This is a genomic window from Pseudomonas sp. GW821-FHT09E04 (assembly GCF_059416185.1).
Map to the genome: position 1 here is coordinate 171,808 of NZ_JBWKOR010000009.1, position 57,378 is coordinate 229,185.

At 62.6% G+C, this 57,378-nt stretch carries 47 protein-coding genes and 1 pseudogene (1 of these 48 only partly in view); 21 read left to right on the forward strand and 27 right to left on the reverse strand.

Translation table 11 applies throughout. The features are described 5' to 3' along the window. The 3 genes from AC07N4_RS27670 to AC07N4_RS27680 form a co-directional block, all read right to left on the reverse strand. Positions 1–712 carry the 5' portion of an alpha/beta fold hydrolase gene (locus tag AC07N4_RS27670; RefSeq protein ID WP_493066556.1) on the reverse strand. It extends 101 nt beyond the left edge of the window, so only the first 712 of its 813 coding nucleotides appear in the window; the start codon lies at positions 710–712; its stop codon lies off the left edge, out of view. 85 nt (positions 713–797) lie between these two features. After that, on the reverse strand, positions 798–1,154 hold the full coding sequence (queD, locus tag AC07N4_RS27675) for a 6-carboxytetrahydropterin synthase QueD (RefSeq protein ID WP_007955941.1): 357 nt from the start codon (positions 1,152–1,154) through the stop codon (positions 798–800). A gap of 86 nt (positions 1,155–1,240) precedes the next feature. Further along, positions 1,241–2,320 carry a patatin-like phospholipase family protein gene (locus AC07N4_RS27680; protein WP_493066557.1) on the reverse strand — a complete coding sequence of 360 codons (1,080 nt, stop codon included), beginning with the start codon at positions 2,318–2,320 and terminating at the stop codon, positions 1,241–1,243. Between the two features lie 149 nt (positions 2,321–2,469). On the opposite strand from AC07N4_RS27680, the gene AC07N4_RS27685 reads away from it, so the two are divergent. The 4 genes from AC07N4_RS27685 to AC07N4_RS27700 are packed head-to-tail and all read left to right on the forward strand — an operon-like array spanning position 2,470 to position 5,089. Next, on the forward strand, positions 2,470–2,781 hold the full coding sequence (locus tag AC07N4_RS27685) for a PepSY domain-containing protein (RefSeq protein ID WP_102622364.1): 312 nt from the start codon (positions 2,470–2,472) through the stop codon (positions 2,779–2,781). After that, positions 2,781–3,107: a PepSY domain-containing protein gene (locus tag AC07N4_RS27690; RefSeq protein ID WP_096822001.1), complete on the forward strand. Its 327-nt coding sequence runs from the start codon at positions 2,781–2,783 to the stop codon at positions 3,105–3,107. Before AC07N4_RS27685 ends, AC07N4_RS27690 begins: the two co-directional genes overlap by 1 nt. A 3-nt stretch (positions 3,108–3,110) precedes the next feature. Next, positions 3,111–3,779, forward strand: coding sequence for a response regulator transcription factor (locus AC07N4_RS27695; protein WP_102622365.1), 669 nt, complete (start codon positions 3,111–3,113; stop codon positions 3,777–3,779). Next, positions 3,776–5,089, forward strand: a complete 1,314-nt coding sequence (locus AC07N4_RS27700) for an ATP-binding protein (protein WP_102650866.1) — start codon at positions 3,776–3,778, stop codon at positions 5,087–5,089. The genes AC07N4_RS27695 and AC07N4_RS27700 overlap by 4 nt, the downstream gene beginning before the upstream one ends. 40 nt (positions 5,090–5,129) lie before the next feature. Here the strand turns inward: AC07N4_RS27700 and AC07N4_RS27705 are convergent, their stop codons facing one another. Together AC07N4_RS27705 and AC07N4_RS27710 are read right to left on the reverse strand one after the other, a co-directional pair. After that, positions 5,130–5,885, reverse strand: a complete 756-nt coding sequence (locus tag AC07N4_RS27705; protein ID WP_404943238.1) for a methyl-accepting chemotaxis protein — start codon at positions 5,883–5,885, stop codon at positions 5,130–5,132. A gap of 102 nt (positions 5,886–5,987) precedes the next feature. Next, positions 5,988–7,277: pseudogene (locus AC07N4_RS27710) on the reverse strand (cache domain-containing protein); the annotation flags it as partial. Between the two features lie 314 nt (positions 7,278–7,591). Here AC07N4_RS27710 and AC07N4_RS27715 point away from each other — a divergent pair. Both AC07N4_RS27715 and ctpM read left to right on the forward strand, forming a co-directional pair. Next, entirely contained in the window at positions 7,592–8,911 is a 1,320-nt protein-coding gene (locus AC07N4_RS27715; protein WP_096821997.1) for a Na+/H+ antiporter family protein, read from the forward strand. Positions 8,912–9,126: 215 nt separating this feature from the next. Continuing rightward, positions 9,127–10,809 carry a methyl-accepting chemotaxis protein CtpM gene (ctpM, locus tag AC07N4_RS27720; RefSeq protein WP_493066558.1) on the forward strand — a complete coding sequence of 561 codons (1,683 nt, stop codon included), beginning with the start codon at positions 9,127–9,129 and terminating at the stop codon, positions 10,807–10,809. Between the two features lie 202 nt (positions 10,810–11,011). On the opposite strand, the gene AC07N4_RS27725 is transcribed toward ctpM, so the two are convergent. Continuing rightward, entirely contained in the window at positions 11,012–11,947 is a 936-nt protein-coding gene (locus AC07N4_RS27725; RefSeq protein ID WP_493066559.1) for a LysR family transcriptional regulator, read from the reverse strand. Positions 11,948–12,058: 111 nt separating this feature from the next. Between AC07N4_RS27725 and AC07N4_RS27730 the strand changes: the two genes are divergently transcribed. The 3 genes from AC07N4_RS27730 to AC07N4_RS27740 all read left to right on the forward strand — a co-directional run bounded on the left by AC07N4_RS27730 (position 12,059) and on the right by AC07N4_RS27740 (position 13,608). After that, the gene (locus AC07N4_RS27730) at positions 12,059–12,547 is read left to right on the forward strand and encodes a DMT family transporter (RefSeq protein ID WP_249489963.1); all 489 of its coding nucleotides are present in this window, start codon (positions 12,059–12,061) and stop codon (positions 12,545–12,547) included. 4 nt (positions 12,548–12,551) lie between these two features. Further along, on the forward strand, positions 12,552–13,007 hold the full coding sequence (locus AC07N4_RS27735; protein WP_273538646.1) for a DMT family transporter: 456 nt from the start codon (positions 12,552–12,554) through the stop codon (positions 13,005–13,007). Positions 13,008–13,440: 433 nt separating this feature from the next. Then, positions 13,441–13,608, forward strand: a complete 168-nt coding sequence (locus AC07N4_RS27740; RefSeq protein ID WP_074689145.1) for a metallothionein — start codon at positions 13,441–13,443, stop codon at positions 13,606–13,608. Between the two features lie 23 nt (positions 13,609–13,631). Here the strand turns inward: AC07N4_RS27740 and AC07N4_RS27745 are convergent, their stop codons facing one another. Together AC07N4_RS27745 and AC07N4_RS27750 are read right to left on the reverse strand one after the other, a co-directional pair. Then, the gene (locus tag AC07N4_RS27745; RefSeq protein WP_096821994.1) at positions 13,632–13,904 is read right to left on the reverse strand and encodes a hypothetical protein; all 273 of its coding nucleotides are present in this window, start codon (positions 13,902–13,904) and stop codon (positions 13,632–13,634) included. Positions 13,905–13,942: 38 nt separating this feature from the next. Further along, positions 13,943–14,170 carry a DUF6555 family protein gene (locus AC07N4_RS27750; protein ID WP_096821993.1) on the reverse strand — a complete coding sequence of 76 codons (228 nt, stop codon included), beginning with the start codon at positions 14,168–14,170 and terminating at the stop codon, positions 13,943–13,945. Between the two features lie 146 nt (positions 14,171–14,316). Here AC07N4_RS27750 and AC07N4_RS27755 point away from each other — a divergent pair, with 146 nt between their 5' ends. The 3 genes from AC07N4_RS27755 (at position 14,317) to AC07N4_RS27765 (ending at position 16,346) form a co-directional block, all read left to right on the forward strand. Further along, the gene (locus tag AC07N4_RS27755) at positions 14,317–15,096 is read left to right on the forward strand and encodes an AraC family transcriptional regulator (protein ID WP_493066560.1); all 780 of its coding nucleotides are present in this window, start codon (positions 14,317–14,319) and stop codon (positions 15,094–15,096) included. An 89-nt stretch (positions 15,097–15,185) separates the two neighbouring features. Beyond that, entirely contained in the window at positions 15,186–15,359 is a 174-nt protein-coding gene (locus AC07N4_RS27760; protein WP_085733565.1) for a DUF1427 family protein, read from the forward strand. A 30-nt stretch (positions 15,360–15,389) separates the two neighbouring features. Next, positions 15,390–16,346: a quinone oxidoreductase family protein gene (locus AC07N4_RS27765; RefSeq protein ID WP_493066561.1), complete on the forward strand. Its 957-nt coding sequence runs from the start codon at positions 15,390–15,392 to the stop codon at positions 16,344–16,346. A gap of 3 nt (positions 16,347–16,349) precedes the next feature. On the opposite strand, the gene AC07N4_RS27770 is transcribed toward AC07N4_RS27765, so the two are convergent. Then, the gene (locus AC07N4_RS27770; RefSeq protein WP_493066562.1) at positions 16,350–17,372 is read right to left on the reverse strand and encodes a purine-nucleoside phosphorylase; all 1,023 of its coding nucleotides are present in this window, start codon (positions 17,370–17,372) and stop codon (positions 16,350–16,352) included. 14 nt (positions 17,373–17,386) lie between these two features. Continuing rightward, positions 17,387–18,346 carry a nucleoside-specific channel-forming protein Tsx gene (locus AC07N4_RS27775; protein WP_102622591.1) on the reverse strand — a complete coding sequence of 320 codons (960 nt, stop codon included), beginning with the start codon at positions 18,344–18,346 and terminating at the stop codon, positions 17,387–17,389. Positions 18,347–18,753: 407 nt separating this feature from the next. Between AC07N4_RS27775 and AC07N4_RS27780 the strand changes: the two genes are divergently transcribed. The 3 genes from AC07N4_RS27780 (at position 18,754) to mnmH (ending at position 31,511) form a co-directional block, all read left to right on the forward strand. After that, the gene (locus AC07N4_RS27780; protein WP_493066563.1) at positions 18,754–29,274 is read left to right on the forward strand and encodes an autotransporter-associated beta strand repeat-containing protein; all 10,521 of its coding nucleotides are present in this window, start codon (positions 18,754–18,756) and stop codon (positions 29,272–29,274) included. A gap of 99 nt (positions 29,275–29,373) precedes the next feature. Then, positions 29,374–30,408 (forward strand): selenide, water dikinase SelD, encoded by a 1,035-nt coding sequence (gene selD, locus AC07N4_RS27785; RefSeq protein ID WP_096823073.1) that lies wholly within the window; start codon positions 29,374–29,376, stop codon positions 30,406–30,408. Continuing rightward, a complete protein-coding gene (gene mnmH, locus AC07N4_RS27790) occupies positions 30,408–31,511 on the forward strand; it encodes a tRNA 2-selenouridine(34) synthase MnmH (protein WP_493066564.1) in 1,104 nt (367 codons plus the stop codon). The genes selD and mnmH overlap by 1 nt, the downstream gene beginning before the upstream one ends. Before the next feature lie 31 nt (positions 31,512–31,542). On the opposite strand, the gene AC07N4_RS27795 is transcribed toward mnmH, so the two are convergent. Beyond that, the gene (locus tag AC07N4_RS27795; protein ID WP_096823071.1) at positions 31,543–32,217 is read right to left on the reverse strand and encodes a histidine phosphatase family protein; all 675 of its coding nucleotides are present in this window, start codon (positions 32,215–32,217) and stop codon (positions 31,543–31,545) included. A gap of 296 nt (positions 32,218–32,513) precedes the next feature. Between AC07N4_RS27795 and AC07N4_RS27800 the strand changes: the two genes are divergently transcribed. Continuing rightward, positions 32,514–33,212 carry a glutathione binding-like protein gene (locus AC07N4_RS27800; RefSeq protein WP_096823070.1) on the forward strand — a complete coding sequence of 233 codons (699 nt, stop codon included), beginning with the start codon at positions 32,514–32,516 and terminating at the stop codon, positions 33,210–33,212. A gap of 143 nt (positions 33,213–33,355) precedes the next feature. Next, positions 33,356–34,330 carry a porphobilinogen synthase gene (gene hemB / locus AC07N4_RS27805; RefSeq protein WP_102622587.1) on the forward strand — a complete coding sequence of 325 codons (975 nt, stop codon included), beginning with the start codon at positions 33,356–33,358 and terminating at the stop codon, positions 34,328–34,330. A 4-nt stretch (positions 34,331–34,334) separates the two neighbouring features. Here the strand turns inward: hemB and AC07N4_RS27810 are convergent, their stop codons facing one another. After that, positions 34,335–35,870 (reverse strand): FAD-dependent oxidoreductase, encoded by a 1,536-nt coding sequence (locus AC07N4_RS27810; RefSeq protein WP_493066565.1) that lies wholly within the window; start codon positions 35,868–35,870, stop codon positions 34,335–34,337. A 184-nt stretch (positions 35,871–36,054) separates the two neighbouring features. On the opposite strand from AC07N4_RS27810, the gene AC07N4_RS27815 reads away from it, so the two are divergent. After that, positions 36,055–37,143, forward strand: a complete 1,089-nt coding sequence (locus AC07N4_RS27815; protein WP_493066566.1) for a DUF1615 domain-containing protein — start codon at positions 36,055–36,057, stop codon at positions 37,141–37,143. Positions 37,144–37,220: 77 nt separating this feature from the next. Here AC07N4_RS27815 and AC07N4_RS27820 read toward each other — a convergent pair whose 3' ends face one another. The 12 genes from AC07N4_RS27820 to AC07N4_RS27875 all read right to left on the reverse strand — a co-directional run bounded on the left by AC07N4_RS27820 (position 37,221) and on the right by AC07N4_RS27875 (position 50,171). Further along, the gene (locus tag AC07N4_RS27820; RefSeq protein ID WP_493066567.1) at positions 37,221–37,583 is read right to left on the reverse strand and encodes a hypothetical protein; all 363 of its coding nucleotides are present in this window, start codon (positions 37,581–37,583) and stop codon (positions 37,221–37,223) included. A gap of 113 nt (positions 37,584–37,696) precedes the next feature. Continuing rightward, positions 37,697–38,392: an anti-sigma factor gene (locus AC07N4_RS27825; protein ID WP_493066568.1), complete on the reverse strand. Its 696-nt coding sequence runs from the start codon at positions 38,390–38,392 to the stop codon at positions 37,697–37,699. Then, the gene (locus AC07N4_RS27830) at positions 38,389–38,922 is read right to left on the reverse strand and encodes a sigma-70 family RNA polymerase sigma factor (protein ID WP_493066577.1); all 534 of its coding nucleotides are present in this window, start codon (positions 38,920–38,922) and stop codon (positions 38,389–38,391) included. Before AC07N4_RS27830 ends, AC07N4_RS27825 begins: the two co-directional genes overlap by 4 nt. A 42-nt stretch (positions 38,923–38,964) precedes the next feature. Beyond that, the gene (locus AC07N4_RS27835; RefSeq protein WP_493066569.1) at positions 38,965–39,486 is read right to left on the reverse strand and encodes a DUF3455 domain-containing protein; all 522 of its coding nucleotides are present in this window, start codon (positions 39,484–39,486) and stop codon (positions 38,965–38,967) included. 89 nt (positions 39,487–39,575) lie between these two features. Then, on the reverse strand, positions 39,576–41,201 hold the full coding sequence (locus AC07N4_RS27840) for an ABC transporter ATP-binding protein (RefSeq protein ID WP_493066570.1): 1,626 nt from the start codon (positions 41,199–41,201) through the stop codon (positions 39,576–39,578). Positions 41,202–41,215: 14 nt separating this feature from the next. Beyond that, positions 41,216–42,238 (reverse strand): ABC transporter permease, encoded by a 1,023-nt coding sequence (locus AC07N4_RS27845; protein WP_096823062.1) that lies wholly within the window; start codon positions 42,236–42,238, stop codon positions 41,216–41,218. Continuing rightward, positions 42,238–43,302, reverse strand: a complete 1,065-nt coding sequence (locus AC07N4_RS27850; protein WP_096823061.1) for a microcin C ABC transporter permease YejB — start codon at positions 43,300–43,302, stop codon at positions 42,238–42,240. The genes AC07N4_RS27845 and AC07N4_RS27850 overlap by 1 nt, the downstream gene beginning before the upstream one ends. A 1-nt stretch (position 43,303) precedes the next feature. Beyond that, positions 43,304–45,175, reverse strand: coding sequence for an extracellular solute-binding protein (locus tag AC07N4_RS27855; RefSeq protein WP_493066571.1), 1,872 nt, complete (start codon positions 45,173–45,175; stop codon positions 43,304–43,306). 111 nt (positions 45,176–45,286) lie between these two features. Beyond that, positions 45,287–47,992 (reverse strand): TonB-dependent receptor, encoded by a 2,706-nt coding sequence (locus AC07N4_RS27860; RefSeq protein ID WP_493066572.1) that lies wholly within the window; start codon positions 47,990–47,992, stop codon positions 45,287–45,289. Positions 47,993–48,200: 208 nt separating this feature from the next. Continuing rightward, a complete protein-coding gene (locus AC07N4_RS27865; protein ID WP_007959059.1) occupies positions 48,201–48,602 on the reverse strand; it encodes an ExbD/TolR family protein in 402 nt (133 codons plus the stop codon). Continuing rightward, a complete protein-coding gene (locus AC07N4_RS27870; RefSeq protein WP_007959058.1) occupies positions 48,602–49,306 on the reverse strand; it encodes a MotA/TolQ/ExbB proton channel family protein in 705 nt (234 codons plus the stop codon). Before AC07N4_RS27870 ends, AC07N4_RS27865 begins: the two co-directional genes overlap by 1 nt. 49 nt (positions 49,307–49,355) lie before the next feature. Then, positions 49,356–50,171 carry an energy transducer TonB gene (locus tag AC07N4_RS27875; RefSeq protein ID WP_493066573.1) on the reverse strand — a complete coding sequence of 272 codons (816 nt, stop codon included), beginning with the start codon at positions 50,169–50,171 and terminating at the stop codon, positions 49,356–49,358. Between the two features lie 1,090 nt (positions 50,172–51,261). Here AC07N4_RS27875 and AC07N4_RS27880 point away from each other — a divergent pair. Beyond that, the gene (locus AC07N4_RS27880; RefSeq protein WP_493066574.1) at positions 51,262–51,885 is read left to right on the forward strand and encodes a glutathione S-transferase N-terminal domain-containing protein; all 624 of its coding nucleotides are present in this window, start codon (positions 51,262–51,264) and stop codon (positions 51,883–51,885) included. Between the two features lie 144 nt (positions 51,886–52,029). Here AC07N4_RS27880 and AC07N4_RS27885 read toward each other — a convergent pair whose 3' ends face one another. Beyond that, on the reverse strand, positions 52,030–52,470 hold the full coding sequence (locus AC07N4_RS27885) for a CBS domain-containing protein (RefSeq protein WP_096823056.1): 441 nt from the start codon (positions 52,468–52,470) through the stop codon (positions 52,030–52,032). Between the two features lie 189 nt (positions 52,471–52,659). On the opposite strand from AC07N4_RS27885, the gene AC07N4_RS27890 reads away from it, so the two are divergent. Next, positions 52,660–55,020 carry a DNA polymerase II gene (locus tag AC07N4_RS27890; RefSeq protein WP_493066575.1) on the forward strand — a complete coding sequence of 787 codons (2,361 nt, stop codon included), beginning with the start codon at positions 52,660–52,662 and terminating at the stop codon, positions 55,018–55,020. Here AC07N4_RS27890 and AC07N4_RS27895 read toward each other — a convergent pair. Together AC07N4_RS27895 and AC07N4_RS27900 are read right to left on the reverse strand one after the other, a co-directional pair. After that, complete coding sequence (locus AC07N4_RS27895) at positions 54,985–55,455, reverse strand: DUF1810 domain-containing protein (protein ID WP_096823054.1); 471 nt, start codon at positions 55,453–55,455, stop codon at positions 54,985–54,987. The genes AC07N4_RS27890 and AC07N4_RS27895 overlap by 36 nt on opposite strands. 29 nt (positions 55,456–55,484) lie before the next feature. After that, positions 55,485–56,306 (reverse strand): aldo/keto reductase, encoded by an 822-nt coding sequence (locus AC07N4_RS27900; RefSeq protein WP_493066576.1) that lies wholly within the window; start codon positions 56,304–56,306, stop codon positions 55,485–55,487. Between the two features lie 433 nt (positions 56,307–56,739). On the opposite strand from AC07N4_RS27900, the gene AC07N4_RS27905 reads away from it, so the two are divergent. Then, entirely contained in the window at positions 56,740–57,255 is a 516-nt protein-coding gene (locus AC07N4_RS27905) for an Hcp family type VI secretion system effector (protein WP_007949952.1), read from the forward strand. Positions 57,256–57,378 lie beyond the last annotated feature (123 nt).

Consider the following 57,378-nt stretch of genomic DNA (forward strand, 5'->3'; position numbering starts at 1 on the left):
TCTGATGCAATGCCCGGCCGCGTTCGATGGGAATCCACTGATCCTCCTCACCCCAGAGAATCTGCACCGGGCAGCGGATCGTTGGGTACAGCGACTGCACCTCCAGTGTGAAGCGCTGGTCCATCTGTGCAATCTGCCGGTAGAACGCCGCTTGTCCCGGATCGCCCAGCCACGGCTGCACGTAGGGCGCCAGTTCATCATCCGGAATGTCACGATGAATCGCCCCACGAATGTAGGCCGGGACGATGGTGCGCTGGATGTAATCGGGCAGGTCGCTGAACGCCGCTTCATGCTGGCGCACGTGCTGCACGAACGGCGAACCCCAGGGCGTCAGCGCCACCGGGTCGATCAGCGTCAGGGTGCGGTAATCCTTGCCATTGAGCAGATGCGCGCGCAGGGCGGTGGCGCCGCCGAAGTCGTGGGCAACCACGTCCGGGCGTTGCAGGCCCCAGTGATCCAGCAGTTGCGCGAGCAATTCGTTTTGCACGCCCAGGGAGACATCGGCGTCCGGTTGTTCGGATCGTCCGTAGCCCAGCAGGTCGAAGTAATGCACCCGATGGCTGGCGAAAAAATGCGGCGCGATGCGGTGCCACACGTAGGAAGAGAAGGGTGTGCCGTGCACGAACACCAGCGGCGGGCCGTCGCCGCGCACCCCGTGGCGAATCTGTCGCCCGTTGAAGTCAAAGACCTGATCCAGCAGCCAGTCCGTCATGGGCCTGTCCTCTTGGCGGGTTCGAGCCAAAAAGCATAGGCGTAAAAAAACCACCGGTCTCGGTGGTTTTTTGGTGTCGCTGGATTTACTCGCCGCGATAGATGCAACCGCTGGTGCAGGTCTCGTGGATGCGGATCGCACTGAGTTCCGGCAGCAGGGGCTTCAACTCATTCCAGATGAACTTGGCCAGCACTTCGCTGGTCGGGTTCTCAAGGCCCGGAATATCGTTCAGGTAGTTGTGGTCCAGACGCTCGTACAGCGGCTTGAAAATCGCCTTGATCTCGGAGAAATCACGGATCCAGCCGGTGTGCGGATCGAGGTCGCCGCTCAGGTGAATCGCCACTTTGAACGAGTGACCGTGCAGGCGTCCGCACTTGTGGCCGTCCGGTACGTGGGGCAGGCGGTGGGCGGATTCGAACGTAAATTCCTTGAAGATTTCCACAGTGTTTTCAGCTCTGTTGAGATGGCGTTCGCCGCAGCGAATTCGGGCAGGCGGCGAGTTTACCAGCTTGTCCAAGGCTGTGCTGACTAAAGGGTCAGCAAGCGCTCGGCGAGGCGACCATTGGCAGTCAGTTCAAGGAACTCGTCGCCCAGCCGGCGACTTTCGTCCATCGCCGCGCGCCAGTATTTCTGCCGGCTCGGTGCATCGCCCATGAAGCGCTTGAAGTCGTTACGGTCGGGGAGTTTGCCGTAGGGCAGGCGCGCCAGGTATTCCTTGGATGGCGCCAGCAACAGCACGTCCTGCAGGCGTTCCACCGAGGCTTTGCGCCAGGGCAGGTTCTTGTCGAACCAGCCCGGAATCACCCGGTCGGTGAAGTGCGGATAGAGCACGATGCCGTCGCCGCTGTAGGGCAGGTCGAGGTGATAGTCCAGCAGACCGCCATCGCGGAAGGTGCCGGCTCCGGCGCCCGGCAGGTCGCGCACGCCTTCCATGACCATCGGGATCGAGCCCGAGGCCAGCAGCGCCTGGCGCAGGTTGCCGGCATCGAGGGTAACGAAGCGCGACGGGAAATCGTTCAGCGCATGCACCGGTGGCGCCAGGCGCGGGTCGTGGATGATCAGCCGTTCGAAGTGCCGCGACAGCCGCGCCCGGCCCCGCAGGTTGTCGGCGATCACTGAACCCAGCGCCAGCCCGAGCCGGCCGCGATGATCGTCCGCCAGCCGCCCGTGGCTTTTGACCACCATGATGTTCAAGCGGTAATGGGCGTTGTCGAGCAGTACGGCATCGCGACCGTCAAGCAGGTCATCGAGCATGCGCTGCGAACTGCGGCTGACTTCACCGATGGTCACGCCCTTGTTGAAGTTCTGCTCGGTGTACAGATGACCGAGGCGGCGAATGCCTTCGGCGGCATCCGGCAGACAGGCGCTGGCGAAGCGCCAGGAACCGACCGACGCACCGATCAGCGAGCGCTCGCGCGGTGCCGCCGGCAGCCACTCGCCGAACAGCGCCAGATCCAGCCCCTGAATCCCCAACGCCTTTGGCCCACCGGCAGCGCCGGGCAGTGTGCCGACGTCGGCGGCGTTCAGGCCCTGGGCGCGGATGCGTGCCATGGCGCGCGGGCCAGCCTTGAGGGTGAGGGCAGGGAACTTGATGTGGATGGCTGTCATACCGGTCTCGATCGTTAGCAAGCGAAGAATTATAAACACATGTTGCCAGCCCTGCAGGAGCGGGTTCGATGATGGCAGTTCAGTTTCAATTAAGTTCGAATCGCTAAGGTGTCCGCCAAGGAAGCACTACCAGATATCAGGAGACACTCATGAAAATCCTCGCGACCCTGTTCATCGCGCTCCTGTTCTACGGCCTGACCTCGAACCTCGCCCACACCCGCGACTTGCTTGCGGATGAAGCCCGAAGATTGATCGACGCTGGTACCATTGTGCCGATTGAGACCGTCAAGGCCACGGCCATGGCCCGCCATCCGGATTCGACAGTCATCGATATCGAACTGGAAAAGCGCTACGGCTTTTATCTGTACCAGATCGAGCTGAAAGATCCGCAAGGCGTGGAATGGGAAATGGAACTGGACGCGAGCGACGGGCTGTTGCGCAAGGATCATCAGGACACTTAATGAAATTGTTTTTGCCGTATTCATCGACGCGCGCCACGGGCCTTATGGCCCTGGCGCTCGTTGCGTTCTGCTCGGCGCCGCTCGCTCGCGACCTGAATCAGGACGAAGCCCTGCGCCTGCGTCAGCAGGGTGTGATTCTGCCGCTGGAGCAGGTGCTGCATAACGCGCTGGATCGCTACCCCGGCGCGAAACTGCTGGAAGTCGAGCTGGAAGAAAAACACGACGTCTACATTTACGAAGTCGAGTTGCTGACCGTCGACGGTGTGACACGCGAGCTGCATCTCGAGGCCGCCACCGGCCGTTTACTGAAAGACAAGGAAGATTGACCGATGCGTTTGCTTCTGGTGGAAGACCACGTCCCCCTGGCCGATGAACTGATCGCCGGCCTGCAACGCCAGGGCTACGCCGTGGACTGGCTGACGGACGGCCGTGATGCGGTTTATCAGGGCCGTAGCGAGCCGTACGACCTGATCGTTCTCGACCTTGGCTTGCCGGGCGTGCCGGGCCTTGAAGTGCTGGCGCAATGGCGCGCCGGTGGGCTGGCGACGCCGGTGCTGATCCTCACTGCCCGGGATTCCTGGGCCGAGCGCATCGAAGGCCTGAAGGCCGGTGCCGACGATTACCTGACCAAACCCTTCCACCCGGAAGAACTGCATTTGCGCATTCAATCGTTGCTGCGCCGCTCCAAGGGGCAGGCCAACCAGCCGACGCTCAAGTCGGCGGGGCTGCATCTGGACGAGGGCCGCCAGTGCGTCGTGCGCGACGGCGCCGATATTCAACTGACCGCCGCCGAGTTCCGCCTGCTGCGCTACTTCATGCTGCACCCGGAGCAGATTCTTTCCAAAAGCCACCTCGCCGAACACCTCTACGATGGTGAAACCGAGCGCGACTCCAACGTGCTTGAAGTCCATGTCAACCACCTGCGCCGCAAACTCGGCAAAAGCGTGATCGAAACCCGTCGCGGCCAGGGTTATCTGTTCGGCGGACAAGCTTCGTGAGATCGATCCAGCGCCGCTTGAGCCTGGGTCTGATCAGCGTCATGGTGATCGTCGGCCTGGTGCTGGCGCAAACCAGCCTGTGGCTGTTCGAAGTGGGGTTGCAGCGTTACCTCGAAGCCGGCCTGCGCAATGACAGCGAGAGCCTGCTGGTGGCGCTGGTGCGCGGCCCGCAAGGCTTGCAGCTGGACGAGCGGCACTTGTCGCCGGCCTATCAGCGGCCGTTTTCCGGGCATTACTTCCGCATCGATTTCGCCGAGAGTCACTGGCGCTCCCGTTCGTTGTGGGATCAGGAACTGCCACTGCTGGAACGGCCAGGCCTGCACAGCAATCTGCAACTGGGGCCGGACGGTCAGCAACTGCTGGTGCTGCGCTCGGATTACAAACGGCTCGGCCAGTCGATCTCGATCAGCGTGGCCCAGGATTACACGCCTGTGCGCGAGAGCTTCCAGCGCATGCGTCAGATTGGACTGGGGCTGGGGTTGGCCGGGCTGCTGCTGATCCTGATTCTGCAACGGCTGACCGTGCATCGGGCCTTGCGTCCACTGGAAAAGGCTCGCGAGCAAATCGCCCAGTTGCAGCAGGGCCAACGCTCACAACTCGATGAACAGGTGCCGGCGGAACTGGAGCCGCTGGTGGCGCAGATCAACCATTTGCTGGCGCACACCGAAGACAGCCTCAAGCGCTCGCGAAACGCGTTGGGCAATCTTGGGCATGCACTGAAAACGCCGTTGGCGGTGCTGCTGAGCCTGGCCTCGAACGAAAAGCTCGATGCTCATCCCGAATTGCGCAAGATTCTGAAGGAACAACTGGAACAAGTGCAGCAACGGCTTAACCGCGAGCTCAATCGTGCGCGACTCTCCGGCGATGCGTTGCCGGGGGCACTGTTCGATTGCGATGCGGAACTGCCGGGGTTGCTGGCAACGTTGAACATGATCCACGGCGAACACCTGGCATTGAGCTACGTCGCGCCGACCGGGCTGCAATTGCCGTGGGACCGTGAAGACCTGCTGGAATTGCTCGGCAACCTGCTGGACAACGCCTGCAAATGGGCGGATGCCGAGGTGCGTCTGAGCGTGATCGAGAAGGCTGAAGGTTTTGTGCTGAGTGTGGAGGACGACGGGCCGGGGATTCCCGAAGCACAGCGCGATCAGGTGTTCAGTCGGGGGGCGCGGCTGGATGAGCAGACCCATGGGCATGGGTTGGGGCTGGGGATTGTGCGGGATATTGTCGAGACGTGGGGCGGGGTTTTGGTGCTGGGGGAGAGTGAGTGGGGTGGGTTGAGGGTGGAGATTCAGTTGCCTCGGCGTTAAACCCGCTCCCACAGGGATCTGTGGTGAGCGGGCTTGAGCGTCAGACCCGGAACTGATCCATAAGACTCTGCTGCTGATTCGCCAGACTATTGAGCGACTGACTCACCCGCGCCGATTCATTCGCCTGCCCCGACAGCGATTCCGTCACATCACGAATCGTCGCCACGTTGTTGTTGATCTCTTCGGCCACCGCGCTCTGTTCTTCGGCGGCGCTGGCGATCTGCAGGTTCATGTCGCTGATCACCGTCACCGCATCGCCGATCTGGCGCAGCGCGGTCACGGCCTGGCCGACCTGTTCGACGCTGCCCTGAGCCTGACGATGGCTGTTGCCCATCGAACCGACCACGTCCTGCGTGCCACTTTGCAGTTGTTCGATCACCTGGCGGGTTTCTTCCACCGATTCCTGGGTGCGGCGGGCGAGGTTGCGCACTTCGTCGGCGACCACCGCAAAGCCACGACCGGCCTCACCGGCGCGGGCGGCTTCGATGGCAGCGTTGAGCGCCAGCAGGTTGGTCTGCTCGGCGATGGCGCGGATGGTTTCCAGCACCGCGCCAATTTTCTCGCTGTTGGCGGCCAGGCCTTCGACCTGGATCATCGCGGCGCTCATGTCGGCGGCGAGGTGGTCGATGCTGGCGGTGGTGCGGTCGATCACGGTCAGGCCCTGACGGGTAGCGCGATCGGCATCTTTTGCCGCTTCGGCCGCTTGGGCGGCGCTGCGGGCCACGTCCTGGGCAGTGGCGCTCATTTCGTGGGACGCGGTGGCCACCTGATCGACTTGACGGTATTGCTGTTCCATGCCGGCGCTGGTCTGGGTGGCAATGGCCGAGGACTGGTCGGCAGTGTTGCGCGCGTCCTGCACCGAGCGTTTCACCTCGGCGATGATCGGTTGCAGCTTGTCGAGGAAGCGGTTGAACCAACCGGCCAACTGACCGAGTTCGTCTTTCTTGTCATAGGCCAGACGACGGGTCAGGTCACCTTCGCCGCTGGCGATGTCTTCCAGCATGTGGGCCACGCCAAGGATCGGCTTGGTCACGCTGCGTGCCATCAGCCACACCAATAGCAGGCCGACCAGCGCGGCGAGCACGCCCAGGCTCAGTTCGATCAGCGTGCCCGAGGTGTTGCTGGCATCCAGTTGTTGCTTGAGCGCTTCGGCGCGGCTGACCAGGACTTTCTCCGGTACATCGAGCAGCACGCCCCACGACGGGCCACCGGGAATCGGCTGGAACGGCGACAGCACTTTCAGCTGCGCGTTGCTGTGCAGGCTGCTGACGGTTTTGCTCGAGGCCAGCAGGCGCAGCAATTCAGCGCCGCTGGTGGTGTCCACGGCGTCGAGGCGCTGGCTGAGTTTGCTGGCGTCCGGGCTGTAACCGGCGAGCAGGCCGGCGGGGCTGATGATGCTCACGGCGGTCTGGCCGTCATAGAGCTTTTTGCTGGCGCCCTGGCTGATCGCTTGCAGGCTGTTGAGGTTGATGTCCACCGACAGCGAGGCGATGACTTTGCCGTTGACCATCAGCGGGAACACGATGCTGGTCATCAGCACGTTTTGCCCGTCGATCACATAGAAGTACGGCTCGATCACGCACGGCTTGAGCGTGGTGCGCGGGCAGGTGAACCAGGCGTTGGCGGCCTGGCCGCTGGGGCCGGTGCTGGTGTCGGCCATGTCGCTTTCCGGCAGCGCCATCGAGGTGACCTTGCCTGGGGTCGGCTGCGACCAGTACAGGGCGAAGCGGCCCTTGTCGTTGCTGCCCAGTTCGGCCTGGCCGGCGAACAGTTCATCCTTGCCGTCCAGCGCGTTGGCTTCGAACACCAGCGACAGGCCGAGCAATTCCGGGTTGGCCTGCAGCGCCGATTTCACCTGACGCGTCATGTCTTCGCGCAGGTCGAAGGCATCGAGGAAGCGCTTCTCGGCCTGTTCGCGCAGGAACAGCACCTGCCGCGAGAAGCCATGGCCATATTGATAGGCGTCCATGAACTGCTGGCGAATGCCCGCGGCCTGAACTTCGCCCTGGGATTCGATGCGAGCCTGGGCCGACTCGGTGAGCATTTCCATGCTCGAAGCTTTCACCAGTTCAGAACTGTGCTCCATGCGATACAGCGAAAGACCCACCAACAGGGTCACGATACCGGCCAGGCAGAGCCCGGCGAGCAGGGTGATTTTCCATTGGATGGAAAGTTGTCTGAGCGACATGGAGACGTCCTTATTCGATAAATATCTGAGACTTTGCACTGTAACGGCCGCGTTTCGACTTTCTTTATGGCGCAAATGCAATATGGCGAATTGACGCACGTTGTGGCGGATATGCCATCGTTCGCAGTTTGATCATGGAAAGTTACACAGTGTCGCGACCGGTCGCTTTGACACTGCGCCCGCTCTGCGGCACAGTGCGCGCCCTTCTAATAAGACCCTCTATGCAAATCCGCTGGCGACCCTCGTGGCTTGCCGGCCGGACTCATCCTGTCTGGCGGTGAATGGCTTTACCGTCGTGTTTTTGAGGTAGTGAAATGAATGCAGTGATTGCTGCGGTCGGCGTCATGCTGATCCTCAGCCTGTCCCGTGTGCATGTGGTGATCGCGTTGATCGTCGGTGCGCTGGTCGGTGGCCTGACTGGCGGCCTGGGCATCGACGCCACGCTCAAGGCGTTCAACAGTGGCCTGGGCGGCGGTGCGACGGTGGCGTTGTCCTACGCGTTGCTTGGTGCTTTCGCGGTGGCGATTGCCAAGTCTGGCCTGGCCCATGCGCTGGCCGACAAGGCCCTGGCGATGGTCGATCGCCAGCATGCGACCGGGGGCGGCAGCGTCAAATGGCTGCTGATCGGTCTGTTGTGGGTGGTGGCGATTGCTTCGCAGAACATCCTGCCGATCCACATCGCGTTCATTCCGTTGCTGGTGCCGCCGCTTCTATATGTACTGACCAAGCTGCAACTGGATCGCCGGCTGATCGCCTGCGTCATGACCTTCGGCCTGATCACGCCGTACATGGTGTTTCCGGTCGGCTTCGGCAACATCTTCCTCAACCAGATCCTGCTGGCCAACGTCAGCAAGGCCGGCGTGGACATCAGCCAGGTCAACGTCATGCACGCGATGGCCATCCCGGCGGCGGGCATGGTGTTCGGTCTGTTGATGGCGGTGTTCTTCAGCTACCGCAAGAAGCGTGTCTACGACCTGGAAAAGATCGAGCAGGTGGAGCAGGTCAGCGTCGCCTACAACCCGATGACGATCGGCATCGCCGGCCTGGCTATCGCCGCAGCCTTCATTATTCAGTTGCTGCTGGATTCGATGATTATCGGGGCGCTGGCCGGGTTTCTGATTTTCTCGGCGTCGGGCATCGTCAAGTGGCGCGAGACTGACGGGCTGTTCACCGAAGGCATGAAGATGATGGCGATGATCGGTTTCATCATGATCGCCGCCTCAGGGTTTGCCGAAGTGCTGAAGGCCACCGGCGAGGTGCGCACACTGGTCGAAAGCGCGGCGGCGCAGATTGATCACAGCAAGGCCATTGGCGCGCTGCTGATGCTGCTGGTGGGGCTGATGGTGACCATCGGCATCGGTTCGTCGTTTTCCACAGTGCCGATTCTGGCGGCGATTTTCGTGCCGCTGTGCGTGCAGCTGGGTTTCAGCCCGATGGCGATTGTCTGCATCGTCGGCACTGCGGGTGCTCTGGGCGACACCGGTTCGCCAGCCTCGGACTCGACCCTCGGCCCGACTTCCGGCCTGAACATCGACGGCCAGCATCACCACATCTGGGACACCGTGGTGCCGACCTTCCTGCACTACAATCTGCCGTTGCTGGCGGCGGGCTGGATGGCCGCGATGGTCCTGTAACACCCACTCTGATCGTTCCCACGCTCTGCGTGGGAATGCAGCCCGGGACGCTCTGCGTCCAGAAGCGTGACGCAGAGCGTCACAAGAGGCATTCCCACGCAGAGCGTGGGAACGATCGGCGTCGAGGTGCCGAACTCAGGTCGCAGCTCAACTTTTGCTTTCGCGTGCCGTTAACGCCTTTAACCACGCCAATAAAACCAAAAGAGTGAGCACCCATGCGCCTGAGTCTCAAGGCTAAAGTCCTGTCCCTTGCCGTCCTTCCGGTCTTGCTCTTTGCGCTGGTGATCAGCCTGACCACGCTGTTCATCCTCCAGGAGCAGGCGCACAAGGAAGTCGAACAGACCCGCGAACGCCTGCTCGGCGACGCCAAGGCCACCCTGGCTAGTTATGTCGCCGTGGCCATGACCACCATCAAACCGCTGTACGACGCTGCCGCCCCCGGTGACGCCGACGCGCGGGCGCAGGTGATCAAACTGCTGTCGAGCATCAAGTACGGCAAGGACGGCTACTTCTTCGGCTACGACTCCGAGACCGTGCGCCTGTTCAAGTCCACCGACCCTGACGGCGTGGGCAAGAGCTTCAAGGACAACCGCGACCCGAACGGCGTCTACGTCAACCGCGATCTGGTGAAGGTGGCGAAGGACGGTACTCACTACCTGCAATACAGCTCGCCGCTACCGGGTAACGCCCAGGTGCTGGTGCCGAAACTCGGTTACACCGAATACCTGCCGAAGTGGGACATGGCGTTCGGTACGTCGGTCAACCTCGACGGCATCGAGGCGCAAGTGGCGCTGGTTCAGGCCCAGGTTCAGGACCGAATGGAAGGCGTGGTGCTGAGCATCGTCGGCGTGGCGGTAATCGTGTTGCTGCTGATCGCGGTGGCGGGGCTGGTGCTGGCCAATACCATTTTGCGGCCGCTGACCCTGATGAAAGCCAACCTCGACGACATTGCCGCGGGTGAGGGCGACCTGACTCGTCGCCTGACCATCACCAGCCAGGACGAACTCGGCGAACTGGCCGGTTCGTTCAACCGCTTTGTCGACAAGATCCACGGCCTGGTGCGGCAAATCACCGAGATGACTTCGCAACTGACCGGGCTGGTGACGCAGGTCTCGGATCAGGCCCAGCGCTCCGACCAGGCCATGGAGCGTCAGCGCCACGAGACCGATCAGGTCGCCACGGCGATCAACGAAATGTCCGCTGCCGCGCAGGAAGTTGCCAAGAGCGCACAGAACGCCGCCGTCGCTGCACAGCAGACCGACGAAGAAGGCCAGACCGCCAAACGCGTGGTGGCCGGCAGCATCAAGCAGATTCATGCGCTGGTGGACGACATCCGCAGCAGTGGCGTGTCCCTCGACAGCCTGCAGCAGGACGTGTCGTCGATTGTCGGCGTGCTCGGGGTGATCCGCTCGATCGCCGAACAGACCAACCTGCTGGCACTCAACGCCGCGATTGAAGCAGCACGGGCCGGTGAGGCCGGGCGTGGGTTTGCGGTGGTGGCGGACGAGGTGCGGGCGCTGGCTTCACGCACGCAGATCAGCACTCAGGAAATTCAGGGGATGATTGATCGCTTGCAGGCCGGTACGCAGTCGGCGGTTGAAGCGATGCGCCGCTCCAGCGAGGCGGGTGATGGCACGTCTGCCCAGGCCAATCAGGCGGGGGCGTCGCTGGATGCCATGGCGGATCTGATCGCGACCATCAACTCGATGAACGCCCAGATCGCCAGTGCTGCCGAAGAGCAGACGGCGGTGGCGGAAGAGATCAACCGTAGCGTGCATCAGATTGCGGTGGCGGTGGATAACGTGGCGGATGAGACCCAGTTGGGGGCGCAGACTTCGCGGAGTCTGGCGGATTTGGGGCAGCGGCTGGGTAAGTTGGTTGGGCAGTTCCGTATCTGACCCCTGAAAGCCCCCTCACCCTAACCCTCTCCCGGAGGGAGAGGGGACTGACCGCAGTGTCTTGCGTCATACATCGACCTGAAAAAACCAGTCGATTATGGATTCAAAGCTAATCGCTCACGTCGGTGCATTTCTTAAATATCCCCCAATCGGTCCCCTCTCCCTCCGGGAGAGGGTTAGGGTGAGGGCTGGCTTTTGATCTTCAGGGTCGATCCCAATAAGGAACCTCCCCAAAACACTCAACAAAGAAATCAATCACCGTCCGCACCTTCACCGACAACCGCCGGCTCCCCGGCCACAGCACCGCAATCTGCTGCGGCTCGACACTGTTCGACACCTGATAATCCCCCAGCACCGGCACCAGCGTGCCCTCACGCACCGCCTCGCCGATCAGCCATGACGGAAACATCACCAGCCCCAAACCCTGTTCGGCGGCCTGGGTCAACGTGTCGGCGTGGTTGCCGGTGATCGGGCCCTTGACCGAAAACGGCGTCCACTCGCCCTGACCCTGACGGAAGAACCAGCGCTGTTGGCCGGTCGCGCCCTTGTAGGCCAGGCACTGGTGGCGGGCGAGGTCTTCGGGATGCTGCGGTGTGCTGAAGCGCTTGAGATACGCCGGGCTGGCCGCGACCTGAAACCGGTGCGGTGCCAGGATCCGCGCCTGCATGCTCGAATCGTGCAGCGGGCCGATGCGGAACAGCAGGTCGGCGCCTTCCTGCAGCGGGTCGATGTAGTGGTCGGTCTGCTGGATGTCCAGTTGCAGCTTTGGGTAGCGCTCGCACAGACGGCCCAACCATGGCGTCAGATGACGTTGGCCGAACACCACCGGGGCGTTGATCCGCACCAGTCCGGTCGGTTCGCTTTGCTGTTCCTGCAACGCCTGTTCGGCTTCCTCCAGTTGCACCAGCACCAGCCGCGCGTGGTGGCCGAGCATGCGCCCGGCTTCGGTTGGTGTGACCGCGCGGGTGTGGCGGTAAAGCAGTTGCTGGTTCAGCGCTTGCTCCATCAACTGGATCTGCCGGGATATCGAAGAGGGCGCCACGCCCTCGCGGCGGGCGACTTCGGAAAAGCTGCCGTGATCGAGCACGGCCACAAACAGCCTTAGCGCCTTGAATCCCAGTTCGTTGAGCCCGTGCATCGTGTGTCCTGCTGTGCGAGTAGCGCAAAAGTGTTGTCAGGATGCTCCCATTTATCGCACAGCTGCGCCAGCCGATAATCCGCGCCATCGTTTCCTTCAGAGGTTTTTTAGATGCAGTCGTTTGATGAAGTGAGTGCTGCGCCGGCACCTGTCGCCCGGTCCGGTTTGCGCTTGTTGCTGTTGCCGTTGGTGATTCTGGCCGGCATGGGTTTGTCGGTGGAGGCCGGGTTGCTCGGGCCGCTGGGTGAGCAGGTCGGGCACCTGTGGGCGACCTTGAGCATCTTCGGGGTTGGCTCGGCGATTCTGTTTTTGCTGTTGCTGTTTGCGGGGCCGCAGAAGGGGCCGGCGCTGACCGATTTGCCGCGCTGGCAGTTGATCGGCGGGTTTCTGGGGCCGATGTATGTGGTGGTGCTGACGTTGGCGACGCCGCATATCGGGATTGCGATGACGATGATTGCGATTTTGTCGGGGCAGGTTGGCAAGAGTGTGCTGATTGACCATTTCGGTTGGTTTGGGGCTACGCGCAAGAAGGTCAACGGTGAGCGGTGGCTGGCGTTGGGGTTGATTGTGGCGGCTTTGGTTTTGATTGCGCGGGGGTGATGAGATGAGTCTGGTTGTTTTGTTGGCGGTGGTGGTGTTGGCTGGCGCGGTGTTGAGTGTGCAGGCGGCGATCAATGGGCGTCTGGGTGAAACCGTCGGCGTTCTGCGCAGCAGTTTGTTGACGTTTGTGGTGGGGGCAGTTTCGACGGGGTTGTTGATTCTGTTTTTTGAGCCTGCGCAGGTGGTGAGTTTGTTGGAGGTGCCGAAGTGGCAGTTGAGCGGGGCGTTGTTTGGGGTGGTTTATATGATGGTGATGGTGGGGGCGGTGCCTCGGGTGGGGACTGCGGTGGCGACGGTGGCGGTGATTGTCGGGCAACTGGGGATGGGGATGTTGATTGATAATTTTGGGTGGTTGGGGAATCCGGCGATTGAGCTGTCTTCGAGTCGGGTTTTGGCGATGGTTTGTTTGGGGTTGGCGTTGGTGTTTATGTATCGCAGTAGCGTGCGGGGGGTTGATTGAGTACATATCCGTTGCTGCGGTAACGGCTTCTTAGGGTTCCGCCCTTACGGCGGGTCACTTTTGGCAAACGCCCCAAAAGTAACCAAAAGGTCTGTGCCCTGACGTACGGCCCTCGCTGTGGCTCGGGTTCCTTCGCTCCGGGATTGATCCGGGGGCATCGCCTACGGTTTGCTTCGCTGCACCTCCTCTCGATGCATGCGGCTTCGCCGCACGGTCGCTGCGCTCCCACCCCCGGATCAATCCCTCCACTCAGCCTGCCGACGGGCCTGTGCGTCAAAAGCGGTACTCGAGCTAACGCTCATCGTGTTGAGTGGTGGGGGATGGTTGAGTGAGTGGTTCGGTTGTTGGGTTGTTGGGTGGTTTTCACCTTCTACACTGGTAGCACGGCTTGTTCTTTCAGCCTCAGACAACCACCACCAAAGGAGTCTGTTCCATGGCAGATAGAAAATGCGATTGTCCGGGATGTCGTTGCACGATCAAGGAGGGTGAGCATTCTTATGTGGCGCACGGTAAGCATTATTGCTGTGAGGCCTGCGCGCATCATCACAAAAGTGGCGAGGAGTGTTCTGGCAAGGGTTGCCAGTGCGCGCACCCGAAATAACGGTCTGTATGAAACAGTGGAGCCTAGTCAGGCTCCACTTCCAGTTTCAGGCTGTCGTCGTCCAGGCGTTCGGTGTGGCGGACGGTGCCTTGCAGGCGTCGGCCTTCGACTCGGACGTCGACGGTTGTGGCCTGTTCGAGGTCTTCCGGCTGTGGGGCCGGGACGCGCAGGGCGAAGCAGTAGGGATCGTTTTCGACGGGTTCCAGGCCAACCGGGCAGTCGATACTTCTGGTGACTCGGCCGGAGGCGGTGTCCAGGCTGTAGTCCAGGTGCGCCGGGCTGCTGATGGTCGTCATGTGTGTTCCCCCGAATTAGTCCCCACCTGCGCCACAGCTTAGCTTGCCGGTCGCCACGTGACGTTTTCCACGCCGAATTTTTCCGCCGCAGGCTTGCTGGTCTTTTGCACCTTTTCCCGACCGAAACGCGGGATGCGGCCCACCCCGGCGTCGCAGCTTGCCCAGTGCCACGCCTCGGTGTTGTCCATTTTGTCCGAGCGGATAATGAACGACTTCGGCGCGCCGTGAAGGGTGTATTCGATGACAAACAGTTTTGCGTTGTTCATAAAGCCCGTCTTCCTCCCTGTGGTAATAGAAGGATCGTCGCGCACCGGGAAAATTCACTCGGATTGTCCGACGGTATCTATCAATGGCGAGCGAGGGGGCGGACTGGTTACCATGGTGTTTCCGTCAACCCCGATGAATGTTCGCCATGGCCCTCGCCGCGCCCCCCGATCTGAGTGATACCGATGTGCCGGTGCAACCGCTGGCGCGCACGTATCCGCGCGGGTTGTTCATCGAGCCGCACGAGCATGTCTGGGGGCAGTTGCTGTATGCGATGAGCGGCGTGATGTGGGTCGAGACCCCGCACGAGGCGCTGGTGGTGCCGCCGCAGCGGGCAGTGTGGTTGCCGCCGGGCGTGCCCCACGGGATTCGCGTGGTGTCGGATTTGCAGATGCGCAATATCTACCTGCGCCCGGCGCTGGCGGCGACGCTGGATGAAACCGTGCAGGTGATCGAGGTCGGTGGTCTGCTGCGCGAGTTGATCGTCGGGCTGGTGGAGCAGGGCGATAACGGCGATGCCGAGTATTACGAAGCGTTGGTCGGGCTGGCGCTGCTGGAGCTGAGACGCGCAAGGCGTTCACAGTTGAAGATTCCGCTGCCGGACGATGCCGACCGGCGGCTGATGAGTCTGTGTCAGGCGGTGATGGCTGCGCCGTCGCTGGAGATTCCTTTTGAGCAACACGCCGAAAACGCCGGGGCCAGCGTGCGTACGCTTGCACGGTTGTTCAAGGAAGGCCTGGGCATGGGCTTCGCTGAGTGGCGGCGGCAGGTGCAGTTGGCGACGGCGGTGGCGGAGTTGATCCAGGGCGTGCCGGTCAGCGCGATTGCCCGTGAGCTGGGTTATTCGCCGAGCAGTTTCAGCGACATGTTTCGCCGCGAGTTGGGTGTCGCGCCTTCGCAGTTCAGTGCAGGGCAGCTTCCAGGCTGATTTGGCCGAAATTCAGAAGTCCTTGGCCGGTGCCGGTCGCAGCCTTTCCCTAGACTTTGCCCATTCCCTTTATGTGGCGGAGTGATCCCATGAATTACCTGATTTCCCTGGGCATCGGTCTGGGTGTCGGCCTGTTGTATGGCGCGCTGGATTTCCGTTCTCCGGCGCCACCGGCCATCGCGCTGGTCGGCCTGTTGGGCATGCTGGCGGGCGAGCAGTTGTGGCCGATGGGCCGGCAACTGGTCAGTGGCTGGCTGTCCTGAATTTCCTTTTTTCATTCGGTGGATGAACTCATGAAAGCACTGCAATTCGATAAAACCGGCGACTTGTCTTCCCTGCGCTTCGTCGAGGTGCCGACGCCGGTGCCGGGGGGCGACGAGGTGCTGGTGCAGATCAAGGCGGCGGGCCTGAACCCCAGCGACGTGAAGAACGTGCTCGGGCGTTTCCCTTACACCACGCTGCCGCGTATTCCCGGGCGGGACTTTGCCGGTGTGGTGGTCGAGGGGCCGCAGGCGCTGATTGGTCAGGAGGTTTGGGGCACCGGGCGTGAGCTGGGCTTTTTCGCCGACGGCTCCCATGCGCAGTTCGTCAAACTGCCGGCCAATGGCGTGGCGCACAAACCTTCGCACCTGAGTTTCACCCAGGCCGCGAGCCTCGGCGTGCCTTACACCACGGCGTGGGATGCGCTGGAGCGCAGTCTGGTCAGCGCTGAAACCCGTTTGCTGGTGATCGGCGGCGGGGCGGTGGCGACGGCGGCACTTGCGCTGGCCAAGGTGCGTGGCGCGCAGTTGCTGGCGGCGGCGCGGCGGCCGGAGCAGGTCAAGGAGTTGCAGGCACAGGGTTATCAGACGATCCAACTGGACAAGCCCGAGGAGCTTGGCGCTCAGGTCAACGCGGTGTACCGCGGTGGCGCCGACGTGATCTTCGACACCACCGGGTTCTGGCTGCCGGCCTCGGTGCCGGCGCTGGCCCCGTTCGGGCGCATCGCGATCATCGCCGCGCCGGTGGACGGGCATGTGCAACTGCCGGCGCTGGCCCTGTATCGCAAGGGCGGTTCGGTGGTCGGCATCAACTCCCTGCTGTACGGCGTTGAGGCTTGCGCGGCGATGCTCGAACAGTTCGGCCGGTTCTTCGACGAAGGCTTGCTGCCACTGCCGCAAGGGCTTGTCGAAGCGCCGTTGGCCGAAGGACTGGCGCGCTATGCCGATGTGAATCAGGGCAGTGGCGACAAGATCATCCTGATGCCTTGATCCTCAGGCTTCAGGGACGCCGTTCTCCCACGCCGACCAGTGCTTCAGGATGTCCTGCACCAGCGGATGACCCGCGCGGTAGAGGTTTTCCAGTGCCGGCACAAATCCGCCCTGATCGGCGTACTTGAGCAGGTTGTCCACTTCGCTGCCGCCCGGCGCCGGGCGGTCGAAGTCGGAGCCGGCGCGCACCACGGCCAGGCGCTGCACGTCCACCAGGCCCTCGCGGCTGGCGCGTAGCAGGGCCTCGTAGGTGGAGTTGTCTTCCTGTTGGGTGGTGCAGTATTCGCCTTTGTTGTCGGTCAACAATTTGGTCCAGACCTCGGCGCGTTCGCTCAGGCGTGTGCCGGAGAACCAGGTGTTGCCCGCCAGCGTGTCGCAACGGGTGACCACCGGAGGCTGATTGGCCGGTGCTGCCGGGTATTTCAGGCGCCACGCCGCCGATTCCTCGCTCTCGCTCAGTTCGACCTTGTGGCTCAGGGCGAAGGCCTTGGCCTGTAGTTTCGGGTTGAGTTCGAAGACTTCGGTCTTGTAGTCCAGCGGCGGTTTTTCATTCGGGCCTTTAGTGTTGATGCCGAGGTAACCGGTCGGCCAACTCGATGGCGCATCGCGCGAATCCAGTTCCCACTGGGTGCCGAACTCGACCAGATAATGCGCCCAGGCAGCGGTGCCGATGGTTCCGTGTTTGGGGCTGATGCCGGCAATCCCGGCGATCAGGAAGTAGCTTTTGCGCAGGTCGAATTTCGGCGACAGCGCCAGTGCCAGGGTCGAGGCGGCGGCGTTGGTCTGACCCATTCCGGTGGTCATCAGACATACCTGTTGCGTGTTGCAGCGGATGGTCGGGTACTCGGCGGACAGGCCCGGCACGCGGATTTCCTGCTTGAGTTCGAGGCGATCGATCCAGTGCTGAGCTTCCGGGGCGAACATGGTGATCAGCACGACTTTCGGCTGAATCGGTGCCTCGGCCGCCCAGGCGGTGGAAGAGAGCAGGGCAGCAGCGGCCAGAGATATACGCGTCATTGCTTTCATGATTGCTCCTGGATTCAGAACTGATAACCGATGCCGGCGTAGTAACCCCAGCCGTTGGAACGTGCGCGGAAGTTGCCGTCGCCGAAGTTAAGCTCGCTGCCGTCCTCCCAGTTGCCGCCGTTGTGGAAGTAACGGCCGACGAGGGTGAAGCGCAGGTGCGTGAACGAGTACAGCAACACGTTGGTCGCCACCGTGGCATTGGCGGTGCGCGCCGGGTTGTCCTTGTGCAGGTCCGAGCCGAAATCGAAGTTGGTGAAACCAATGTAGGTCAGCGAAGCACCGTTGCTGAACTTGTCGATCGGCACGATGTACTTCAGCTGCGCGCGGTAGCCGTCCCACGAATACTCGTTGCTGGCGCCGTAGTTTTCCCACTGGTAGCGCCCGTACAGGTTGGCCGACAGGTTGACCCGCGAGTGGGTGTCGATGTCGGTACCCAAACCGCTGTACAGCGTGTTGGCACGGTTCTCCTTGCGGCTGCCGTGATCGTAGATCCAGTCGAACGCCACGTACCATTCCTTGAACGGCCCGATGGCCAGGCTGCGGCCGGCGAGGTAGTCGATGGAGATGCGCGGTTCGTGTTCCATGAACACCGGCGAGCCGTGATCCCACACGCCTTTGTCGTGGCTGTTGCCGATGTTGAAGATCTTCGGGATGTCGATATAGCCGTACAGCTCGAACGGGCCCTTGCGCCCGAAGTACTCATATTCCAGATAGATATCGTCGGCCGGTTGTGGGCCGAAGCTGATGTCCTTGCTGCCGATCAGCATCAGGTCCTGGTTGTACCAGTCCGACAGGTACGCGCCTTTTTTCGGCGGGCTGGCTTCGGGGCTGAGGGCTTCGCCCTGGGCAGATTCTTCGGGCAGGGCAGGTTGCGCCAGCGCGGTGTGGCTGAGAACTCCGGTAACGCCGGCCAGTAGCAGGGAAACAGCAACGGTGCGCGCACCACGACGGCGGCGGCAGGAAGAAACGTGCATTCAAAGTCCTTTTTGCGGATCAAGGCCCGAAAAAGCGGGCTTGTACGGTTCTGTAACGAAATTGTGAGTAACGGCGACTCGCAAACGTTTGCACAACCCGTACCAGTTTCGCAAGACGCTGAAAAACAGATCAATTCAGTGATTTACCTGGCCCTTCGGTCAGGCATGGCTCAGGCCTTCCCCGAAAGCACTCAAGCCCGTGCTCAGAACGGCTCGGAGCATCGCCTTGCCGGCTTATCGCACAAAAGTATTAACACTATTTAACCGGTGCCCCATCGCAGGGCATCAACTAGCTTGTCTCGGGAATAGACGGTTTATCTGATGACCGTCATACGCTTGATACGCGTGTCGGATCTTGCCGCAGTTGCACGCCTTCAAGGATGAATTGGCCACGAAAGGAGTAGCCCGTGGAAGCAAGGTTTGGTGTCGCCCTCGTTTCGCGTTTTTCCCCACTTTCCCTTGCTGTGCACCTGAGCGTCGCCGGGCTACTGTTCGGCGGTGTCAGTGAGCAGGCGTTCGCCACCTGCTCGGCTGCAGGTTCCACGATTACCTGTTCGGGCGTCCCGACGCTGCCGCTGTTTCTCAACGATTACAGCAGTGCCACCAGCGGATTGACGGTCAACGTCACCAACGGTGCACAGATGAACGCGACCCTGGGTGGCAAGGTGATCAACCTGACCGGGGCCAACATCAACCTGAACAACTCCGGCACCCTCGACCCGGCCTTGCTGGGCCTGGTCTCGATCCTCAGTGGCGGCGCGTTCATCGGCACCGGTGCGACCAGCACGGTGAGCATCGTCAACAACACCACCGGGCTCATTCGCGGTACCGGCATGTTGCTCGGCCTCAACCTGACCAGCATCGACGGGCTGGGGATAGCCGTGAACAACTCGGTGTCGGGCACTACGACCATCACCAACGACGGCACGATTACCTCGACCGGGCTGTCGGTCGGCGGGATCACCCTGGCCGATACCCCGGTGGTCGGGGTGTATGGCGGTTCACAAGTCAACATGACCAACAGCGCCACCGGCACGATCAACGGCCGGGTCGCGTTCGAGACGTCGGTGGCGGGCAACACCTTCACCAACGCCGGTAACATCACTGGCGGCGTGTCGATGGGGGCGGGCAGCACCAACACCTTCTACGCGATCACAGGTTCCAGCGTTAACCAAGGTGACGGTGCGCAATTGTCCGTCGGCCTCGGTGGCTTGATCGGCGTCAACCTGACCTTCGCCCCGACCGGGACGATCGATGGCGGCGCAGCCGGTACCAACACGCTGATCCTGCAAAACCCGATCGGCCTTGGCGGCGGCACCACCGGCACCGGCACGGCATCCAGCCTGGTCTACGTCAACTTCAACAACCTGACCCTCAACAGCGGCACCTGGACCTTGCAGGGGCCCTTGGTCAGCGGTGCGACCACGCTCAATGGCGGTGTCGCGCAGTTCAACGACAACGCGGCGTTCGGTAGCGGCGTACTGACGTCCAACGGCGGGATTCTCCAGGCCAGCAACGCCGGACTGTCGCTGGCCAACCAGATCAACCTGGGCGCCGGCGGTCTGACCCTGCAGGGCATCAACGGCATGACTCTGAACGGGGTGATCTCCGGCACTGGCGGCCTGACCAAGATCGGCAGCGGCCAGATCGACCTCAGCGGCATCAACACCTACACCGGCAATACCGTGCTCAACGGCGGTGTGGTGCTGGTGGGCAACAACCAGGCGTTCAGCACCGGCAGCATCACCGTTGGCGGCTCTTCGAGCATCTCGGCGACGACGCCGATTTCGCTGGCTAACGCGATCACGCTCAACAGCACCCTGACCGCGACCGGCACCGGTGCGCTGACCCTGGGCGGAGTGATCAGCGGCGCCGCGAACCTGACCAAAACCGGCAGCGGCAGCCTGACCCTCAACGGCATCAACACCTACACCGGGATCACCAGCCTCAGCGCCGGCACCTTGCGCGTCGGCAACAACAACGCCTTGGGCACCGGGGTGCTCAATACCAGCAACGGCACCAGCCTCGACAGCACCGGCAACGTGACCCTGGCCAACAACGTCGGCATCACCGGTGCGTTGAACGTGCTTGGCAGCAATGCTCTGACGCTGTCCGGCATCGTCTCCGGCACCGGCGCAATCACCAAGAGCGGCAGCGCCAGCCTGACCCTGACCGGCAACAACACCAACAGTGGCACCACTGCGCTCAACGGCGGCACTTTGTTCGTCGGCAGCAACACCGCGCTCGGCACGGGAGCACTTAACGCTGCGTCCGGCACCACCCTCGATGCAACGACGGCGGTGACGCTGGCCAACGCGGTTGCACTGGCGTCGGACCTGACCATCGGCGGCACTCAGGCCCTGGGCCTGAGCGGCGTCATCAGCGGCGCCGGCAACCTGATCAAGGGCGGCACCGCGAACCTGACCCTCAGCGGCAACAACACGTTCTCCGGCGGTACGGCGCTGAACAACGGGACGCTGATCGTCGGCTCCAACACCGCGCTGGGTACCGGCGCACTGACCACGGCGGCGGGCACTACCCTCGACGCCAGCACCACGGTGGCGCTGAGCAACGCCGTCGCCCTCGGCGGCAACCTGAACATCGCCGGCAACGCCAACCTGACCCTCGGCGGTGTGGTCAGCGGCAGCGGCGGGCTGACCAAAAACGGCGCGGCCAACTTGATTCTCAACGGCGCCAACACCTTCAGTGGTGGCACCACGCTGAACGCCGGGACGCTCACTGTCGGCAACGCCGCCGCACTGGGCAGTGGCGCCCTGACCGTCGCGAATGCCGCGACCCTCGACAGCAACACTTCGGTCATCCTCAACAACAACGTTGCCCTCAACGGCAACCTGGCCATCGGCGGCAGCAACGGCATGATCCTGGGCGGCGTGCTCAGCGGCGCCAGTCAGTTGATCAAGAACGGTACCGCCAACCTGACCCTCAACGGCGCCAACACCTTCACCGGTGGCACGGCGCTCAACGCCGGCAGCCTGACCGTCGGCAACGGCGCGGCACTCGGCACCGGCACGCTGACCGTGGGCGGGGCGGGTGCAACGCTCAACAGCAGCGCCAACGTGACGCTGAACAACGCGATTGCGCTGAACTCCAACCTCACCGCCGGTGGCGCCAACCCGCTGACCCTCGGCGGCGTGATCAGCGGTGGCAGCAACCTGATCAAGACCGGCACGTCTACCCTGACCCTGACCGGCAACAACACCTACACCGGTGCGACGTCGCTGAACGCCGGGACACTGATCGTCGGCTCCAACACCGCCCTCGGCACCGGCGTGCTCAACGCCGGCAACAACACCACGCTGGACGCCAGCACCGCGACGAGCCTGGCCAACAACGTCAACCTCGGCGGTAACGTGACCATCGGCGGCAGCAACGCGCTGACGCTCGCGGGTGTGGTCTCCGGTGTCGGTGGCCTGACCAAAAGCGGCCCCGCCGACCTGATTCTCAACGGCGCCAACACCTATTTCGGCAACACCGCACTCAACGTCGGCAAGCTGATTGTCGGCAGCAATACCGCGATCGGCAGCGGCGCATTGAACGCAGCGGCCGGCACCACACTGGATACCAACACAGCCGTCACTCTGGGCAACCAGGTCAACCTGGCCGGTGCGATGAACATCGGCGGCAGCGCCGATCTGACCCTCACTGGCACTGTTGCCGGTGCCGGCAGCCTGGTGAAAAACGGCGCAGCCAATCTGAACCTCAATGGCACCAATACCTACGTCGGCGGCACCACGCTGAACGCGGGTACGGTGACCGTCGGCAACAGCTCGGCACTGGGGACCGGCGCCTTGACCGTCGGCGGCGCAGCAACGCTCGACAGCAGTTCGCCGCTGGCCAGTCTGGCCAACGCGGTCGTGCTCAATGCGGCGCTGAGCGTCGGCGGCACCCAGGACCTGACCCTTGGCGGCGTGATCAGCGGCGCAGGCCAGTTGATCAAGAACGGTGCAGCCAACCTGACTGTCAACGGCACCAACACCTTCAGCGGCGGCAGCACGCTCAACGCGGGCACGCTGACACTGGGCTCGGCCGCTGCGTTGGGCAGTGGCGATCTGACCGTCGGTGGCGCTTCGACGCTGGATACCAGCACCGGCATGAGCGTCGGCAACAACATCACCCTCAACGCCGGCCTGACCCTGGCCGGCAGCAACACCCTGAACCTCAGTGGCGTGATCGATGGCGCCGGTAGCCTGACCAAGGACGGTTTTGGCGACCTGACGCTCAGCGGCAACAACACCTTCACCGGTGCGCTGAACATTGCCTCCGGCAGCGTCACCACCGTGAGCAGCGGGGCGCTGGGCAACACCTCCGGCGCCAACATCAGCGCCGGCGCCAATCTCTATCTCAACAGCAGCGCCAGCCTCAACGGGCTGAGCGGCAGCGGCAGCGTGCAGATCGCCGGCGGCAACACCCTGACGGTGGGCGGCGTGAGCGGCACCAGCACCTTCGACGGTGACCTCGGTGGCAGTGGCGCCCTGACCAAAGTCGGTACCGGGACGCTGAACCTCACCGGCAGCAGCGGCCTCACCGGCAACACCAACGTCAACGCCGGTACGCTGAATCTCACCGGTTCGCTGGCCAGCACCCAGCTCAACATCAACAACGGCGCCACCCTCACAGGTACCGGTTCGGCGCTGGGCTTCATCACCATCAACAGCGGCGGTCATCTGGCGTTGTCCTCGGGCAACACCTTGTCCACCTCGTCGCTGATCCTCACCGCCAACAGTAATGTCGACGCTAGCCTCGCCACGCCTTCGACCAGCTCGCTGATGAACATCGGCGGCAACCTGACCCTCGACGGCAATCTCAATGTCACCGATGCCGGCGGTTTCGGTGTCGGTGTCTACCGCTTGTTCAACTACATCGGCGCGCTGACCGACAACGGCCTGACCGTGGCCGGTGTGCCGGTGGGTTACGGCCTCGGCGACATCCTCGTGCAGACCCTGGGTAACCAGGTGAACCTGGTGGTGTCGGCGCCGAACACCAACCTGCGTTTCTGGGACGGCAGCCAGACGATCGCCAATGGCACCGTGGATGGCGGCACTGGTACATGGACTGCCGGCGGCACCAACTGGACCAATTCCAGCGGTACGGTGAACCAGACCTGGGCCGGCGACTTTGCGGTGTTCCAGGGCACGGCGGGCACGGTGTCGGTCAACGGCACGCAACTGTTCACCGGGATGCAATTCCTCACCGATGGCTACAACGTGGTCAACGGCACGTCGGGTCTGCTGACCGCCGTCAACGGCACTGGCGGCACCACGGCGATGCGGGTCGATCCGGGCGTGACCGCCACGGTCGGTGTGAACATCGACGGCAGCGGCATCCTCAACAAACTCGATGCGGGCACACTGGTGCTCAACGGCGCCAACAGCTACACCGGCGGCACGCAACTGGACGGCGGCACATTGGTCGTCGGCAGCAACACCGCCCTGGGCACTGGCGCTTTGATCGCCAACGCCGGTACGCAACTGGACAGCAACACCGCCGTGACCCTGGCCAACGCGGCCACGCTCAACGGCAACCTCACCGTGCTCGGCAGCAATGCGCTGACCCTCAACGGTGTCATTTCCGGCACTGGCGGCTTGATCAAGAACGGTTCGGCCAGCCTGACCCTCGGTGGCAACAACGCCTTCCTCGGGCCGGTGGCACTGAACGCGGGCGGATTGATTCTGGCGTCGAACAGCGCGCTGGGCTCGGCCACCCTGAACGCGGCGAATGGCACCACCCTGGATGCCGGTGGCGCCTTCACGGCGGGTAACGCGATCAACCTGGCGGGCAACCTCGGCATCGTCGGCAGCAACGATCTGACACTCAGCGGAGCCATCAACGGCGCCGGCAGCCTGACCAAGAACGGCGCGGCCAACCTGATCCTGAGCGGGGCCAACAACTTCCTCGGCGGCATCACCCTCAATGCCGGCACCCTGACCGCCGGCAGCAACGGCGCCCTCGGTCTAGGCAACCTGACCGTGGCCGGTGCGTCGTCGCTGGACAGCAACACCTCGGTGTCGCTGGGCAACAACGTGGTGCTCAACGCCAATCTGACCAACACCGGCAACAGCGACGTGGCCCTCAGCGGCGTGGTCAGCGGCAGCGGCGGACTGATCAAGAACGGCGCCTCCAACCTGACCCTCAATGGCATCAACACCTACAGCGGTGGCACCACGCTGAACGCCGGCACCGTGACCCTCGGTACCTCGGCGGGCCTGGGCTCCGGCGCGGTGACCGTGGCGGGCGCATCGACTCTCGACACCACTGCGCCGCTGGTGCTGGCCAACAACGTCAACGTCAATGCCAACCTGACCGTGGCCGGCAACAACAACCTGACCCTGGGTGGCGTGATTGCCGGGGCGGGCACCCTGACCAAGAACGGTCTGGCCGACCTGACGCTATCCGGCAACAACACCTTCAGCGGCACCTTCGATGTGCAGTCCGGCAGCCTGACCACCCTGGGCAACTCGGCACTGGGCAGCAACGCCGGGGTCAATCTCGGCGCTGCGGCGACCCTCAACCTCGGCGGCTCCGGCAGCCTCGCCAGCCTGACCGGCAGCGGTACCGCACTGATCGGCGGTGGCAACACGCTGAGCATCGGCGGCAACAACGCCAGCAGTATTTTCGGCGGTGTGCTCACCGGTACGGGCGAATTGAACAAACTCGGCACCGGTACGCTGACCCTGACCGGCCTCAACAGCCTGACCGGCAACACCACGGTCAACGCCGGCACCTTGAACGTCAGCGGCTCGCTGGACAGCGCCAGCGTACTGGTCAACAGCGGCGGCACCCTGACCGGTAGCGGCTCGCTCGGCGGGGCCGTGACCGTGGCGGACGGCGGCCATCTGGCCGGCGCCACCGGCAGCACGCTGTCGGTGAATTCGCTGGTGTTCAACGCCAACTCAAACTTCGATGTCGGCCTCGGCGCACCGGTTTCCGGTGGCGGCAACGCGCTGGTCAACGTCGGCGGCAACCTGACCCTCGACGGCACCCTCAACGTCAGCGACATCGGCGGCTTCGGCAGTGGCGTGTACCGGTTGATCAACTACACCGGCGGCCTGACCGACAACGGCATGCTGATCGGCACCGTGCCGGGCAGCGTCACGCCGGGCGATCTGACCCTGCAGACCGCACTGGCCAATCAGATCAACCTGCTGGTCACCGCACCGGGCGTCACCGTGCAGTTCTGGGACGGCAACCAACTCGTTGCCAACGGTTCGGTGGATGGCGGCAGCGGCACCTGGGGCACCGGCACCACCAACTGGACCGACGTCAACGGCACCACCAATCAGGCCTGGACCAACAGCTTCGCGGTGTTCCAGGGCACGGCGGGCACCGTGACCGTCAATGGCGCGCAAACCATCACCGGCATGCAGTTCGTCACCGATGGCTACAGCCTGCAGAACGGCACGGCCGGTTCGTTGAATCTGGTCAACGGTTCGCTGGGCAATGCCACCGTGCGGGTCGATCCGAACGTCACCGCGACCGTGGGCGTCGCGCTCAATGGCGCTGGCACGCTGGGCAAATACGACACCGGCACCCTGGTGCTCAACGCGGCCAACGGCTACACCGGCGGCACCGCGCTCAACGGCGGCAAGATTGTGGTTGGCAACAATGCGGCCCTCGGCACTGGCGTATTGACCGCCGCCAACGGCACGGCGCTGGACAGCAACACGGCGGTCAGCCTGGCCAACGATGTGGTGCTCAATGGCGGACTCACCGTCGCCGGCTCCAACGCATTGACCCTCGGCGGTGTGGTCAGCGGCAGCGGCAGTCTGATCAAGACCGGCGCATCGAGCCTGACCCTCAACGGCAGCAACACTTACAGCGGCGGTACTCAGCTGTCTGGCGGTACGCTGATTCTGGGCAACAACAGCGCGATCAGCAGCGGCGCTCTCAGTGTGCTGGGCAACGGCACCCTCGACAGCACCTCTGCGCTGCAACTGGCCAACGCCATCAACCTGGGGGCGCAACTGACCCTGGCCGGCAACCAGAACACCACGTTGATCGGTGCGATCACCGGCAGCGGCAGCCTGGTGAAAAACGGCGCTGGCGACCTGGTGCTCAGCGGCGCCAACACCTACAGCGGCGGCACGACGCTGAACAGCGGCAGCACCCGTGGCGACACCAGCAGCCTGCAAGGTGCAATCGTCAACAACGCGGCGCTGACCTTCGAGCAGAACAGCGACGGCAGCTACACCGGCAATCTGACGGGCGCCGGCACCCTGAACAAAACCGGCACCGGCGCCTTGCTGCTGACCGGCAACAACACCTTCACCGGCAACACCGCCGTGCAGGCCGGTACGCTCAACGTCAACGGCGTGCTCAACAGCGCCAACGTCAATGTCGCCAGCGGTGCGAAGATCGGTGGCAGCGGTCAATTCGGTGGGACTGTGCAACTGGCCAGCGGTGCGACGCTGCTTGGCGGCGGTAACGCCGCACCGTTGTCGGTTGGTTCACTGGCGTTGTCTTCGGGGACGAATCTGGACTTCACCCTCGGCTCGGCCGCCAGCTCCACGACCGTGGTCAACGTCGCCGGCAACCTGACCCTCGACGGCACGCTGAACATCACTAACGCCGGTGGCTTCGGCGTCGGGGTGTATCAGCTGTTCAGCTACGGTGGCACGCTGACCAACAACGGTCTGGTCTACGGCAGCCTGCCGGTTTCGGCGGCCAATCTGACCCTGCAAACTGCGCTGGCCAATCAGGTCAACCTGCTGGTGCAAGGCACGCCGGGCGAAGTGCAGTTCTGGAACGGTGGCAAGACCAACCCGGACGGCAGCATCGGTGGCGGCAACGGCGTGTGGGGGCCTGGCACCAACTGGACCGACCCGACCGGCACTCAGGCACTGGGCTCCAACGGCCAGTTCGCAGTGTTTGGCGGGCAGGGCGGGACGGTCACCATCCAAGGCAACCAGAACTTCACCGGGCTGCAATTCCTCGTCAACGGCTACAGCCTGGAACCGGATGCCGGCGACACGCTGACCCCGGTCAACGGGCCTGGTGGCACCCCGGCGCCAATCCGCGTGAATGCCGGCGCCAGCGCGCAGATCGATGTGCCACTGATCGGTACCGGCGGTATCGAAAAACTGGACTCCGGTACGCTGATCCTCACCGGCGCCAACACTTACAGCGGTGGCACCACGGTCAGCGGCGGTACGCTGATCGGTAACACCACCAGCCTGCAAGGCAACATCGTCGACAACGCTTCCCTGGTGTTCCAGCAGAACACCAATGGCCAGTTCAACGGTGTTCTCAGCGGCCTCGGTGCGCTGGCCAAGCGTGGTGTCGGGACTTTGCTGTTGACCGGCGATCAACCGTTCAGCGGTACCGTGTCGGTGGATCAAGGCGTGCTGCAAGTCGGCAGCCGTGCAGCAAGGGCTTCTTTGGGCGGACAAGTGACCGTGGCCAACGGCGCGGCCCTGAGCGGTAACGGCAGCGTCGGTTCGGTGGTCAACCACGGTGTGGTGGCCTCCGGTGGCGCAGACGGCACCTTGAGTGTGGCGGGTAACCTGACCAATGCTGCCGACGGTGTGCTGGCCCTGACCGTTAGTTCGCCCACCGCTACGCCTCTGGCCGTTGGTGGCACCGCAACTCTGGGCGGTGGCCTGCAAGTGAACAGCCTGGCGCCGTTCACCGGCAACACCGTGTATTCGCTGATCACCGCCGGCGGTGGCGTGACCGGCACCTTCAGCGCCGCCGATCTGCCGCAATATGCGTTCCTCGACACGGCGCTGGTGTACAGCCCTGACGCGGTGAACCTGGTGGTCAGCCGCAACGGCAATTCGTTCGCCGACGTCGCCGCCACGAGCAACCAGCGCAACACCGCCTCGGCGTTGATGAGCAACGGGCCGGCGGGTGCTGCGTTGCAGAACGAGATCGTCAACCTCAGCGTTGCCGGCGCGCGTCACGCTTTCGACAACCTGTCCGGGGAGATCCATGCCAGCACCGCCAGTGCGGTTCTTGAGGATTCACGCTTTGTGCGTGAAGCGGTCAATGACCGTATGCGTCAACCGACCTGCAGCGCGTCGGATGATCCACGCCGGACGTTGGCACCGAGCGACACCCAACTGAGCAGCAACGGCTGCCACGGTGAAATGGTCGGCTGGGCCCGGGCCATTGGTGCCTGGGGCGACATGGGCGGCGACAGCAACACGGCGAAAGTCGATCGCAGCCTCGGCGGTTTCATGCTCGGCACGGACAAGCAACTCGACGATCAATGGCGTGCCGGGATGGCCGCGGGCTACACCCGTGGCAACCTCAACGCCCACGATCGCAACTCCGATGCCAAGGTCGACAGCTACCACCTGGCGGGTTACCTGAGTTCGCAGTTCGATGCACTGGCTGTGCGCCTCGGCGCGGCTTACAGCTGGCACAGCATCGAGACCAAACGCGACGTCAGCGTCGGTGCCTACAACGATCGCCTGAAGGCTGACTACGATGCCCGCAGTGCCCAGGTGTTCGGCGAAGTGGGTTACGCCATCAATGCGGCAGGCGTGGCCATCGAACCGTTCGCCGGCCTGGCCTACGTCAACTACGACAGCGACACCGCCAAGGAAAAAGGCGGAGTGGGGCGCCTGAAGGGCGATGCCGATCAGGACATCACCTACTCGACCCTCGGTGTGCGCATCGGCAAGTTGGCGACCCTGGCCAACGGCAGCCAACTCACGCCACGGGCGGCGATCGGCTGGCGGCATGCCTACGGCGACACCAAACCTGACGCCGACCTGACCTTCATCGACGGCGGCGCGTCGTTCAGCACCCAGGGCGTGCCGATCGCCAAGGACAGTGCGCTGCTCGAAGCCGGCGTGGACTTCCAGATCAGCCCGACCGGCAAGCTCGGCATCGGCTACTCGGGTCAGGTGTCCAGCGACAACAACGACAGCGCGATGACCATCAGCTTCAGCCAAAGCTTCTGATCATGGTCGAAGCACTTTAGCCGCCCGAAAGGGCGGTTTTTTTTGCCCGCCAAACCCTCTGCTAGAATTCGCCCCTGTCCCTTCCCGGAGATTGCCCCGATGAGCGAGCCCATTCGTCTGACCCAGTACAGCCACGGCGCCGGTTGTGGCTGCAAGATTTCGCCCAAAGTGCTGGAGGTGATCCTCGCCGGCAGCGGGGCGCAGAATCTTGATCCGAAATTGTGGGTCGGCAACGCCTCGCGTGATGACGCGGCGGTGTACGAGATCGATGCCGAGCGCGGCGTGGTGTCGACCACCGATTTCTTCATGCCGATCGTCGATGACCCGTTCGATTTCGGTCGGATCGCCGCGACCAATGCGATCAGCGATATCTACGCCATGGGTGGCGATCCATTGATGGCCATTGCCATTCTCGGCTGGCCGGTCAACGTGCTGGCACCGGAAGTCGCGCGCGAAGTGATTCGTGGCGGTCGCGCGGTGTGCGATGCGGCGGGGATTCCCCTGGCGGGCGGGCACTCGATCGATGCGCCGGAGCCGATTTTCGGCCTGGCCGTCACCGGGCTGGTGGAAAAACGCTTCATGAAGCGCAACGACACCGCCACCGCCGGATGCCTGCTGTACCTGACCAAACCGCTAGGGATCGGCATCCTCACCACCGCCGAAAAGAAGGGCAAGTTGCGCAACGCCGACATCGGTCTGGCCCGGGACTGGATGTGTACGCTGAACAAACCCGGCAGTCGCTTCGGCAAACTGGCCGGCGTCACCGCGATGACCGACGTTACCGGTTTCGGCCTGCTCGGGCATCTGGTGGAAATGGCTGACGGCAGCCACCTCACCGCACGCATCGTCTATGACCGGGTGCCGCGTCTGGACAGCGTCGAGTATTACCTCGAGCAGGGCTGCGTGCCGGGCGGCACCTTGCGCAATTTCGACAGCTATTCGGACCGGCTCGGGCGGGTGCAGGAACTGCACAAACGGCTGTTGTGCGACCCGCAGACCAGCGGCGGGTTGCTGGTGGCCGTGACCCCGCAAGGCAACGCCGAATTCCTTGCCGTGGCGGCGGAACTGGGCTTGAGCCTGGAACCGATTGGCGAACTGGTCGAGCGACAGACCCACGCCGTCGAGGTGTCTTGATGGACCCTGACTACGGCGATTACCGGGACATTTTCCTCAACGACCGACCGCTGATGGATGTTCGCGCGCCGGTCGAGTTTCACAAAGGTGCGTTCCCCGGCGTGGTCAATCTGCCGCTGATGAATGATCTGGAGCGGCAGAAGGTCGGGACTTGCTACAAGCAGCATGGCCAACACGCTGCCATCGAACTGGGCCACCGCTTGGTGTCCGGCGTGGTGAAGGCCGAACGTATCGAGGCCTGGGCCGAGTTTGCCCGGGCCCATCCCGACGGTTATCTCTATTGCTTTCGCGGCGGCTTGCGCTCGCAGATCACCCGGCAATGGCTCAAGAGCGAGGCCGGGATCGACTATCCGCGCATCGCTGGCGGCTACAAGGCGCTGCGCAATTTCCTGATCGACACCCTCGAGCAAGCCGTGACCCAGTGCGATTTCGTGTTGCTGGGCGGCATGACCGGCACTGGCAAGACCGAACTGTTGGTGCAATTGGACAACGGTCTGGATCTTGAGGGCCACGCCAATCATCGCGGCTCAAGCTTCGGCAAACGCGCCACGGGGCAACCGTCGAACATTGATTTCGAAAACCGCCTGGCCATCGACCTCCTCAGGAAACGTGACGCTGGCATCGGTCAGTTCGTGCTCGAAGACGAGAGCCGGGTGGTCGGCAGTTGCGCCTTGCCGCTGCCGTTGTATCAGGGCATGCAGCAATACCCGATGGTCTGGCTGGAAGACAGTTTTGAAGATCGGGTGCAGCGGATCCTGCGCGATTACGTGGTGGACCTGTCGGCCGAGTTTTCGGCAGTGCACGGCGAGCAGGGTTTTGCACTGTTCTCTGAACGGTTGCTCGAGAGCCTGAACAATGTGCAGAAACGTCTGGGCGGCGAACGCCACCGAAGGATGCTGCTGTTGATGGAAGACGCACTGGCAGAGCAGGGGCGCAGCGGCGCGGTGGATTTGCACCGAGGCTGGATCGAGGGGTTGCTGCGTGAATATTACGACCCGATGTATGTGTTTCAGCGCGAGAAAAAGGGCGCGCGGATCGAATTTGCCGGAGAGCGCGGGGCGGTGATCGAGTATCTGCGCGAGCGGTTGAATCACAAACGCTGAAGCCGGAGACCCGGCACCGGCTCCAGAACACTCAAGTCGGGCAAGTGACCTTGCCGTTATCCAGCCCCTGCTTGTAACTGTGGCTCTGCAGGCTGGCCTTGCCGTTGTGCCAGGTCAGGGTCAGCACATACAGCGAGTCATAGTCGCCGGACGCCCAGTCCTCGGTGATGGACTGTTTCTCGCCAACAGCCTTGCCGGCGACCTTGTTGATCAGCTCCGGCAGGTAGCCGTGGGACCAGGCGGTGTAGATGGTCGAGTTGTGATACTTGTCGGCGGTCAGCTCCCGAGCCAGGTCGCTGGTGTCGTTGGCCGAGAACTCGATGTTCACCGGCAGGCCGAGCTTGATCGCGGCGGGGCTGATGGTCATCAAGGGGCGGATGTAGCTGTAGGAATTGTCCAGCTCGCCTTCCTCGACATTGCGCGTCGGGTTGGCGGCGAACACGTAGTCGGCCTTGCCGAATTTCTCCGGCAGCAGCGTCGACAGCTCGATGGCGCGGTTCAGACCCTGGCAGTTGAGCTGGCCGAGGCCGCCGGCAGGTTTTTCCCCGTGGCGCAGGAAGATCAGGGTCTGGGTGCCGTCCACCGGTTGTGCGCGGCTTTCGCTGGACTCGAGCGACAGGAACAGCGCGCTCACCGCCAACAGAGAGGGCAGGGCCACGTAGGCGCGATGTTTGAAGCGTTTGGCGACTTTCATCAAGTTCGTCATGAGATCAGGATTCTTCAGCGTGTTCGGTTAAGGCTGACAAACCTCTACACCGCAGCTGCCGGGGCCGGGTGTTTTTCCCTGTCTTGATTGGCTTGCTTGGAGCCCCCGCAGGCCTTTTGGTTCGATCCGCTTGCCGGGGCGCACTCTAAAGGCATCGCCCAAAGGCTTGAGGGAAGGTTAGCGACAGGATGTTGCGGAATTAAGTAAGCGTGGTGTCCACGGCAAAAAAGAACCCGAGCCAGAGCGGAAAACGTGGATTATGCTCAGGCCTTTCATTTTGTGACTGGATGCTACACATGACCGATCTGTCCGCGTTCCCGATCACCCAGAAATGGCCGGCGCAGTACCCTGACTGGATTCAGCTCTATTCCCTGCCGACTCCCAACGGCGTCAAGGTCTCGATCATGCTCGAAGAGATCGGTCTGCCCTACGAACCGCACCGTGTGGGGTTCGACACCAACGACCAGATGTCCCCGGCGTTCCTGTCGCTGAACCCGAACAACAAGATCCCGGCGATCCTCGACCCTCACGGCCCGGATGACAAACCGCTGCCGCTGTTCGAGTCCGGCGCGATCCTGATTTATCTCGCCGACAAAAGCGGCCAGTTGCTGGCCCAGGAAGGCGCGCTGCGCTACGAGACGATCCAGTGGCTGATGTTCCAGATGGGCGGCATCGGCCCGATGTTCGGCCAGCTCGGCTTCTTCAACAAATTCGCCGGCAAGGACTACGAAGACAAACGCCCCCGTGACCGTTACGTCGACGAAAGCAAACGCCTGCTCAACGTCCTGAACGCCCGCCTCGAAGGGCGCGACTGGATCATGGGCGAGCGCTACACCATCGCCGACATCGCCACGTTCCCGTGGGTGCGCAACCTGATCGGTTTCTACGAGGCGGGCGATCTGGTCGGCATCAAGGACTTCCCGAACGTCACCCGGGTATTGGAGCGTTTTCTGGCGCGGCCGGCGGTGGTGCGCGGGCTGACCATTCCCTCATAACCCTGTGGGAGCCGGGTGCGCGGATTATTGCGCGCCCGGTAATGCACTGTTGATTGATCCAGGTTTGTACCCCGTCCCCCGCAAGGCATAAGCTTCGCCCCCTACGACTTTCGTCTCATCTGCCCGTTTTCAGGAAAGGCCCCATGTCCAGTCAGTTCCCCGAAGCACGTCCACGCCGTCTGCGCCGCAATGCGAGCCTGCGCAGCCTGTTCCAGGAAACCGAGTTTTCGCTCAACGATCTGGTGCTGCCGATCTTCGTCGAAGAAGAGATCGACGACTTCGTGCCGATCAAGAGCATGCCCGGTGTGATGCGCATTCCGGAGCGCAAACTGGCCGGCGAGATCGAGCGTTACGCCCGGGCCGGGATCAAGTCGGTGATGACCTTCGGCGTGTCCCATCATCTGGACGCCAACGGCAGCGACACCTGGCGTGAAAACGGTCTGGTGTCGCGCATGTCGCGGATCGCCAAGGACGCCGTGCCGGAAATGATCGTGATGTCCGACACCTGCTTCTGCGAATACACCGACCACGGCCATTGCGGTGTGATGCACAACCATGAAGTCGACAACGACCAGACCCTGATCAACCTCGGCAAACAAGCGGTCGCGGCAGCGCGTGCCGGTGCCGATGTGATCGCACCGTCGGCCGCGATGGACGGTCAGGTGCGGGCGATTCGCCGGGCACTGGACGATGCCGGCTTCACGCAGATTCCGATCATGGCCTACTCGACCAAATTCGCCTCGGCGCTCTACGGCCCGTTCCGCGAGGCCGGTGGCAGCGCGCTGAAAGGCGACCGCAAAAGCTATCAGATGAACCCGATGAACCGCCGCGAAGCCCTGCGCGAATCGTTGCTCGACGAGCAGGAAGGCGCCGATGCACTGATGGTCAAACCGGCGGGCGCGTACCTGGACATCATTCGCGATATCCGTGAAGCCTCGAACCTGCCGCTGTCGGCGTATCAGGTCAGCGGCGAGTACGCGATGATCAAGTTCGGCGCCCAGGCCGGGGCCATCGACGAAGATCGTGTGGTGCGCGAAAGCCTCGGTGCGATCAAACGCGCAGGTGCGGATCTGATCTTCACTTACTTTGCGATGGACCTGGCCCTGGCCGGGATCTGATCCGTCAGGGGCAACTGAAAAACGGCCGGATCCCGTGGTCACGGAAATACCGTTCGATCACCTTCGGATCCGCGCTGTTGTCGGCAATCGCCACATAAGTGTCCGGGCGCAACAGGTAAAAGCCGTTGCGCCCCAGTCCTGCCGATTCAAACGCCGGGCGCCAGTCGAACACGTGCAGCGGCAAGTGGTGTTCATTGCACCAGGCGATCATCTCGTCGCTGGTGTCGCCGTACACATGCACCTGCCAGCATGGATTGCGCAGCGGTTCGTAATTATCCCCCTCGCCATCATGGGCCCACGGCAAGCGGTCGCCGCCGTGCACATGCCCGGCCACGCCTTCACTTAATGCCATGCCCCGATAGTTGACGGTGATTTGCGACACCGTGCGAAACAGGAATTCGCGACTGGTTTCGAATGAGGCCATTTTCGGGATCAGGAACGGCGCCAGCCGCGTGCGCAACAGATCGGCCATGCGACCTTCGGCAGTCACAAAACTGAAGACTTTGTCAGTGGTCGAGACCAGTCGCCGGGCGAAGGCGATGCGTTCGGTTTCGTAGCTGTCGAGCAGCTTCGCCGTGGCGCCACCGCTGAGTACCGCCGCGAGTTTCCACGCCAGATTGATCGCATCGCCGATGCCGGTGTTCATGCCTTGGCCGCCGGCGGGGCTGTGCACGTGCGCCGCGTCGCCGAGCAGAAACGCCCGGCCCTTGCGAAAGTGATCCGCCACCCGATGATGCACGCGATAGGTGGAGAACCAGTTGACGTCCTCGATGTGCACGTTCAAATGCTCGATGGCGCGGCTGCTGACATCGGAGAACTCCAGGGTTTCGGCGCGATCCGCACGCTCGTCGCGTACCGTGCCGATCAGCCGCGCACGGCCTTCGCCGGCCAGCGGGAATACCGCCAGAAAATCCGCCTCATCCAGGTCCAGATGCAACTCGCCGTTGAGCGCCGGGCCGCTGGCCTGCACGTCGGCGACGTAGAAAATCTGTTGATAGGTGCCACCGGGGAAACCGGTGTCGAGGGTTTTGCGCACCACCGAACGGGCGCCGTCACAACCGGCCAGGTAGCAGGCCTGGCAGATCTCCTGCTCGCCATCCGGCAGGCGCAAATGTGCGGTGAGGCCGTCGCCGTTTTCCGTGAAGATTTCGAGGGTGGTATTGCGCTCGATGAACACGTCGTAGTCTTCGAGGCGGTCGATCAGCAACCGCTCGTGTTCGTCCTGCGGGTAGATTTCCAGGAAGGCGTAAGGCGTCAGGCCTTCGCCGATGCGGTTGAGGGGCAGTTGTGCCACGGGGTTGCCCTTGACCCAGAAATTCGCCGCCGCCACCCGGTGCCCGTTGCGTACCACGGCTTCGGCGAGATCCAGTTGCCGGTACAACTCCAGCGTGCGCGCCTGCACCGCCAGCGCCCGTGAGGTGGTGCCCGGCACGGAGCTCTTGTCGATGATGCGCACCCGCACGCCCAGTTTGCTCAGCCACAGGGCCAGTACCAGTCCGGTGGGGCCCGCGCCGATGATCAGAACGTCACTGCGGTTCATGGTCTGTCCTCCTCGCGTGCCCTTTGCCACTGAGTGTGCAGCAGCAAGTATGGATCAGCAGGCGAGGGCGGCCAGTCGGCCTGCCAAACGGGGCGATGGAACAGCGCCGCCGGCCCGCAGTCCTATCCTGCACCCTGCGATTGAGCGTAGGGTTAACCCGGCTCAACGGACTGGATGAAGCGTTATGCACACCCCTCGATTATTTGTCAGCCTCGCTGCATTGCTGGTGCTGGCCGGTTGCGCAGGCCAACGCGGGCAGGAACCGGCCCCGCGTTCGCCGGCCGAGGTCAAGGCGCAGATCGTGCGTTTGCTGCCAGCGAAAGCCGTCGACCGCCAGGGCTGGGCCACGGACATCTACACCGCGTTCGCCGCGCAGGGCATCAGCCCGACCACGCAAAACCTGTGTTCGGTGCTGGCCGTCGCCGAGCAGGAATCCAACTTTCAGGTCGATCCGCCGGTGCCCGGCCTGGGCAAGATTGCCCGCGACGAGATCGACCGGCGCGCGGCCAAGGTCCACATCCCGAGCCTGCTGGTCAGCGGCGCGTTGCAGGTGCGCTCGCCCAACGGCAAGACTTACAGCGAACGCCTGAGCGCAGCACGCACCGAGAAAGACCTGAGCGCCATTTTCGATGACTTCATCGGCATGGTGCCGATGGGGCGCACGCTGTTTGGCGGCTTCAACCCGGTGCACACCGCGGGACCCATGCAGGTCAGCATCGAATTCGCCGAACAGCATGCCAAGGGTTATCCGTACCCGGTGAGCGGCACGATTCGCCATGAGGTGTTCACGCGTCGTGGCGGCATGTATTTCGGCATCGCCCATTTGCTGGGGTATCCGGTGAGTTATCGCGAGCCGCTGTACCGCTTCGCCGACTTCAATGCCGGGTGGTACGCGAGTCGCAACGCGGCGTTTCAGAATGCAGTCAGTCGCGCCTCGGGCGTTCCACTGGCACTGGATGGCGACCTGATCCGCTATGACTCGATCATGCCGGGCACGACCGAACTGGCGGTGCGCAGGCTCGGCAAGTCATTGGGTATGCGCAATCCACAGATCCGTGACCAATTGGAGAAGGGCAACACGCTGGGATTCGAGGAGACCAGGCTGTATCAACGGGTCTTTGAACTGGCGGACAAGGCAGAAGGCAAATCATTGCCCCGGGCGGTGCTGCCGGGGATCGTTCTGCAGAGCCCTAAGATCACCCGCAAACTGACCACTGCGTGGTTCGCCAAACGGGTCGATGAGCGCTATCGGCGCTGCATGGCCAAGGACTGAAGGGGAAAAAAAGACGTAAAAAAACCCGGCTGACGGGAGCCGGGTTTTTTCTGGATTGCTGCGGTAAAGCCCTTCATTCAGGCAACGCGGCGTTCGATCAGACGATCCGAACCACCTTCGGCAACGCGGCGTTCCAGCAGACGATCCGAGCCACCTTCGGCAACGCGACGTTCTTGCAGACGATCCGAGCCACCTTCAGCTACGCGGCGTTCTTGCAGACGATCCGAGCCACCTTCAGCTACGCGGCGTTCTTGCAGACGATCCGAGCCACCTTCGGCAACTCGACGTTCCAGCAGACGATCCGAACCACCCTCGGCAACGCGCTGTTCGATCAAGCGATCCGAACCGCCTTCGGCGATCATGGTGTGGGCAGGTTTGGCGGCAAATGCGTTGAAGGCCAGAACCGAAAGGGCAATGCTGAGGATGACTTGGCGTTTCATGATTTTGTGCTCCGGGGGTGTTGTTTGTTTGGTATGGAGCAGATGTTACGCCCGGGATTTTTTAAGAGAACTTCATTGACGTGATGGTGAACATCGACGCCGATGATGGTTCTTCAGAGCACCTTCACCGCTCGGCCAATCGCCTGGATCGGCCCGGTGGGTTTGCCGATCGGCGAACCATTGGCGCCTTCCAGCGTCAGCTCGAACAACTGGTTAGGTTGCAGCGGCGGCAGCTTGTCCAGCGGGATCGACAGCGCTTGCCCCGGCTTGACCAGACCCAGCGACACCGGGCCTTGCCAGCCGTCGGCCTTGGTCCAGAACTCCAGCGCCTTGTCCGCCGGCACCTCGACCACGCCCAGCGGAATCAACTGAATCTCCCGGGGACTGCTGGCCTGGATCACCCAGCCCGGCGCCTTGTCCTGCGGGGCGACCAGTACCACCAGATAACTCGGTTTCGGCGTGGTCTGCGTCAACAGGATCGAACCCAATAACAAGGTTGCGGCCAACCCGGCAGCGCTCAAACCGCGCCACAGTGACAGGCGGTTCCACCATGAAATCTCTGGCGCTATCTTATGGGCGAGTTGCCCGACACTGCGTTCAATGCGTTGCCACAACTGCGACGAGGGCTGATGCGCCGAGGCGAGGTCGGTCAGTTCCAGCAGACGCCGTTCCCAGGCATCCACGGCCGCTTGCAGCTCGGGCTCGTTCGGCAGGCGTCGCTGCACTTCGGCGCGTTCTTCGGCCGAGAGCGTGCCAAGCACGTATTCGCCCGCCAGTTCATCGCGTTCCTGCGCCGATTCGGTGGTCATCCCATGCACTCCCGCAACGCATTGAGGCTGCGTTTGATCCAGGCTTTGACGGTGCCCAGCGGCGTATCGAGGCGTTGGGCGATCTGCGCGTGGCTGTAACCGTCGACGTAGGCGTGAAGGATGCAACGGCGCCGTTGCGGTTCCAGTTGATGCAGGCAGCGGTGGATGCGCGTCGATTGCGCCAGCGTGTCGAAGCCGTCATCACTCGCCAGTGATTCGTTGTGTTCGTTCAGCGATGTTTCCCGGCCATGATCGCGCAACACATTCAGCGCCAGATGCCGGGTCACGCTGAACATCCAGCCTCGGGCCGAACCGCGCGCCGGATCGAACCCCGACGCGCCGGCCCAGATCTTGATGAACGCATCATGGACGATGTCCTCCGCCAGCGCCGTATCACGCACCAGACGCCGGGCCACACCGAGCAGCCGCGGACCTTCCTGCACGTACAATTCGCGCAGCGCCTCGCGCTCGCCGCGAGAACAGGCGGCGAGGCGGGCTTCGTAATCGAACAGGTTTTCGGGCAAGGGCATGTCCTGCAATCTAGCAAGCATCGGCCAAACGTCCAGTCAGGGTCAGTTCGCCGCCCAGAAAATGTAATCGGCCTGGTACTTCACTGTTTCCTGTTTACCCTTGTTTGCGGCCGTGCATTCGCTGCCCGGTGCCACACCACCCTTGAGGGCGACGCGCTGGATGTAGCTCATGCCGCTCATCGCGCCTTTGCCTTCAGCGGGGTTGGCCTTCACCAGTTGATAGGGCAGGTTGCCCGGACTTGAGGGGGCAACGGCCAGTTGCGTGCCGGTGACTTTCGAACCGTCCTGCGCCTGCCAGGTGGCGGGCGGGCCGAAGTAGGTGCCGACCTGTTTGCCGCTGCGATCATTGAGCACCGCCTTCGGGCCGACGAACACCCACTCGGTCTGGCCGGCGACATTGGCCTTGTCCCGGCATTCGTAGGTGATCTCGCCGACCCCCGTGGTCTCCAGGGCGATCTTGTGGCCGTCCGGCACCTTGATCGCGTCGGGATAACTGCTTTGGGCAAAGCTTGTCGAGGCGACAGCGAGCAAACCGGTGAGGCCAATCAGTTGGGTGATGTTCATCAGTGTTTCTCCGAAAAGGGTAAACCGCTGACAGCCGAAAGAGGGCTGTTACAGGGACTACCCGTGACGGAGCGGTTTGGATGCAGGGCTCATGAGAAAATTTTTGCAGCCGTTGCAGATCCCTCAATTTGGCGTGCCTGCACGAGCCCGGAAGCCTTGAGCAACGCCTGGGTATAGGCATGCTGCGGCGCCGCAAAAATCTCGCGCGACGCTCCCTGTTCCACCACCTTGCCATCCTTGATCACCATCAAGTCATGCGCCAGCGCATGCACCACCGCCAGGTCATGGCTGATGAACAGGTACGTCAAGCCATGGCGGATCTGCAACTGTCGCAGCAATTCCACCACCTGTTTCTGTACCGTGCGGTCCAGCGCGGAGGTCGGCTCGTCGAGCAGAATCAGCGCCGGTTCCAGCACCAGCGCCCGGGCGATGGAAATGCGCTGGCGCTGGCCGCCGGAGAATTCGTGGGGATAGCGATGCCGGCTCTGCGGGTCGAGGCCGACTTCCTCCAGCACGCGGATCACCGCAGCCTCACGTTCCTCGGCCGTGCCGATGCCGTGGGTCAGCAGGCCTTCCGCGATGATCTGCTGCACCGACATCCGTGGGCTGAGGCTGCCGAACGGGTCCTGAAACACCACCTGGATCTGCCGGCGCAACGGGCGCATCAAACGCTGATTGAGCAGGCTCAATTGCTTGTTGCCGAACCGAATATCGCCCTCGGATTCCACCAGCCGCAGAATCGCCTGGCCCAGCGTCGACTTGCCCGAGCCGGACTCGCCGACTATGCCCAGGGTCTTGCCCCGTTGCAGACGAAAACTCACGCCGTCTACCGCCTTGATGTATTCCTGGGTGCGGCTGAACAGCGCCTTGGGCAGCGGGAACCAGACTTTCAGATCGTCCACCTCCAGCAGGTTGTGATCGTAGCGACTCGGCACTGGCGCGCCCGACGGTTCCGCCTCGATCAGCAGGCGGCTGTAAGGATGCTGCGGGGTGCGGAACAGCGTTTCGCACTCGGCCTGTTCGACGATTTCCCCGTGACGCATCACGCACACCCGTTGGGCGATGCGCCGCACCAGATTGAGGTCATGACTGATCAGCAGCAGCGACATGCCGAGGCGTTGCTGCAACTCGATCAGCAGTTCCAGAATCTTCTGCTGCACGGTCACGTCCAGCGCTGTGGTCGGCTCATCGGCGATCAGCAATTCGGGTTCATTGGCCAGCGCCATGGCGATCATCACTCGTTGCCGCTGGCCGCCGGAGAGCTGGTGCGGATAGGCCTTCAACCGTTGCAACGGTTGGCGAATGCCCACCAGTTCCAGCAGCTCCAGCGTGCGCTGGCGAGCGGCGCGACCCTTGAGCCCCTTGTGGATCTCCAGCACTTCGCTGATCTGTTTCTCCACCGTGTGCAACGGGTTCAGCGAGGTCATCGGCTCCTGGAAAATCATCGCGATGCGATTGCCGCGCAAGCTGCGCAGTTGATTTTCGCTGGCGTGCAGCAAGTCCACGCCGTTGTAGCGGATGCTGCCCGTGCTGCTGACGGTCTTGGCCGGCAGCAAACGCAGGATCGAGTGCGCCGTCACCGACTTGCCCGAGCCGGATTCGCCGACCAGTGCCAGGCACTCGCCACGGCGGATGTCGAGGTTCACGCCGTGCACCACTTCATGCCCGGCGAAGGCGACGCGCAGGTCGCGGATTTCAATCAGGTTGTCGGTCATTTCAGCTCCGGGGATCAGGATCGCGGATCGAACGCGTCACGGCAGGCTTCGCCGATAAACACCAGCAAGGACAGAATCAGCGCCAGGGCAAAAAACGCCGTCAGCCCCAGCCACGGCGCTTGCAGATTGCGCTTGGCCTGGCCGATCAGTTCCCCCAGCGACGCGGTGCCGGCGGGCATGCCGAAGCCGAGAAAGTCCAGTGCGGTGAGGGTGGCGATGGCGCCGGTCAGAATGAACGGCAAGTAGGTGAGGGTGGAGGTCATTGCGTTGGGCAGAATGTGCCGGCGCATCAGTTCGCTGTCCGTCAGACCCAACGCCCGCGCAGCCTTGACGTATTCCAGGCTGCGCCCGCGCAGGAACTCGGCGCGCACCACGTCCACCAGTGCCAGCCAGGAAAACAGCGCCATGATCCCCAGCAGCCACCAGAAACTCGGCGAGACGAACCCGGACAAAATGATCAGCAGGTACAACACCGGCAGCCCCGACCAGATCTCCAGCACCCGTTGCCCGAGCAAGTCGACCCAGCCGCCGTAGTAACCCTGCAACGCCCCGGCGACGATGCCGACCAGCGCACTGACGGCGGTGAGGATCAGCGCAAACAGAATCGAAATTCGTGTGCCGAAGATCACCCGCGCCAACACGTCCCGCGCCTGATCGTCGGTGCCCAGCCAGTTGCTGGAGGACGGCGGACTCGGTGCTGGTTCCGTGAGGTCGTAATTGACCGTGTCGTAGCTGAACGGGATCGGCGGGAACAGCATCCAGCCGCCCTGATCCTCGATCAGCCTGTGTACGTAATTGCTGGCGTAATCCGGCTGGAACGGCAGTTCGCCGCCGAAATCGGTTTCCTGATAATCGCTGAGGATCGGGAAGTAAAAGGCGTTGTGGTAGCGGATCACCAGCGGCTTGTCGTTGGCGATCAGTTCGCCGCCGAGGCAGATCAGGCACAGCCCGATGAACAGCCACAGCGACCAGCGCCCGCGACGGTTGGCCTTGAATTGCGCGATGCGCCGCCGGCCCAGAGGGGAGAGTGTGAACATCAGGCAGTCCTCGCCGAAAAGTCGATGCGCGGGTCGAGCAGGGTGTAGCAGAGGTCACCGATCAGCTTGATCAACAGGCCGAACAGGGTGAACAGGAACAGCGTGCCGAACACCACCGGGTAGTCCCGCGACACCGCCGCTTCGTAGCTCATGCGCCCGAGGCCGTCGAGGTTGAAGATGGTTTCGATCAGCAGGGAACCGGCGAAAAACACCTCGATCAACGCCGACGGCACACCGGCCACCACCAGCAGCATCGCGTTGCGAAACACATGGCCGTAGAGCACGCGTCTTTCGGTCAGCCCCTTGGCGCGCGCGGTGATCACGTACTGGCGGCTGATCTCGTTGAGGAAGCTGTTCTTGGTCAGGATCGTCAGCGTCGCAAAACCGCCGATCACCAGCGCCGTCACCGGCAACACCAGGTGCCAGAGGTAGTCGCCGACCTTGCCCCACAGGCTCAGACTGTCGAAGTTGTCCGAGACCAGCCCCTGCACCGGAAACCAGTTGACGTAGCTGCCCCCGGCGAACACCACGATCAACAGGATCGCGAACAGAAATGCCGGCATTGCGTAGCCGACGATGATCGCCGTGCTGCTCCAGACATCAAATGCGCTGCCATTTCGGATCGCCTTGCGAATGCCTAGCGGGATCGAGATCAGGTAGGTGATCAAGGTTGCCCACAGGCCGAGGGACAGCGACACCGGTAGTTTCTGCACGATCAGATCCGTCACCTTCGCACCGCGAAAGAAACTGCTGCCCAGGTCCAGTTGCGCGTAGTTCTTGAGCATCAGCCACAGGCGTTCGTGCATCGGTCGGTCGAAACCGTAGTGGTGTTTGATTTCTTCGATCAGCGCCGGGTCCAGGCCACGGCTGCTGCGCCCGGCACCGCCGATGGCGGTTACCTCGCTGGCGCCGCCCATGCTGTGCCCGCCGAAGCCTTGCAGGCGGGCGATGGCCTGTTCCACCGGGCCGCCGGGCGCGGCCTGCACGATGACGAAGTTGACCACCAGAATGCACAGCAGCGTCGGGATGATCAGCAACAGACGTCGACTCAGATAACGCCACATGTCACTGCCCCCCCGCGAGTTGGTGCAAGGCACTCATTTGCTGGTTGGTCAGCGGCTTGGTCGAGACCTCCCACCAGGTGTCGAGGCCTTCGCTGTAGATCGGCTGCACCGGCGGCATGCCGAAGCGGTTCTGATACACCGTCGGCGTGCCTTTGGAGTAGTAGTTGGGAATCATGTAGTCACCCCATTGCAGCACCCGGTCGAGGACGCGGGCGTAACGCACCATGGCGTCGCGGGTATTGGCCTGCACCAGGCCGTCGATCAGTTGGTCCACCGCTGGGTCCGCCAGCACCATTGAATTGGAGCTGCCGACCTGCGTGGCGCTCTGCGAGGCGTACAGGCTGTACAACTCGCGGCCCGGCGAGACGATCGGATCGCCGCTGCGCGGGAAACTGGTGACGATCATGTCGTAGTCCCGGGCGTTGAGCCGGTTGATGTACTGCGCCGAATCGATGCGTCGCAGATTGAGGGTGATGCCGATCTGCGCGAGGGTGCGTTTGTACGGCAGCAGCATGCGGTCGAAACCGCCCTGGCCGTCGAGGAAGGTGAATTCGAATGGCTCGCCGGCGGCGTTCACCAGCCGATTGTTTTTCGGCGTCCATCCGGCTTCGGCCAGCAGCTTTAATGCCTGCAACTGCTTGTCGCGGATGTAGCCGCTGCCATCGGTTTTAGGCGCCTGATAGACCCTGCTGAAAGCCTCGTCCGGAATCTGTCCGCGCAGCGATTCGAGGATCGCCAGTTCCCCGGCGTCGGGAAGTGCGGTGGCGGCCATTTCACTCTTCGGCCAGTAGCTGTTCTGGCGCACGTAGAAGCCGCGCATCATCTGCTTGTTGGTCCACTCGAAATCCCACAGCAGGCTCAGCGCCTGACGCACGCGGCGATCCTTGAACAGCGGGTTCTGCAGGTTGAACACAAAACCCTGGGCGCTGGTCGGTTTGTCCGGGGCGAGAATCGCCTGTTGCAGGCGTCCGTCGCGCAGGGCCGGACTGTCGTAGCCGACCACGTAGCCAGACGAGGAAAACTCGCGGTTGTAGTCGAACGCGCCGGCCTGCAGCAGTTGCCGGGCGACGTCGGTGTCGCCGTAGAAATTCACGGTCAGGCTGTCGAAGTTGTACATGCCGCGACTGACTGGCAGGTCCTTGCCCCACCAGTGCGGATCACGCTGGAAACTGATGCTGCGCCCCGCATCGACCTTGCTCACCCGGTACGGGCCGCTGCCCAGCGGCGGTTCGAAGCTGCCGCCGTTGGCGAAGTCGCGGGTCTTCCACCAGTGTTCGGGCACCGGTCGCAGCGACGCCAGATCCAGCGCCAGCGTGCGGTTGAGGTTGTTCTTGAAGGTGAAGCGAATCTGCCGCGGGCCTTCGATCAGTACGTCCTGCACGTCAGCGTATTGCTGGCGATAACTCAGGCTGCCCTTGGTCATCAACAACTCGAAGGTGTAGCGCACGTCCTCGGCGGTGATCGGTGTGCCGTCGGCGAAACGCGCCTCGGGATTCAGGTTGAAACGCACCCACAGGCCGCCGGGATCGCGCTCCATGGATTGCGCCACCAGACCGTAGACGGTGTAGGGCTCGTCCAGCGAACGGAACGCCAGCGGCGAATACACCCAATCGTTGACCTGCACCACGGAAATGCCCTGATCGGCATACGGGGTGATGTAGTTGTATTGACCGATTTCCATCGAGGCGCGGCTGAGCGAGCCGCCCTTTGGTGCGTCGGGATTGACGAAATCGAAGTGGTGAAAGCCGGCGGGGTATTTCGGCGCCTCGCCGTACACCGTCATCGCGTAGCTGCCGCCGGCCAGCGCAGATGCCGCGTTGCACAGCAGCGCGCTGCCGAGCAGCAAGCCGGCCATGTTGCGCATGAATGTCATGAAGTCGTTCCTCTGGAGCCGGAAAAACCCGAAGCGGCGGCTGGCCGCTGCGGGATGCGAATTCGCAAGGGGAGGGGGCCGGCCGGAGTCTTGCGCGGCCCCGACCGTGACTCAGAAGTGGTACGTCATGCGCGCAAACAGCGTGCGGCCCAGAGGATCGGTGTAGCGCGGGTCATAGCCGCTCTGGAAGTTGTAGGCCTGGTTGGAGAACGGCGGATCGCGGTCGAACAGGTTCTTCACCCCGGCATCCACGTCCAGCACCTTGTCGAAGGTGTAACCGGCCGACAGGTCCCACACCGAATACGACGCGACCCGCGCGTTGGTTTCGCGGTCGTAGTCGTTGTAGCCGGTGGTGAAGCGGTTGGTCAGCGCCGCACGGGCGGCGCCGAAGGTCCAGGAACCGGTCAGGTTGTGTTTCCAGCGGGCAATCACACCGTCGCCCTTGAAGTCGCCGACCTTGTCGGTGAACGGGCCCTTGATGGTGCTCTGGAAGTCGTACTCGTCGACATAAGTGCCTTGCAGGCCCAAACCGAATTGACCGTACGGCGTGTTCGGGAAGCGATAGTCCAGCGACACATCGACGCCGTTGGTTTCGACGATGCCGAGGTTGGCGTTGCCGGTGACGATGTAATTGAGCGTGCCGTCGGCGTTGCGCACGAAGCGGTCGGGGTAGCTGCCGGCCTGATCGAACACGGTGGATTCCGGGAACGGCTGGATCTGGTTGGAGATGTGAATCCACCAGAAATCCAGTCCCACGGACAGATTGCTGACCGGCTGATAGACGAAGCCCAGCGTCACGTTGCGGGCTTTCTCCGGGGCCAGGTCTTCGTTGCCGCCGATCTGGTTGAGGAACTGCTGACCGCAATCGCGCCCGCCGTTGCCGCCCGGTTGCACGACACCGCCGGTACACAGCACCGGGTCGTTGTAGTAGCCCTGGGTGTAGGTGATGCTGCGCGGCGAATACAACTCATACAGCGACGGCGCGCGGAAACCTTCGCTGTAGGCGCCGCGTACTACCAGCTCCTTGAGCGGCTGATAGCGGAACGAATATTTCGGGTTGGTGGTGCTGCCGAAGTCGCTGTATTTGTCGTGACGTACGGCGGCGGACAGTTCCAGGCTGTCGAGCACCGGCACGTTGATTTCCGCGTAGGCGGCTTTCACGCTGCGGTCGCCTTCGACGCTGCCGGCCGGGTCGATGCCCAGGCTCTGGATGTCGCCGGCGAACGGCTCGAAGTCCTGGTGGAATTTCTCTTTGCGGTACTCGCCGCCCAGCGCCAGACCCGACGGGCCGGCACCGAACCAGTCACCGATTTCGCGGCTGATCCGTCCGTCGAAACCGGCGACCCGACCGACCGCCGTGGAATAGGCGCCGTGGTACATGGCCTGATCGATGTATTGCTGACCGGCGCTGCTCTGCGGCCCGAACGGGTTGAGCAGACCGCTGGCCAGACCGCTGATCATCGCCTGATCGCTGACGTAGCCGCTGGTGACGCTGGAGACGATCTTGTTCTGGTTGTAGGAGGCGCCAACGTTGTAGTCCCAGCCGCCAACCAGACCGTCGAAGCTCAGCAGGAAGCGCTGGCTGGTGTTCTGGTCTTTCGATTCGCGCGGGCCGGCAGCCGTTTCGCGCCAGTTCACATCCACCGGTTGCGTCGGGTCGAGGGCGAAGCCGGTGGGCGCCGGGGTGATGCCGTTGCCGGGGTAGTAGGGCGAGGACGAATCCAGGCTCAGGCCGGTCAATGGCGCCGGGCCGACAGCGGTGGCGTTGTTGTTGCGCGACCAGAAGTATTCGAGGTTGACGTTGTGATCATCGGCCAGTTTGCCGGTGGTCTTGCCGAAGAACGAAGTCTTCTCGGTCTGCGGCACCAGGTCGATGTATTCGCGGGTGCTGAAGCGGCAGAGGCCGTCACGGGCCACCAGGTTGGGGCCGTTGCAATTGCTGTTGGCCAGCGGGTTGGTGGCGTTGCCGTTCTGGCTGTAGTTGCCGGGGAACGCGGTGCCGGAGGTCTGGTCCAGGCCACGGCCGGGCACGTAGTCGCGGGCGAAGGAGCGGTCGTTGGCGTCGAGGTTCTGCTGCTTGTTGTAGTTGAACACGCCGAGCACGTTGAAGCGGTCCTGCTCCAGGTCGCCGTAACCCCAACTGGCGCTCATGTCCTTGGTCGCACCGCCGCCGCTGTGGGTCGGGGTTTCGCCGCCGAGGGTGAGCTGACCGTCGGTCATGGATTTCTTGGTGATGAAGTTGATCACGCCGCCGATGGCGTCGGTGCCGTACAGGGCCGAGGCGCCGTCGCGCAGCACCTCCACGCGCTCGATCGCGGCAAACGGAATCATGTTCAGATCCACCGCGCCGCCGGCCGAGTTGGTGCCCGACAGGGCGTTGTTCGCCAGCCGGCGACCGTTGAGCAGCACCAGCGTCTTGTTCGCGCCGATGCCGCGCATGTCGGCAAACGATGCGCCGCCGGTGGCCGCGCCGACCGAGCCTGCGCTGTTGTTGATCGACTGGCTGCCGGTGATGCGCTGCACCAGTTCGGCGGTGGTGGTCACGCCCTGTTTGCGCAGTTCCTCGGCCTTGAGCACGGTGATCGGCACCGCCGTTTCCGCGTCGACCCGACGGATCGCCGAACCGGTCACTTCGACCCGTTGCAGTTGCGTGGTCGGCGCGACCACCGCAGCGGCGGCCGGGACGTTGTTGTCGTCCTCGGCAGCCTGAACCCCGGTGCCCATCCCCATGGCCACCAGGTACAACGGAACGAAACGGTGGCGGGAAATCGTCGCCACCAAGGGTTTGAGCGTGAAGCGTGGAGTGTTCATCAGCATGGTTGTTTCCGACTTTGTTAGACGTTTATCGAAATGGCCTTGTGAGCCCTCTTTGCACGGAGCACGGTGGTGCCGCGCCGCGAAAACCACTTTCTTCAAGCAAGCCGATCCCCTCCGAAGACGCGCTGCGTTTTTTCGGTCGGCCGATTGCGACGGGATTCAACGAACGGTGTCGGGCGCGTCCCTCGCAGCGCGCCCGGCACCGCCGTCAACGGGTGGTCATCACCGATATTTTGGTGATGCCCGAGCGCTCGATGGACGCCATGGCTTTGGCTACCTGGCCGTAATTCACGGCGGAGTCGGCCTGCAGCTGCACGCGCACTTCGGCGTCCTTGGCCTTGACCTCCTTGAGGCTGGCCTCCAGTGATTCCGGCGCCAGCTCGGTCTTGGCCAGGAAGAACTTGCCGTCCTGGTCGACGCTGACCACCACCGGGTCTTTCTTTTCGGCGGGGGCGACGGCGTCGGTTTTCGGCAGGTTGACCTTGATCGCATTAGTCATCAGCGGCGCGGTGACGATGAACACCACCAGCAGCACGAGCATTACGTCCACCAGCGGCGTGACGTTCATTTCGCTGAGCACTTCATCGCTGTCTTGAGTGGAAAAGGACATCAGCTGGCCTCCCGCACGGCGGCCGTGGATTTGGCGATGGCCTGGCGGCTGATGGAAAACGCACTGCGCGAGGCGAGGGCGTCGAAGTCGTGGGCGAAGTCATCCATGTCCGCCGAGGCCAGCTTCAGGCGCCGCAGGAAGAAGTTGTAAATCAGCACTGCCGGCACCGCGACGGCAATCCCCACGCCGGTGGCGATCAGCGCGTGGCCGATGGGCCCGGCCACGGTTTCCAGGCTGGCCGATCCGCTGGCGCCGATGCTTTGCAGGGCTTCCATGATTCCCCACACGGTACCGAACAGGCCAATGAACGGCGCGGTGCTGCCGATGCTGGCGAGGATCGCCTGGCCGTTTTCCAGCGAGCGGCGTTCCTTCTGGATCTGTTGGCGCAGGTTGCGCTCCAGTCGGTCGGAACGGTTGATGGTGTGCGCCAGTTGCTGGGTGGTGCGGGGGGATTCCTCCACCAGCAAGGCTTCGAAACCGCTGCTGGCGATCCGCGCCAGCGAGCCCGGATATTGGCTGGCGTGCTCGGCGGCGGTCAGCAGATCCGGCGCGCCCCAGAAGGCTTTGCTGAACTGTCTGTTCTGGGTTTTCTGGCGCAGGTATTGCGCCGACTTGACCAGCAGGATCGCCCAACTGACCACGGAAAACAGCACCAGCCCCCAGAGCACGCCGGGGACAATCATCGAAGACAAAGAATCGTTCATGGCTACACCTCGCTTGCGTTAATCGGTTGTGAGTTCGGTTGTCGCGCCGTCATTGCGGCAATTTGAAATCGATGGTTTGGGTGGCGAAGCCGTCGATCGGTGTGTCGCCGCGTTTGGCCGGAATGAACTTCCAGGCTTTCACCGCCGCGACCGCTGCGTCATCCAGTTGCGGCTTGCCGCTGGATTTGGTCACCGTCACCGAGCCTGCGCGACCGTTGGCCAGCACCTGAATCCGCAGCACCACGCTGCCTTCCCAGTTGCGCCGCAGGGCCAGCGACGGGTATTCCGGTGGCGGGTTGCCGAGGCTGGCGAGGCCGGAAATTGCCGCCGACTCTTTCACCGGGCCCGGTGCCGCAGCAGGTGCCGGAGGCGCGCTCGGGGTGGCCGAGGCGGCAGGCGCTGCCGGTTGCGCAGGGGCGGGCGGCGCTTTCGGCGGCTCGGCCTTTTTCACCGGTTTGGGTTTCTCGACCGGTTTCGGTTTTTCGATCGGCTTGGGTTTCTCCACCGGTTTGGGCGGTGGCTTGACCGCGTCCTCGTCTTCCACCGGTTGTTCCGGTTCGGGAGGCGGCGGTGGGGGCGGCGGCTCCGGTGTCGGCGGGGCCGGAGGTGTCGGGCTGGTGAGCTCGACGGTCATTTCCGGAATTTCCGGTGGCGTGGGCAGTGGCTCGGCCCGCGCCTGCTGGAAAAACCACCAGGCGCCGCCGTGTATCAATGCCGACACCGCCACCAGCAACAGCATCTGCTGTTTGTTCAGGCCGCCGGGCTGCGAAGTGTTGGCCTTATAGACGGGCCGACCCGCCACCGACGGAAGTGGTGCGTTCCGTAATGGCCCCGGCGGCGTTCTGTGCTTTACCGCATCGTTCATTAAAGCTCCCTCGGGTGGATGAAGGGCAATAAGGTGCCGTTCGAACAACACAGCGTTGTTCGAGTGAGTGGTCGCAACTTTCATACAGGTGTGCAGAAGCCGATAGTTGAACTATCTATTGAACAGGGCTTGTGCAGCTTATTGCTTCAGTAACATCGACTTCGATTGTTCATTGACCCGGTCCGTGGCTGTTCTTTTATGAGTGAGTGTGCAATTGAGTGGCTTGTCTCATTCTTGCCCTCATGATTGATGCAATAGCAACCGCTGTGCCAAAGAGTGACCCATTGTGTAGTGTTTATTTCTCGACTGATACGTATGTCGCATTTATATAAGTTTCATCAAGCACGCCGGTTTTTATGGGCGCATAACCTCCCGAAGGCCCTGTTTGCAGGGCTTTTTTCAAGGCGAGACAGACCGGGCGCGGTATCACGCTGTTCAGCGAGATAGAGCGGCTGTTCTCGTGTCAGCCAGGGCGCGTGATGGTGCGTGGCGGACTGATTTGGTGCGGGTCAGTGTTTTAGCGGGTCACAGGTGATGTTCCTTGTTCTTGTTTAAGTAAAGTCGGTCGTTCCGCTTGAGCGGTGTATTGACTGAAAGTGCAGTTTTGGTGCGCTCCGAACATTAACGCCGAACAGTAAAAGTTGTAGCGGTGTGCTGTCTGGAAGTTATTGTCGAACAATTTTTTCTGGCGTTCATTAATGCAGCGCGCACGCAATGACTTCTTGCATGCTATTTAAAAAATAAATAGTGCTGGCGTTCAGGTAATAAAAGGAATGCACGGACTGTTCGGAGGACGAACACCGCGCAGGTACAGGGGTACGGAGAGAAGAGAATGGCGCAGCAGATGAAGATTCACGCGGTGAACTCCTTGTTGCCAGCTCGGATACGCGAACTTTTGGTTCGGTATCGCACCTTACAAGAACGCGGATAGCGTTCGCTGATTGCTCTTGGTGCGGGATGGGCACCGCCAGCGCTGTTTTGCGAGATCAGGGATTCGCAAGTTGCCGATGAATGCGCAATCCGTGCCAAATTCGATACAACAGCTATAAATAGGGCCAGGCAGGATGCCTTTCGCAGTGGAGGAGGGGATATGTATCAGCTCTACGGACATCGCAATTCAGGGGCGGCGGCCATCGAGGCGGCGCTAGAGCTGTGCCAGATCGCTTATCGCTTCATCGACATCGAAGCCAGCGCCGAAGCGGCGCAGGAACTGGCCAGGCTCAATCCGCTCAAGCAGATTCCGACTTTGCAACTACCCGATGGCAGTGCGCTCACTGAAAGCGCGGCGATCCTGATTCACCTGGGGTTGAGCTTCCCTGCGTCGGGCCTGTTGCCGGCCAACGCGGCGGATCGTGATCAGGCGATTCGCGGTCTGGTGTACATCGTCAACAATTGCTACGTGGCCATCGGTTTCATCGATTACCCCGAGCGTTGGCTGGTGATGCCGGATGAAGCATCGCGACAGAACCTGATGGCGGGCGCGCGGGAGCGATTGCACTGGATGTGGGAAGTGTTCGCCGACCAGTTTTCCGCCGAGCTGTACCTGGACGATGAAACACCGGGAGCACTGGATGTATTGGCGGCAGTGGTGACGCGCTGGGCCGGCACCCGCGAACACCTGCGCCAGGCCCGGCCGGGGTTTTATGCATGGCTGCAACGCATTGACCGGCACCCGGTACTGGCGCCGGTCTTTGCGCGACATTGGCCCGGTTAAGAAATCGAATCAGATGTTGATCGTTGATCGTTCCCACGCTCCGCGTGGGAATGCAGCCCGGGACGCTCCGCGTCCCAAAGCGTGACGCAGAGCGTCACAAGAGGCATTCCCACGCAGAGCGTGGGAACGATCAGGGTGAAGGCATCACTCCCCGCGAATGTACTGCTCCAGCTGTTTGATCAGCTCGGCCTGTTCGGCAATCGCTTCCTTGACCAGGTCGCCGATCGACAGCAGGCCCAGCAGCTTGCCGTTTTCCACCACCGGCAAGTGGCGCAGGCGTTTGTCGGACATGATGCTCAGGCAAGTGTCGACGGTCTGGTGGGTGTCCACCGTGATCACGTTTGCGACCATGATGTCGCGTACCGGCGTGCCTACCGAGGAGCGCCCGTGCAGCACCAGTTTGCGCGCGTAATCGCGTTCGCTGATGATGCCCACCACTTTATCGTCCTCCACCACGAGCAAGGCGCCGACGTTTTTCTCGGCCATCTTCATCAGCGCTTCGAGCACCATGTGATCGGGTTTGATCTGGTGCACTTCCTGATTTTTCTGATCTTTGAGCTTGAGCAGCTGGGCGACGGTTTTCATGGCGGTTACTCAGGTGTTGTCGTTGTTCTCCAAGCATCGTAGACGCAGGCGCGCAGAGCAAGGCCGCAAAACGGCAGATAACACGCAAAAAACGTCATTTGGCGGGTTTTTTCATTGCGAGGCCTGTGCCACCGGTTGCTGCAATGCCGCGTAGAATGCCTTTCTGAATCAATTCTTGAGGTCGCAGTGGTGGATTTACAGCAGGGCTTCGTCCTGACCCGGCATTGGCGCGACACCCCGGCCGGCACCGAAGTCGAGTTCTGGCTGGCGACCGACGCCGGGCCGCGCCGTGTGCGCCTGCCACATCAGCCATCGGTGGCGTTCATCCCGGCGGCGCAGCGCGAGCAGGCCGAGCTTGTGCTGGCGGGCGAAAAGAACGTCGAACTGCGCCCCTTGGCCCTGCAGGATTTCGAACATCGCCCGGTGCTCGGGCTGTATTGCCAGCAACACGGCCAGTTGATGCGCCTGGAAACGGCGCTCAACCGTCACAATGTCGATGTCTTCGAAGCCGATGTGCGGCCACCCGAGCGCTACCTGATGGAGCGTTTCATCACTGCGCCGGTGTGGTTCAGTGGCACACCCGATGCCGACGGTGTGCTGCTCGACGCCCACCTCAAGCCTGCGCCCGACTATCGCCCGACACTGCGGCTGGTTTCGCTGGATATCGAAACCACCGAGCAGGGCGAGCTGTATTCCATCGCGCTGGAAGGCTGCGGCGAACGGCAGGTGTACATGCTCGGCGCACCGAACGGTGATGACAGCATCGTCGACTTCGACCTTGAGTACTGCGAATCGCGCACACTGATCCTGAAGAAACTCAACGACTGGTTCGCCCGCCACGATCCCGACGCGATCATCGGCTGGAACCTCGTGCAGTTCGACCTGCGCATCCTCCACGAACACGCCCGACGCCTTGGCGTGCCGCTCAAGCTCGGGCGCGGCGGTGAGGAAATGCAGTGGCGCGAACACGGCAGCCGCACTCATTACTTCGCGGCCGCGGCGGGGCGGCTGATCATCGATGGCATCGAATCCCTGCGTTCGGCGACCTGGAGCTTCCCCTCGTTCAGCCTGGAAAACGTCGCCCAGACTTTGCTCGGCGAAGGCAAGTCGATCGACAACCCGTACCAGCGCATGGACGAAATCAACCGGATGTTCGCCGAGGACAAACCGGCGCTGGCCAAGTACAACCTCAAGGACTGCGAACTGGTCACGCGGATCTTCGCCAAGACCGAGCTGCTGAAATTTTTGCTGGAGCGCGCCAGCGTCACCGGCCTGCCGGCGGATCGCAGCGGCGGTTCGGTGGCGGCGTTCACTCATTTGTACATGCCGTTGATGCACCGCCAGGGCTTTGTGGCGCCGAACCTTGGCACCAATCCACCGCAGGCCAGCCCCGGCGGATTTGTCATGGACTCGCAACCGGGGCTGTACGAATCGGTGCTGGTGCTCGACTACAAGAGTCTTTATCCGTCGATTATTCGCACATTCCTGATTGATCCGGTGGGGTTGATCGAAGGCTTGCAGCATCCTGACGACAGCGACTCGGTGCCAGGTTTTCGCGGCGCCCGTTTCTCCCGTACCCGTCATTGCCTGCCGTCCATCGTCGCCCGGGTCGCCGAGGGCCGCGAGACCGCCAAGCGTGAACACAACGCGCCGCTGTCCCAGGCGCTGAAGATCATCATGAACGCCTTTTACGGCGTACTCGGTTCCAGCGGTTGCCGGTTTTTCGATACGCGGCTGGCGTCATCGATCACCCTGCGCGGCCACGAAATCATGCTGCGTACCCGGCAGTTGATCGAGGCTCAGGGGCATGCGGTGATCTATGGCGATACCGACTCGACCTTCGTCTGGCTGCGTCGCCCCCACGGTCAGGAAGAGGCGGCGCAAATCGGCCGGGCATTGGTTGCGCACGTCAACGACTGGTGGCGCGAACATGTGCGCGAGCAGTACGGGCTGGAAAGCGCCCTCGAATTGCAGTTCGAAACCCACTACAAGCGTTTCCTGATGCCGACCATTCGCGGCGCCGAGGAGGGCAGCAAAAAACGCTATGCCGGCCTGGTGACCCGCGCCGACGGCACAGAAGAAATGGTCTACAAAGGCCTGGAAACCGTGCGCACCGACTGGTCGCTGCTGGCCCGGCAATTTCAGCAGGAGTTGTACGAGCGGATCTTCCAGCGCAAGCCGTATCAGGATTACGTGCGTGAATACGTGCGCAAGACCCTGGCCGGCGAGTTCGACGAGCGACTGGTCTACCGCAAGCGTCTTCGCCGAACCCTCGACGACTACGAACGCAACGTGCCGCCCCACGTGCGCGCCGCACGGCTGGCCGACGACTACAACGCGCAGCACGGTCGCCCGCGGCAATACCAGAACGGCGGCTGGATCAGCTACGTGATCACCCTGGCCGGCCCCGAGCCGCTGGAAGTGCGCCGCGCGGCCATCGACTACGACCACTACATCACCCGCCAACTGCAACCGGTGGCGGATGCGATTCTGCCGTTTGTCGACGACGATTTCTCAACCCTGATCGGGGGGCAACTGGGCTTGTTTTGAGTCCAGCAGTTGCAGGGTCCATTCGTCCTGAATGCCGTGGAAATAACGCTCCAGCGCTTGATGCCAGAGGCTGTTTTCGTCGGCGAACTGGGCGAACAGGGTCATCGATGAGTGGAATTTCAGGTCGTCCGGATGGCCGAAAATCTCGGCAATCGAACGCTGCTGCACGTTCAGCACCAGTTGCGCGCAGGTGCGCAGCCGGGCGCCGAGCAGCTCATGGGCCAGATAAGCCTTGGCTTCCCCGGCCGAGCCGATGGCAAAGCGCCGGGACATCTCGCTGCCCCCGAGCCCGGCGAACTGCGGAAACACAAACCACATCCAGTGGCTGCGCTTGCGGCCCTCGTCGAGTTCGCGTTGCACCCGTTCGAACACCGGGTCCTGGGCCAGGACAAATCGTTGCAGGTTGAACGGGTCGTACTGATCAGTGCTTCTCATGGCGAAGCCCTCTGCCCGTCGGCGGTGGCTCAGACCATGGCCAGCCGCTGCTTGCGTTGTGGCGCGTGAAACGCCTGGTCCAGCGCCGCCAGATCCCCGGCATCGAGCTGTAGCTGCGCCGCTTGTGCATTGAGCTGCACATGTTCCGGACGCACTGCCTTGGGAATCGCAATCACCCCATCCTGACGCAGAATCCACGCCAGCGAAACCTGTGCCGGGGTCACGCCGTGACGAACGGCAATCTGTTTCAGCACGGTTTCCGCGAGCATCGCGCCGCCCTGGCCGATCGGGCAGTACGCCATCAGTGGCATGCGCTGTTGCTGACACAACGGCAGCAGGTCGAATTCGATGCCGCGCTCTTCCAGGTTGTACAGCACCTGATTGGTCGCGCAGGCCGAATTCGACAGTTCTTCAAGATCGCCGACGTCGAAGTTCGACACGCCCCAGCGGCCGATCTTGCCGTCCTCGCGCAGACGCTCGAAGGCCTCGACGGTTTCTTCCAGCGGATACTGGCCGCGCCAATGCAGCAGATAGAGGTCGATGTAATCGGTGTCGAGCCGACGCAGACTGCGTTCGCAAGCCTGGGGAATGCCTTTGCGACTGGCGTTGTGCGGGTAGACCTTGCTCACCAGGAACACTTGATCGCGCAGGCCGGCGATGGCTTCACCGACCACGGTTTCGGCACCGCCCTCGGCGTACATTTCGGCGGTGTCGATCAGGGTCATGCCCAGTTCGATGCCACTGCGCAGGGCCGCGACTTCACGCGTGTGCGCCGAGCGGTCTTCGCCCATGCGCCAGGTGCCCTGGCCAATCACCGGAACCTGCACGCCAGCCAATTCGAGGGTACGCATTCAAACCTCCTATCTGAAAACGGTCGATACCTTTAAGTGGGCAGCAGGATAGCCCATGGGTTCCATATGAGGGTGTCGGCCCGTTGAGGCGTTTATGGCGAGGTTCTGTTGCTCCGATGTATTGAACGGGCGTTTCGCAACTGCGCAAGAAGTTGCGCAGTTGTCCGTAATAAAACCAGGTTAAAAACCGCTACAGGCCTTGCCGATCTTGGCCTCCAGCCAAGTGCGCAAGAAGTTGCGCAGTACTGCGCAACTTCTTGCGCACTTTTCGACGAATTCAGTGGGAATTTTCGCCGAATCTGCGAAGAAAACTTACCAAGCCCCCGGTTTATAAGGGTTTGAAAAAGTTGGCATGCTAATTGATGGCCATTGGCCGCCTCTTGGGTGATATCACCTATCGGCGCACCCAACGATTCAGCAAGGAGCACACCCCATGGCAACACCAGCGTACATGTCGGTTACCGGCGAAAAACAAGGCCTGATCACTGCCGGCGCCTTCACCGCCGACTCCGTTGGCAACACCTATCAGGAAGGCCACGAAGACCAGGTCATGGTTCAGGCTTTCACCCACGACGTGATCATCCCGCGTGACCCGCAATCCGGTCAGCCAACCGGTCAGCGCGTTCACAAGCCAGTCGTGATCACCAAGGTCTACGACAAGGCTTCGCCTCTGCTGCAAGCAGCACTGACCTCCGGCGAGCGCATGAGCGAAATCGTTATCCAGTGGTACCGCACTTCGGCGCAAGGCACCCAAGAGCACTACTACACCACCAAACTGGAAGACGCGATCATCGTCGCCATCAACAACAAAATGCACAACTGCCAGGACCCAGGCAACGCGCACTTCACCCACCTGGAAGAAGTGCAGTTCACCTACCGCAAAATCACCTGGACCCACGAAGTATCCGGTACTTCGGGTTCCGATGACTGGCGTGCTCCAGTCGTTTAATCGCGGCTGATGGTTGTACCGCCTCGGCCGGGTTCGCCGGTCGAGGCACCTTCACTACTCAAAGAATTTTCAGCGTCAGATCCTTATCGATCTGGCGTGCGCTGCAGCACAGCACGAGGGACA

Bases quoted from the DNA above. Each gene is read 5' to 3' on its own strand.
- AC07N4_RS27745 (WP_096821994.1), bottom strand. From the start codon at position 13,904: ATGACGACCATCAGCAGCCCGGCGCACCTGGACTACAGCCTGGACACC.
- AC07N4_RS27870 (WP_007959058.1), bottom strand. From the start codon at position 49,306: ATGAACGATTCTTTGTCTTCGATGATTGTCCCCGGCGTGCTCTGGGGG.
- AC07N4_RS27705 (WP_404943238.1), bottom strand. From the start codon at position 5,885: ATGGAACAGCAATACCGTCAAGTCGATCAGGTGGCCACCGCGTCCCAC.
- AC07N4_RS27815 (WP_493066566.1), top strand. From the start codon at position 36,055: ATGCACACCCCTCGATTATTTGTCAGCCTCGCTGCATTGCTGGTGCTG.
- AC07N4_RS27735 (WP_273538646.1), top strand. From the start codon at position 12,552: ATGAGTCTGGTTGTTTTGTTGGCGGTGGTGGTGTTGGCTGGCGCGGTG.
- AC07N4_RS27690 (WP_096822001.1), top strand. From the start codon at position 2,781: ATGAAATTGTTTTTGCCGTATTCATCGACGCGCGCCACGGGCCTTATG.
- AC07N4_RS27795 (WP_096823071.1), bottom strand. From the start codon at position 32,217: ATGACGAACTTGATGAAAGTCGCCAAACGCTTCAAACATCGCGCCTAC.
- AC07N4_RS27765 (WP_493066561.1), top strand. From the start codon at position 15,390: ATGAAAGCACTGCAATTCGATAAAACCGGCGACTTGTCTTCCCTGCGC.
- selD (WP_096823073.1), top strand. From the start codon at position 29,374: ATGAGCGAGCCCATTCGTCTGACCCAGTACAGCCACGGCGCCGGTTGT.
- AC07N4_RS27810 (WP_493066565.1), bottom strand. From the start codon at position 35,870: ATGAACCGCAGTGACGTTCTGATCATCGGCGCGGGCCCCACCGGACTG.
- hemB (WP_102622587.1), top strand. From the start codon at position 33,356: ATGTCCAGTCAGTTCCCCGAAGCACGTCCACGCCGTCTGCGCCGCAAT.
- AC07N4_RS27895 (WP_096823054.1), bottom strand. From the start codon at position 55,455: ATGAGAAGCACTGATCAGTACGACCCGTTCAACCTGCAACGATTTGTC.
- AC07N4_RS27860 (WP_493066572.1), bottom strand. From the start codon at position 47,992: ATGCTGATGAACACTCCACGCTTCACGCTCAAACCCTTGGTGGCGACG.
- AC07N4_RS27850 (WP_096823061.1), bottom strand. From the start codon at position 43,302: ATGTGGCGTTATCTGAGTCGACGTCTGTTGCTGATCATCCCGACGCTG.
- AC07N4_RS27840 (WP_493066570.1), bottom strand. From the start codon at position 41,201: ATGACCGACAACCTGATTGAAATCCGCGACCTGCGCGTCGCCTTCGCC.
- AC07N4_RS27730 (WP_249489963.1), top strand. From the start codon at position 12,059: ATGCAGTCGTTTGATGAAGTGAGTGCTGCGCCGGCACCTGTCGCCCGG.
- AC07N4_RS27760 (WP_085733565.1), top strand. From the start codon at position 15,186: ATGAATTACCTGATTTCCCTGGGCATCGGTCTGGGTGTCGGCCTGTTG.
- AC07N4_RS27685 (WP_102622364.1), top strand. From the start codon at position 2,470: ATGAAAATCCTCGCGACCCTGTTCATCGCGCTCCTGTTCTACGGCCTG.
- AC07N4_RS27770 (WP_493066562.1), bottom strand. From the start codon at position 17,372: ATGAAAGCAATGACGCGTATATCTCTGGCCGCTGCTGCCCTGCTCTCT.
- AC07N4_RS27855 (WP_493066571.1), bottom strand. From the start codon at position 45,175: ATGACATTCATGCGCAACATGGCCGGCTTGCTGCTCGGCAGCGCGCTG.
- AC07N4_RS27695 (WP_102622365.1), top strand. From the start codon at position 3,111: ATGCGTTTGCTTCTGGTGGAAGACCACGTCCCCCTGGCCGATGAACTG.
- ctpM (WP_493066558.1), top strand. From the start codon at position 9,127: ATGCGCCTGAGTCTCAAGGCTAAAGTCCTGTCCCTTGCCGTCCTTCCG.
- AC07N4_RS27820 (WP_493066567.1), bottom strand. From the start codon at position 37,583: ATGAAACGCCAAGTCATCCTCAGCATTGCCCTTTCGGTTCTGGCCTTC.
- AC07N4_RS27740 (WP_074689145.1), top strand. From the start codon at position 13,441: ATGGCAGATAGAAAATGCGATTGTCCGGGATGTCGTTGCACGATCAAG.
- AC07N4_RS27775 (WP_102622591.1), bottom strand. From the start codon at position 18,346: ATGCACGTTTCTTCCTGCCGCCGCCGTCGTGGTGCGCGCACCGTTGCT.
- AC07N4_RS27880 (WP_493066574.1), top strand. From the start codon at position 51,262: ATGTATCAGCTCTACGGACATCGCAATTCAGGGGCGGCGGCCATCGAG.
- AC07N4_RS27835 (WP_493066569.1), bottom strand. From the start codon at position 39,486: ATGAACATCACCCAACTGATTGGCCTCACCGGTTTGCTCGCTGTCGCC.
- mnmH (WP_493066564.1), top strand. From the start codon at position 30,408: ATGGACCCTGACTACGGCGATTACCGGGACATTTTCCTCAACGACCGA.
- AC07N4_RS27845 (WP_096823062.1), bottom strand. From the start codon at position 42,238: ATGTTCACACTCTCCCCTCTGGGCCGGCGGCGCATCGCGCAATTCAAG.
- AC07N4_RS27900 (WP_493066576.1), bottom strand. From the start codon at position 56,306: ATGCGTACCCTCGAATTGGCTGGCGTGCAGGTTCCGGTGATTGGCCAG.
- AC07N4_RS27875 (WP_493066573.1), bottom strand. From the start codon at position 50,171: ATGAACGATGCGGTAAAGCACAGAACGCCGCCGGGGCCATTACGGAAC.
- AC07N4_RS27830 (WP_493066577.1), bottom strand. From the start codon at position 38,922: ATGCCCTTGCCCGAAAACCTGTTCGATTACGAAGCCCGCCTCGCCGCC.
- AC07N4_RS27885 (WP_096823056.1), bottom strand. From the start codon at position 52,470: ATGAAAACCGTCGCCCAGCTGCTCAAGCTCAAAGATCAGAAAAATCAG.
- AC07N4_RS27865 (WP_007959059.1), bottom strand. From the start codon at position 48,602: ATGTCCTTTTCCACTCAAGACAGCGATGAAGTGCTCAGCGAAATGAAC.
- AC07N4_RS27725 (WP_493066559.1), bottom strand. From the start codon at position 11,947: ATGCACGGGCTCAACGAACTGGGATTCAAGGCGCTAAGGCTGTTTGTG.
- AC07N4_RS27715 (WP_096821997.1), top strand. From the start codon at position 7,592: ATGAATGCAGTGATTGCTGCGGTCGGCGTCATGCTGATCCTCAGCCTG.
- AC07N4_RS27680 (WP_493066557.1), bottom strand. From the start codon at position 2,320: ATGACAGCCATCCACATCAAGTTCCCTGCCCTCACCCTCAAGGCTGGC.
- AC07N4_RS27755 (WP_493066560.1), top strand. From the start codon at position 14,317: ATGGCCCTCGCCGCGCCCCCCGATCTGAGTGATACCGATGTGCCGGTG.
- AC07N4_RS27825 (WP_493066568.1), bottom strand. From the start codon at position 38,392: ATGACCACCGAATCGGCGCAGGAACGCGATGAACTGGCGGGCGAATAC.
- AC07N4_RS27750 (WP_096821993.1), bottom strand. From the start codon at position 14,170: ATGAACAACGCAAAACTGTTTGTCATCGAATACACCCTTCACGGCGCG.
- AC07N4_RS27800 (WP_096823070.1), top strand. From the start codon at position 32,514: ATGACCGATCTGTCCGCGTTCCCGATCACCCAGAAATGGCCGGCGCAG.
- AC07N4_RS27905 (WP_007949952.1), top strand. From the start codon at position 56,740: ATGGCAACACCAGCGTACATGTCGGTTACCGGCGAAAAACAAGGCCTG.